At 36.2% G+C, this 57,671-nt stretch carries 62 protein-coding genes and 1 tRNA gene (1 of these 63 running past the window's edge); 7 read left to right on the top strand and 56 right to left on the bottom strand.

The window, feature by feature from the left end; translation table 11 throughout:
- From CD172_RS08810 to bshC, 22 genes are all read right to left on the bottom strand, one after another.
- Positions 1-685 carry the 5' portion of a uracil-xanthine permease family protein gene (locus CD172_RS08810; protein ID WP_037564799.1) on the bottom strand. The gene continues 608 nt to the left of window position 1, outside the view, so 685 of the gene's 1,293 nt are visible here — the first part of the coding sequence; it begins with the start codon at positions 683-685; the stop codon falls past the left edge of the window.
- A gap of 162 nt (positions 686-847) precedes the next feature.
- Complete coding sequence (gene pyrR, locus CD172_RS08805) at positions 848-1,372, bottom strand: bifunctional pyr operon transcriptional regulator/uracil phosphoribosyltransferase PyrR (protein ID WP_037564802.1); 525 nt, start codon at positions 1,370-1,372, stop codon at positions 848-850.
- A 288-nt stretch (positions 1,373-1,660) separates the two neighbouring features.
- The gene (locus tag CD172_RS08800; RefSeq protein ID WP_060550861.1) at positions 1,661-2,581 is read right to left on the bottom strand and encodes an RluA family pseudouridine synthase; all 921 of its coding nucleotides are present in this window, start codon (positions 2,579-2,581) and stop codon (positions 1,661-1,663) included.
- A gap of 9 nt (positions 2,582-2,590) precedes the next feature.
- Positions 2,591-3,070, bottom strand: coding sequence for a signal peptidase II (lspA, locus tag CD172_RS08795; RefSeq protein WP_037564804.1), 480 nt, complete (start codon positions 3,068-3,070; stop codon positions 2,591-2,593).
- 121 nt (positions 3,071-3,191) lie between these two features.
- Positions 3,192-3,398 carry a hypothetical protein gene (locus CD172_RS08790; RefSeq protein ID WP_037564806.1) on the bottom strand — a complete coding sequence of 69 codons (207 nt, stop codon included), beginning with the start codon at positions 3,396-3,398 and terminating at the stop codon, positions 3,192-3,194.
- 447 nt (positions 3,399-3,845) lie between these two features.
- On the bottom strand, positions 3,846-6,593 hold the full coding sequence (gene ileS, locus CD172_RS08785) for an isoleucine--tRNA ligase (RefSeq protein ID WP_103346129.1): 2,748 nt from the start codon (positions 6,591-6,593) through the stop codon (positions 3,846-3,848).
- Between the two features lie 189 nt (positions 6,594-6,782).
- Entirely contained in the window at positions 6,783-7,400 is a 618-nt protein-coding gene (locus CD172_RS08780; RefSeq protein WP_103346128.1) for a DivIVA domain-containing protein, read from the bottom strand.
- 23 nt (positions 7,401-7,423) lie between these two features.
- Positions 7,424-8,194, bottom strand: coding sequence for a YlmH family RNA-binding protein (locus CD172_RS08775; protein WP_103346127.1), 771 nt, complete (start codon positions 8,192-8,194; stop codon positions 7,424-7,426).
- Positions 8,195-8,333: 139 nt separating this feature from the next.
- Complete coding sequence (locus CD172_RS08770; RefSeq protein ID WP_060550858.1) at positions 8,334-8,624, bottom strand: YggT family protein; 291 nt, start codon at positions 8,622-8,624, stop codon at positions 8,334-8,336.
- 11 nt (positions 8,625-8,635) lie between these two features.
- Positions 8,636-9,259, bottom strand: a complete 624-nt coding sequence (locus CD172_RS08765; protein WP_103346126.1) for a cell division protein SepF — start codon at positions 9,257-9,259, stop codon at positions 8,636-8,638.
- A gap of 5 nt (positions 9,260-9,264) precedes the next feature.
- On the bottom strand, positions 9,265-9,939 hold the full coding sequence (locus tag CD172_RS08760; protein WP_037564817.1) for a YggS family pyridoxal phosphate-dependent enzyme: 675 nt from the start codon (positions 9,937-9,939) through the stop codon (positions 9,265-9,267).
- A 26-nt stretch (positions 9,940-9,965) separates the two neighbouring features.
- Positions 9,966-10,757: a peptidoglycan editing factor PgeF gene (gene pgeF / locus CD172_RS08755; protein WP_103346125.1), complete on the bottom strand. Its 792-nt coding sequence runs from the start codon at positions 10,755-10,757 to the stop codon at positions 9,966-9,968.
- Between the two features lie 179 nt (positions 10,758-10,936).
- Positions 10,937-12,106, bottom strand: coding sequence for a cell division protein FtsZ (gene ftsZ, locus CD172_RS08750; RefSeq protein ID WP_037564821.1), 1,170 nt, complete (start codon positions 12,104-12,106; stop codon positions 10,937-10,939).
- 29 nt (positions 12,107-12,135) lie between these two features.
- Positions 12,136-13,575, bottom strand: a complete 1,440-nt coding sequence (gene ftsA, locus CD172_RS08745) for a cell division protein FtsA (RefSeq protein WP_060550855.1) — start codon at positions 13,573-13,575, stop codon at positions 12,136-12,138.
- A gap of 107 nt (positions 13,576-13,682) precedes the next feature.
- Positions 13,683-14,570, bottom strand: a complete 888-nt coding sequence (locus CD172_RS08740) for a cell division protein FtsQ/DivIB (RefSeq protein ID WP_103346124.1) — start codon at positions 14,568-14,570, stop codon at positions 13,683-13,685.
- Between the two features lie 14 nt (positions 14,571-14,584).
- Positions 14,585-15,934, bottom strand: coding sequence for a UDP-N-acetylmuramoyl-L-alanine--D-glutamate ligase (gene murD, locus CD172_RS08735; protein ID WP_060550853.1), 1,350 nt, complete (start codon positions 15,932-15,934; stop codon positions 14,585-14,587).
- Positions 15,935-16,900: a phospho-N-acetylmuramoyl-pentapeptide-transferase gene (gene mraY / locus CD172_RS08730; protein WP_060550852.1), complete on the bottom strand. Its 966-nt coding sequence runs from the start codon at positions 16,898-16,900 to the stop codon at positions 15,935-15,937.
- A 162-nt stretch (positions 16,901-17,062) separates the two neighbouring features.
- Entirely contained in the window at positions 17,063-19,204 is a 2,142-nt protein-coding gene (locus CD172_RS08725; RefSeq protein WP_060550851.1) for a penicillin-binding protein, read from the bottom strand.
- The gene (gene ftsL / locus CD172_RS08720; protein WP_103346123.1) at positions 19,185-19,598 is read right to left on the bottom strand and encodes a cell division protein FtsL; all 414 of its coding nucleotides are present in this window, start codon (positions 19,596-19,598) and stop codon (positions 19,185-19,187) included. The genes CD172_RS08725 and ftsL overlap by 20 nt, the downstream gene beginning before the upstream one ends.
- A gap of 17 nt (positions 19,599-19,615) precedes the next feature.
- Positions 19,616-20,551, bottom strand: a complete 936-nt coding sequence (rsmH, locus tag CD172_RS08715; RefSeq protein WP_037564832.1) for a 16S rRNA (cytosine(1402)-N(4))-methyltransferase RsmH — start codon at positions 20,549-20,551, stop codon at positions 19,616-19,618.
- A 34-nt stretch (positions 20,552-20,585) separates the two neighbouring features.
- Entirely contained in the window at positions 20,586-21,017 is a 432-nt protein-coding gene (gene mraZ / locus CD172_RS08710) for a division/cell wall cluster transcriptional repressor MraZ (protein WP_103346122.1), read from the bottom strand.
- 145 nt (positions 21,018-21,162) lie between these two features.
- Complete coding sequence (bshC, locus tag CD172_RS08705; RefSeq protein WP_103346121.1) at positions 21,163-22,776, bottom strand: bacillithiol biosynthesis cysteine-adding enzyme BshC; 1,614 nt, start codon at positions 22,774-22,776, stop codon at positions 21,163-21,165.
- A 418-nt stretch (positions 22,777-23,194) separates the two neighbouring features.
- On the opposite strand from bshC, the gene CD172_RS08700 reads away from it, so the two are divergent.
- Positions 23,195-23,644, top strand: a complete 450-nt coding sequence (locus tag CD172_RS08700; protein WP_037564835.1) for an N-acetyltransferase — start codon at positions 23,195-23,197, stop codon at positions 23,642-23,644.
- 97 nt (positions 23,645-23,741) lie between these two features.
- Here CD172_RS08700 and CD172_RS08695 read toward each other — a convergent pair whose 3' ends face one another.
- On the bottom strand, positions 23,742-23,876 hold the full coding sequence (locus CD172_RS08695) for a beta-class phenol-soluble modulin (protein ID WP_037564837.1): 135 nt from the start codon (positions 23,874-23,876) through the stop codon (positions 23,742-23,744).
- A gap of 523 nt (positions 23,877-24,399) precedes the next feature.
- On the opposite strand from CD172_RS08695, the gene CD172_RS13135 reads away from it, so the two are divergent.
- From CD172_RS13135 to CD172_RS08665, 6 genes are all read left to right on the top strand, one after another.
- Entirely contained in the window at positions 24,400-24,474 is a 75-nt protein-coding gene (locus CD172_RS13135) for an alpha-1/alpha-2 family phenol-soluble modulin (RefSeq protein ID WP_103346173.1), read from the top strand.
- A gap of 203 nt (positions 24,475-24,677) precedes the next feature.
- Positions 24,678-25,982: a TrkH family potassium uptake protein gene (locus tag CD172_RS08685; RefSeq protein WP_060550846.1), complete on the top strand. Its 1,305-nt coding sequence runs from the start codon at positions 24,678-24,680 to the stop codon at positions 25,980-25,982.
- Positions 25,983-26,219: 237 nt separating this feature from the next.
- A complete protein-coding gene (locus CD172_RS08680) occupies positions 26,220-26,660 on the top strand; it encodes a hypothetical protein (protein WP_060550845.1) in 441 nt (146 codons plus the stop codon).
- A 39-nt stretch (positions 26,661-26,699) separates the two neighbouring features.
- Entirely contained in the window at positions 26,700-26,912 is a 213-nt protein-coding gene (locus CD172_RS08675; protein WP_103346120.1) for a hypothetical protein, read from the top strand.
- 171 nt (positions 26,913-27,083) lie between these two features.
- Positions 27,084-27,157, top strand: a tRNA-Arg gene (locus tag CD172_RS08670).
- Between the two features lie 300 nt (positions 27,158-27,457).
- A complete protein-coding gene (locus CD172_RS08665) occupies positions 27,458-28,132 on the top strand; it encodes a CPBP family glutamic-type intramembrane protease (RefSeq protein WP_103346119.1) in 675 nt (224 codons plus the stop codon).
- A gap of 292 nt (positions 28,133-28,424) precedes the next feature.
- Here the strand turns inward: CD172_RS08665 and CD172_RS08660 are convergent, their stop codons facing one another.
- From CD172_RS08660 to CD172_RS08510, 33 genes are all read right to left on the bottom strand, one after another.
- The gene (locus CD172_RS08660) at positions 28,425-28,616 is read right to left on the bottom strand and encodes a VraH family peptide resistance protein (RefSeq protein WP_103346118.1); all 192 of its coding nucleotides are present in this window, start codon (positions 28,614-28,616) and stop codon (positions 28,425-28,427) included.
- A 310-nt stretch (positions 28,617-28,926) separates the two neighbouring features.
- Entirely contained in the window at positions 28,927-30,315 is a 1,389-nt protein-coding gene (locus tag CD172_RS08655; protein WP_103346117.1) for an N-acetylmuramoyl-L-alanine amidase, read from the bottom strand.
- 24 nt (positions 30,316-30,339) lie between these two features.
- On the bottom strand, positions 30,340-30,636 hold the full coding sequence (locus tag CD172_RS08650) for a phage holin (protein ID WP_103346116.1): 297 nt from the start codon (positions 30,634-30,636) through the stop codon (positions 30,340-30,342).
- 45 nt (positions 30,637-30,681) lie between these two features.
- Positions 30,682-33,408 (bottom strand): BppU family phage baseplate upper protein, encoded by a 2,727-nt coding sequence (locus CD172_RS08645; protein WP_103346115.1) that lies wholly within the window; start codon positions 33,406-33,408, stop codon positions 30,682-30,684.
- Positions 33,409-33,423: 15 nt separating this feature from the next.
- A complete protein-coding gene (locus CD172_RS08640; protein WP_103346114.1) occupies positions 33,424-35,310 on the bottom strand; it encodes a glucosaminidase domain-containing protein in 1,887 nt (628 codons plus the stop codon).
- Positions 35,311-35,437: 127 nt separating this feature from the next.
- Complete coding sequence (locus CD172_RS08635; RefSeq protein ID WP_103346113.1) at positions 35,438-35,737, bottom strand: DUF2951 family protein; 300 nt, start codon at positions 35,735-35,737, stop codon at positions 35,438-35,440.
- A 25-nt stretch (positions 35,738-35,762) separates the two neighbouring features.
- Positions 35,763-35,900: an XkdX family protein gene (locus CD172_RS08630; protein ID WP_103346112.1), complete on the bottom strand. Its 138-nt coding sequence runs from the start codon at positions 35,898-35,900 to the stop codon at positions 35,763-35,765.
- Positions 35,897-36,247 (bottom strand): hypothetical protein, encoded by a 351-nt coding sequence (locus tag CD172_RS08625; protein ID WP_103346111.1) that lies wholly within the window; start codon positions 36,245-36,247, stop codon positions 35,897-35,899. The genes CD172_RS08630 and CD172_RS08625 overlap by 4 nt, the downstream gene beginning before the upstream one ends.
- A gap of 1 nt (position 36,248) precedes the next feature.
- Positions 36,249-37,781, bottom strand: coding sequence for a BppU family phage baseplate upper protein (locus CD172_RS08620; protein WP_103346110.1), 1,533 nt, complete (start codon positions 37,779-37,781; stop codon positions 36,249-36,251).
- Entirely contained in the window at positions 37,781-40,444 is a 2,664-nt protein-coding gene (locus CD172_RS08615) for a peptidase G2 autoproteolytic cleavage domain-containing protein (protein ID WP_103346109.1), read from the bottom strand. The genes CD172_RS08620 and CD172_RS08615 overlap by 1 nt, the downstream gene beginning before the upstream one ends.
- An 11-nt stretch (positions 40,445-40,455) precedes the next feature.
- Positions 40,456-42,309 carry an SGNH/GDSL hydrolase family protein gene (locus CD172_RS08610; RefSeq protein ID WP_103346108.1) on the bottom strand — a complete coding sequence of 618 codons (1,854 nt, stop codon included), beginning with the start codon at positions 42,307-42,309 and terminating at the stop codon, positions 40,456-40,458.
- Between the two features lie 11 nt (positions 42,310-42,320).
- A complete protein-coding gene (locus CD172_RS08605; RefSeq protein ID WP_103346107.1) occupies positions 42,321-43,256 on the bottom strand; it encodes a phage tail family protein in 936 nt (311 codons plus the stop codon).
- Positions 43,257-43,268: 12 nt separating this feature from the next.
- The gene (locus CD172_RS08600; RefSeq protein WP_103346106.1) at positions 43,269-46,193 is read right to left on the bottom strand and encodes a phage tail protein; all 2,925 of its coding nucleotides are present in this window, start codon (positions 46,191-46,193) and stop codon (positions 43,269-43,271) included.
- 3 nt (positions 46,194-46,196) lie between these two features.
- Positions 46,197-46,475 (bottom strand): hypothetical protein, encoded by a 279-nt coding sequence (locus tag CD172_RS08595; protein WP_103346105.1) that lies wholly within the window; start codon positions 46,473-46,475, stop codon positions 46,197-46,199.
- A 50-nt stretch (positions 46,476-46,525) separates the two neighbouring features.
- A complete protein-coding gene (locus tag CD172_RS08590; protein WP_103346104.1) occupies positions 46,526-47,029 on the bottom strand; it encodes a tail assembly chaperone in 504 nt (167 codons plus the stop codon).
- 63 nt (positions 47,030-47,092) lie between these two features.
- The gene (locus CD172_RS08585) at positions 47,093-47,635 is read right to left on the bottom strand and encodes a phage tail protein (protein ID WP_103346103.1); all 543 of its coding nucleotides are present in this window, start codon (positions 47,633-47,635) and stop codon (positions 47,093-47,095) included.
- Between the two features lie 3 nt (positions 47,636-47,638).
- Positions 47,639-48,061, bottom strand: a complete 423-nt coding sequence (locus tag CD172_RS08580; RefSeq protein WP_103346102.1) for a DUF3168 domain-containing protein — start codon at positions 48,059-48,061, stop codon at positions 47,639-47,641.
- Positions 48,062-48,072: 11 nt separating this feature from the next.
- Positions 48,073-48,486 carry an HK97-gp10 family putative phage morphogenesis protein gene (locus tag CD172_RS08575; RefSeq protein ID WP_103346101.1) on the bottom strand — a complete coding sequence of 138 codons (414 nt, stop codon included), beginning with the start codon at positions 48,484-48,486 and terminating at the stop codon, positions 48,073-48,075.
- Positions 48,473-48,808 carry a phage head closure protein gene (locus CD172_RS08570; protein WP_103346100.1) on the bottom strand — a complete coding sequence of 112 codons (336 nt, stop codon included), beginning with the start codon at positions 48,806-48,808 and terminating at the stop codon, positions 48,473-48,475. Before CD172_RS08570 ends, CD172_RS08575 begins: the two co-directional genes overlap by 14 nt.
- A 10-nt stretch (positions 48,809-48,818) precedes the next feature.
- Entirely contained in the window at positions 48,819-49,169 is a 351-nt protein-coding gene (locus tag CD172_RS08565) for a head-tail connector protein (RefSeq protein ID WP_103346099.1), read from the bottom strand.
- Positions 49,170-49,174: 5 nt separating this feature from the next.
- The gene (locus CD172_RS12745; protein WP_165805170.1) at positions 49,175-49,318 is read right to left on the bottom strand and encodes a hypothetical protein; all 144 of its coding nucleotides are present in this window, start codon (positions 49,316-49,318) and stop codon (positions 49,175-49,177) included.
- Positions 49,311-50,246 carry a phage major capsid protein gene (locus CD172_RS08560; protein WP_103346098.1) on the bottom strand — a complete coding sequence of 312 codons (936 nt, stop codon included), beginning with the start codon at positions 50,244-50,246 and terminating at the stop codon, positions 49,311-49,313. Before CD172_RS08560 ends, CD172_RS12745 begins: the two co-directional genes overlap by 8 nt.
- A 16-nt stretch (positions 50,247-50,262) precedes the next feature.
- Complete coding sequence (locus CD172_RS08555) at positions 50,263-50,847, bottom strand: DUF4355 domain-containing protein (protein WP_103346097.1); 585 nt, start codon at positions 50,845-50,847, stop codon at positions 50,263-50,265.
- A gap of 106 nt (positions 50,848-50,953) precedes the next feature.
- Positions 50,954-51,178, bottom strand: a complete 225-nt coding sequence (locus CD172_RS08550) for a hypothetical protein (RefSeq protein ID WP_103346096.1) — start codon at positions 51,176-51,178, stop codon at positions 50,954-50,956.
- A 1-nt stretch (position 51,179) separates the two neighbouring features.
- Complete coding sequence (locus CD172_RS08545; protein WP_103346095.1) at positions 51,180-52,133, bottom strand: phage head morphogenesis protein; 954 nt, start codon at positions 52,131-52,133, stop codon at positions 51,180-51,182.
- The gene (locus CD172_RS08540; RefSeq protein ID WP_103346094.1) at positions 52,096-53,526 is read right to left on the bottom strand and encodes a phage portal protein; all 1,431 of its coding nucleotides are present in this window, start codon (positions 53,524-53,526) and stop codon (positions 52,096-52,098) included. The genes CD172_RS08545 and CD172_RS08540 overlap by 38 nt, the downstream gene beginning before the upstream one ends.
- On the bottom strand, positions 53,523-54,746 hold the full coding sequence (locus tag CD172_RS08535) for a PBSX family phage terminase large subunit (RefSeq protein WP_103346093.1): 1,224 nt from the start codon (positions 54,744-54,746) through the stop codon (positions 53,523-53,525). Before CD172_RS08535 ends, CD172_RS08540 begins: the two co-directional genes overlap by 4 nt.
- A complete protein-coding gene (locus CD172_RS08530; RefSeq protein ID WP_103346092.1) occupies positions 54,739-55,233 on the bottom strand; it encodes a terminase small subunit in 495 nt (164 codons plus the stop codon). Before CD172_RS08530 ends, CD172_RS08535 begins: the two co-directional genes overlap by 8 nt.
- Before the next feature lie 460 nt (positions 55,234-55,693).
- Positions 55,694-56,113, bottom strand: coding sequence for a transcriptional regulator (locus CD172_RS08525; RefSeq protein ID WP_103346091.1), 420 nt, complete (start codon positions 56,111-56,113; stop codon positions 55,694-55,696).
- On the bottom strand, positions 56,113-56,262 hold the full coding sequence (locus CD172_RS12740) for a hypothetical protein (protein ID WP_169925243.1): 150 nt from the start codon (positions 56,260-56,262) through the stop codon (positions 56,113-56,115). The genes CD172_RS08525 and CD172_RS12740 overlap by 1 nt, the downstream gene beginning before the upstream one ends.
- A 121-nt stretch (positions 56,263-56,383) precedes the next feature.
- Entirely contained in the window at positions 56,384-56,590 is a 207-nt protein-coding gene (locus CD172_RS08520) for a DUF7366 family protein (protein WP_103346090.1), read from the bottom strand.
- Positions 56,591-56,643: 53 nt separating this feature from the next.
- Entirely contained in the window at positions 56,644-57,153 is a 510-nt protein-coding gene (locus CD172_RS08515) for a dUTP diphosphatase (RefSeq protein WP_411755718.1), read from the bottom strand.
- Between the two features lie 255 nt (positions 57,154-57,408).
- Complete coding sequence (locus CD172_RS08510) at positions 57,409-57,606, bottom strand: hypothetical protein (RefSeq protein WP_103346088.1); 198 nt, start codon at positions 57,604-57,606, stop codon at positions 57,409-57,411.
- Between the last annotated feature and the right edge of the window lie 65 nt (positions 57,607-57,671).

Genomic DNA, 57,671 nt, shown 5'->3' with positions numbered 1-57,671 from the left:
TATCCGGAAATTGTAACCATGCTGCGTCTTGAACTTTGCTAAAATCCACTATGCCGAAAATAATTGCTGCAATGTAGCCAACAATGATACCGATAAGCACCGGGATAAGTGAGAAAAATCCTTTTGCAAAGCCTTGTACAATCAATGTGACAAATAATGTAATTGCTGCTACAGCGACATACGTTAAGTTATATCCTTTCATATCCCCTGAGTTTTCAAACATTGCCATATTCACTGCAGTAGGTGCAAGACTTAATCCAATAACCATAATGACAGGACCGACAACGACAGGTGGTAAGATGTTCATGAGCCAGTTCGTACCGCTTAATTTAATAGCAATACCGATAATGACATACATGACCCCACTCATAAATAAAGCAACTAACATATCGCCTAAACTATTTGTACTCAAACCAGTAATGATGGGTGTGATAAAGGCAAAGCTTGATCCTAAATACGCGGGTATTTTCCCTTTAGTAATTAAGATATAAAGGAGCGTTCCCACCCCCGATGCGAGTAACGCCGAGGATACTGGTAGCCCTGTTAAGAAAGGCACGAGTACTGTCGCACCAAACATCGCAAATAAATGCTGTATGCTTAAAAAAGCCCATTGTGCTGGTTTTGGTTTTTCATGTACATCTAAAACGGGTTGTACTGTACGTTTAAACATTTCTTCATTTTGCATTTTGATATCTCCTTTTATAAAAAAAATCTCTTAACTTTATTCAGTTAAGAGACATGGGTAATCAAAATGATATAGTGATGCCGATGAAGGTGTAGCGACATGCATCCTATGAATCATTTTGAGGGTACCTTTGTCAGTCTCTCGTACTGAATTAAAAGGTGGTTATTGAATTATGACGGCGTTACGATCATCTACTTCGGACAAGAACACTTCAACAGATTCTTCATGTGATGTCGGTATATTTTTACCTACAAAATCTGCGCGGATGGGTAACTCTCGGTGACCACGATCCACGAGTGTTGCGAGACCTATTTTTTTGGGACGTCGATGTAATAAAATAGCATCTAATGATGCACGTACTGTGCGTCCAGTGTACAGTACATCGTCAACAATAATGACGATGCGATCATTTAAATCTATATCTATGTCGAAAGATTGCGCTAACGCCACATCGCGCATTTCGACATCATCACGAAATTGGGTAATGTCAATTGTTCCCGTTGGTACAGAAACATTTTCTATTTGTTGTATCTTTTGTTGGATACGCTTTGCCAAAAATTCACCACGTGTCTTAATCCCTAACAAAGCCAAATTTTCAGAACCCTTATTATATTCCAGAATTTCATGTGCAATGCGTGTCAATGTACGGTTAATTGCTGATTCATCTAAAATAATACGTTCTGCCATAGTTCACATTCCTTTCGAAAGGCATGATTGATTTGATTTCATATTAATGAGCTATGATTGAGACATAAAAAACTCATGTCTGTAATAAGACATGAGTGAATATGTTAAAGTAACGACTCATTTTATTTTGCTTCACAGAACAAAACAAAACGCGCCTACATTAATGTATACGTTTCATGTCTTTCAAGCCTCACGGGACTCATATTTAAAGACTTCATTTATTTACTGTAAACCATCATAACGTTTTTAGACGCAATTGTCAAAGTGAGAATCGTAACATTTTACGTTTTAAGTTACATCTTCTTGACGTATTGCTTCAATAAGTGCTTCAAACGCTTCAGGAAGCGGTGCACTACGTTCAATATACTCACCTGTACGTGGGTGTGTAAATCCAATTAACCCAGCATGCAACGCTTGTCCACCAATATCTCGTGTTTTTTTCGGTCCATACTTTGGATCCCCAACAAGTGGAAAACCAATATATTTCATGTGCACACGAATTTGGTGTGTGCGTCCAGTTTCAAGCTGACATTCTACCAGTGTATAATTTTTAAAGTTTTCGATCACATTAAAATGCGTAATGGCTTCTTTACCATTATCAACCACATCCATGGATTGACGATCATTCTGATTACGACCAATGGGAGCCTCGATAGTACCGAATTCATGTGGGATGTGACCATGAACAAGTGCGGTATATTTTCGCGTCACGGTTTTCGCCATTAATTGCTCAACAAGGTGACGGTGTGCCACATCATTTTTTGCAACCATTAATAATCCTGACGTATCCTTATCGATACGATGCACAATGCCCGGGCGAATTTCGCCATTAATTCCAGATAAATCTTTTATTTGATACATTAATCCGTTGACTAAAGTACCGGAGTAATGACCCGCAGATGGATGCACAACCATGCCTTTGGGTTTGTATACAATCGCGACATCTTCATCTTCATAATAAATGTCTAAATTTAAATTTTCTGGTTTAATATCCGCTTCAATGAGTTCTGCTTCTGTCACTTCAATGCTATCATTCAATTTCACTTTATAATTTGATTTTACAACTTTATCGTTTACCTTAACTTGACCTTCCTTAATCCAATCCTGAATTTGACTGCGAGACCACTCTTGATTGAATTGAGGTAATACTTTATCAATACGTTGTAACGCTAAAGATGCATCTTCAATTTTAAATTCATGTTTTTGCATGGTACTCACCTATCCTTTTTCACGTTGTGTCGAAAATACCAACACGATAATTAGTAAAATAACGCCGATTGTTAAGCTCGAATCTGCAATATTAAAAATCGGAAAATCATATCCAAAAATCTTCGTATCGATAAAATCTACAACTTCACCATTCAATACACGATCTATAAAATTTCCTAAAGCTCCAGCAATTAATAAACTAATTGAAAATTGCATGAGTAAGTGACCTTGCGCTTCTTTAACATAGAAATAAATGAGTGCGATTAAAATAACGACCGTTATGATATAGAAAAATGGCATATGGCCACTTAGAATACCCCAAGCAGCACCATTGTTGCGATGTGATGTTATCGCTAAAACATTTGGTATAACAGTAAACGATTCCCCAACTGTCATTTGTGCGACTATTAGCCATTTCGTCAATTGGTCAGCAATTAAGACTATAATTACTGTGAAGATGGATAAACCTAAAAAGTATTTTTTCTTCATCGTTTAAAATCCTTTCTACTTACATTCCATCATTATACCATGAAAATGTCATTTCCAATCATATACTTTAATTGTAATCACTTATTCTTGAATATGATTGCATTTATAAACACACTTACCATTATCTTCTCGATTTTTTAATATATAATAACATTGCCATTAATACTCCAAATGCATAACCTAAAACTGTTGTAACTAAAACGTCTAGAAAATTTGAAAATCCTAACATATTACCATAATAAATTTGATTAAATGTTAAGTGTTTCACCGTTTCCGCTAAAAATACGACCATAGCAAATATCAGTCCGCAAATAAAATATTTCCCCATTGTGTCACTCCCTTAATATAAAACCATTATTTAAAGATTTTGATAGTTGACGTTGATTAACGATAAAAGCGTAACACAAATAGAGACTAAAAATACTAAATAATATATTATATTACATTAATTTTACCTTAAATTTTATGTAGACATAATTCTAAAGTGTATTTACGTTTCTTTTTACATAAAAGCACACGTATATCAACCGCATTGTATCACCGCTTTCATATCACTAGGCATAACCTCTTTTGTTAAGCCAATTGGCAATGATGATGACATAAACGCACTCATATTAATCATTTAGATGTCAATACATATTAAAATAAGCATTTTTTTGAATACAGTGTGGAATGAAATAAAGCCCCCAAATTCATAACGAGATGAACTTGGAGGCAAAACACCAAACTAAATTTTATTAACATTGAAAGTATAGGTTTATATCTCACGCATGTATTATTTTAATGTTTTAACAACTTCTTGACAGCGCGGACATAATGCAGTCATTTCACCTACTGATCCTAAATCATTTGAATAGTTCCAACAACGCGCACATTGCTCTCCTTCAGCATGTTCAATCGCGATGTTCGCATATTGGTAATCTTGACCATTCGGTGACTCAACAACTTCTACTTGTGACACAATAAAGAGTTGATGTAAATCTTCAAATTGACTTAAGAATGACGTTGTGTCAAATGAAGTACTATTTCCAATCTTCACTTTCGCTTGTAATGATTTACCGATGATTTTTTCATTACGTGCTTGTTCTAATGCACGGTTAACATCATCACGTAAACTCATAAATGTCGTCCATTTTTCGATTAATTCACGATCAACATCTTGACGCTCAGGTAAATTTGATAAATGAACACTTTCTTCTGGTTGCTGTTCAATATAAGACCATACTTCATCAGCAGTATGTGGAATGATTGGTGCTAATAGTTTCGTTAAATCAATCAAGATTTCATAAAGTACCGTTTGCATACTACGGCGTTTATGCGCATCTTTAGCTTCGATATATAAAATATCTTTACCATAATCTAAATAGAAGTTACTAAGTTCTACATTGATGAAGTTTTGAACTTCTTGATAGATATCAAGATAATCAAAGTGATCAAAATGATCTAACGTGCTGTTTTTAAATTCTCTAAAACGATGTAATACGTAACGATCAACTTCTAATAAACGGTCTTCTGAAATGCTATCTGTATTTGGATTGTAATCACTCACATTACCAAGTAAGAAGCGTAACGTGTTACGAATTTTACGATATACATCAGCCACTTGTTTTAAAATCTCTTCAGAAATACGTACGTCTGCTAAATAATCCACAGATGATACCCATAAACGTGCTATGTCAGCACCTTTTTGTTTAACAATGGTATCTGGAACGATGACATTACCTAAAGATTTACTCATTTTTTTACCTTCACCGTCCATAACAAAACCGTGAGATAACAACATCTTATAAGGTGAAATACCTCGTGTTGCTACAGAAGTCGTAATTGAAGAGTTAAACCAACCACGATATTGGTCACTACCTTCTAAATACATATCTGCTGGATAACTTAACTCAGGGCGTCCTTCTAACACACCACGATGTGATGAACCAGAGTCAAACCACACGTCCATAATGTCTTCTTCTTTCGTGAATACACCATTTGGACTACCTTCATGAGTAAACCCTTCTGGTAATAAGTCTTTTGCATCACGCTCAAACCAAATATTAGAGCCGTGTTTTTCAAATAAATCTGCAACATGATTTACTGTCTCTTTAGTCATAATCGTGTCACCATTTTCAGCATAGAAAACTGGAAGCGGAACGCCCCAAACACGTTGACGCGAAATGACCCATTCACCACGGTCACGAATCATGTTGTAAATACGCGTCTTACCCCAATCTACTTTAAACATTGTGTGATCAATTGCATCTAAAATATCTTCACGTACTTTTGAAATTGAGGCAAACCATTGTGGTGTTGCACGGAAAATAACAGGTTTTTTCGTACGCCAATCATGCGGGTAACTATGTGTAATGAAGTTTAATTTGAGTAATGCACCTTTTTCAGTTAACAATTCTGTAATGTCTTTATTTGCTTTATCATAGAACATGCCCGCAAATTGACCTGCTTCTTCAGTAAACACACCTTTATCATCAACTGGACTAATCACATCCAAACCATATTTCTGACCTACGATATAGTCATCTTCACCATGACCAGGTGCTGTATGGACACAACCTGTACCAGCGTCTGTCGTAACATGTGTACCATTGATAACAAGTGACACGCGGTCAATAAATGGATGTGCTGTTTCAACGTACTCTAGCTCAGAACCTTTAAATTCTTTTTCACGAACAACCGTTTCTTTATTCCATTCTAATGCTTCTGCAACATTGTCGACTAATGCTTCTGCAATGACATATTTTTCACCATCGACATTCATTTGTACATAAGTCAATTCTGGATGTACAGAAATTGCAACATTGGCAGGTAAAGTCCAAGGCGTCGTTGTCCAAATAATAAACTTGGCATCTTCATCTACAGTGCCTTTTGCATCTTTAACTTCAAAAGCAACATAAATAGACGCTGAACGTTTATCGTGATATTCAATTTCAGCTTCAGCTAATGATGACTCACTTGATGGCGACCAATATACCGGTTTTTTACCTTTATAAATTAATCCTCTGTCAGCCATTTCACCAAACAAACGAATTTGAGCAGCTTCATATTCAGGTTTAAGTGTAATATATGGATTATTAAAGTCACCATTCACACCTAGACGTTTAAAATCTTTTTTCTGCAATTCGATTTGTTCTAATGCAAATGCTTCACATTTTTTTCTGAAGTCTGCTGTAGACATTTCTTTACGTTTAACACCTTTTTTCGTTAAGGCTTGTTCGATTGGTAAACCATGAGTATCCCAACCTGGAACAAAAGGTGTATAAAACCCTTGCATCGTTTTGTAACGTACAATAAAATCTTTTAAAATTTTATTTAACGCATGTCCCATATGTAAATTACCATTTGCATATGGTGGTCCATCATGCAAAATGAAAGGTGTATTCCCCTCATTTTTCTTTAACATTTTGTCATAAAGTTGTTTTTCTTCCCATTCTGCTTGGATTTGCGGTTCTTTATTTGGTAATCCACCACGCATAGGAAATTTCGTTTTAGGCATTAACAACGTCTCTTTATAATCCATCATTCATACACTCCTTTAAATATAAAAAGAACTCTAAGCTCAATTAAAGGGACGACTTATGCCGCGGTACCACCCTCATTAACTCAGCTTAGAGTTCTCTTATAATAAATATATTCATCAACAATGTGAGTGATACAAGAAAAGGGTCTACGTTAGGCTCTCACCAATCCTAACTCGCTGTGGTAAAACTTACTTCTCTTGCGCGTCTCCATCATTTTGTTTTTTATTTTCAGTAGATTGTTGTGCTTCAGGTTTTGCTTGTGCTTGTTGTTGCTCTTGTGCAGTAATGTCTTGCTGATGTAAATGGTGGAAGTTTTCTTCAGTCACTTGTTGTGCGTCAAGATCATAGTTAAGTAAATACTCCCAGTCATCACTTTTAAGTAAATCGAGTTGCGCTTCAACAAGCATTCTGAAACGTGAACGGAAAATTTTAGACTGACGCTTCATATCTTCAGTTTGGAATGATAAGCGACGTGCTTTTTCAATACCATCATTGACTATACGATTGGCTTCAGCATGTGCTTTTTGAACGATTGCATCATGTTCTATTTGTGCTGCAGCTTTTGTTTCATCCGCAGCGCGTTGTGCACTTACAATCGCTTCTCCTACCGACTTTTCAACATCTTTAAAAGATTGGATATGTGCATCTCTTTCTTCTAAAACTTTTTCAAGTTGTTTTTTATCTTCTTTTAAACGTTCAATTTCAGTACTTAATTGTTCCAAATATTGTTCAACTTCTGTCGGTTCAAAACCATTTTTGATACGTGTAAAAGATTTATTTTTAATTTCACTTGGGGTAAAAGCCATGTCATTTCCTCCTTTATCATACACTATTTAAATAACGTTTGATAGGTTAATCTTAATTTATCTCTTTTCGTGCGCTCACCAATGTGTATCACTTTCGCCCTACCATAACCTTGGACGGATAGTAAATCGCCTTCCTCCAGTTGAAAATCTACGGCTTCGATAAGGGTATGATTGACTTTGACACGTTTACGTTGAATGAGTGTTTGTGAAATCGTTCGTGATTTACGTATCATGTCTTTCAACACCACATCTAAACGCATCCCACTTACAGTTGTTTGGTGTGTTTGCCATTGCTCTTTAGATTTTATCATATTTTCAATTGATACAACATTAAGTTTAACTGCAGCACCTTTTATTTGTGTTAATTCCATCATAATATAAGATTTAATTTGATTTGTCAAAACGAACTGTATTCGCTCTCCTACTAATATGTCACCAATTTGGTCACGTTCAATCCCTAATGACATTAGCGTCCCTAACACGTGTTGATGTTGAAGTGTCACAAATTTTTCCGGATAGTCGATGTCGATTAAACTTACTTCAAAATCATCAGGCTCGGGTTCAAAGTAGTCAGGAGCAATAATCGCGCGCTGACGTTCACTATGAGGACCACCGAAAAAATGACAAGTCAATGATGGGAAACTCCCTACAATGACCTTTAATATATATTGATCACGTGGATCTAAAAAAGCAGTTAATATTGGACTATACTGCATATCCGCTTGTCTCGCTTTATCTGTCAACATATCTATAGTTTGACGTTCTTCAGCTCTGAAATGTTGATAAAGGTCCATAGCACCGATGCTCCTTTTTGAACTTGTGATAGTTAAAAAAGGGGTGGGACAGTTTGGATGTCCTTACCCCTTTGCGTTGATTTATAGGTTCATAATAAGCGTTCGCAAATTACGACATTTATCTTAAATATAGTTTTAATTAGAATAAGTATGTCACAATTAAACGATAAATCTCAAAAAGACCTCTTTGGAATAAATTAAGCACAATAAACGCGACGATTGGTGATAAATCAATCATCCCTAATGGTGGAATGATACGTCTAAATGGCTCTAAATACGGCTCATAGATTTTAGCCATGAATTGGCCCACTACACTTTCTCGTGCACCAGGTAACCATGACATGAAAATATAAACAATCATTCCATAGGAATAGATTCTAACTACAAATATTAAAAATTCGAATATGGTTTGTAATGTGTGTATGCTCATGGATGTCTCCCTTATTCATATTGATTTTCAATGGCATCAATGTGCTCAGAAATACTACCAGCTACTTCTACGTTGTCTGGTGTACATAGGAAAATATCAGCGCCTACGCGTTGGATATCGCCACCTATCGCATATACTGTACCACTTAAGAAGTCGATGATACGTTTTGCAGATACAGCATCAATTTGCTGCAAATTGACTAACGTTGCACGGCGATTTTTCAATTCATCAGCAATATCTTGTGTGTCAGAAAACACGCGTGGCTCAAATAAGCACATTTTAGAGCTACCATTTGAAAATGAATCTGATGTTTGTGTCATACTTACCACATTCCCTTGTTGCGTCGCAGGGTCTTTCGCAACTTGATATTTACGTTCATTATGCATAGATTTAATTCTGGATGACTGTTTTTTAGGTACGGATTGTAATGTTCTTGGTCGTTCTGTTGCATGTGTCGATGATGTATAGCGTTGATTTGAAGCTGATCCTTGATTTGTATCAACTTCTCTTAGTTTTTCTAGTTCTCGTTCACGTGCGCGTTCACGGCGTTCTTCTTCTTCTTCTTCTTCTTCGATAAAGTCGTCTTCTTCTTCCTCGATCGTGAAAAAGCCATTGAATAAATCTTTAATAGCCAATACTCTCACTCCTCTTTTCCTACTAAGCTTGTTCCGATACGCACATATGTTGCACCTGCTTCAGTGGCAATGGCGTAATCGTTACTCATCCCCATTGATAATTCAGTACATGGAGCGTAATTTAATTTTAAAGCTTGAATATCATCACGTTTTGATTTTAATTGTGTAAATATGTCTTTCAATTGATCTTCATCATCAATATATGGTGCCATTGTCATTAGACCTACAACTTCAATGTGCTCATATTTTGAAAGATTTTGGATAAAAGGCACAACCTGATCTAATGATAGGCCGTGTTTAGAAGCTTCACCCGCGACGTTTACTTGCACAAAACATTTAATAGTGTGTGTTGCGCGTTTGCTGATTTCTTTGGCTAAACTATCACGATCCAATGCATGTAAATAATCAATCTCATTAATGACTTCTTTTACTTTTCGTGATTGCAATGATCCAATAAAATGCATCGTTACATCATTTGGTAAAGCCGCCTTTTTATCTAAAAACCCTTCAATTCTATTTTCACCAAAATCTCGAATACCAGCATCATAGGCCTCTTTAGCTCGCTCTATTGTAACATATTTTGTAACTGCAATCACGCGAGGCATCGACTTCAAACCAACTTTAGCAAGATGTTTTTTTATTTTTGATTGAATATAATCATAATTTTCTACAACTGACATTGTTTTCGTCCTTTCCTCAATACAGCTCAATGTTGTCCTATAAAAGCTAACATGCGACCAGTATTCCCTTTCTCGATTCGATATGAGAAAAATAACTCTAAATTTTCAGAAGTGGCATGGGTTGTGCGATAAATGTTCTCTCGAGGTACACCGCGTTGCTCACATAATAATTGATTTGCTAATTTTAAATCGATACCATGTCTATCGGCACCACGATGCTCGACATATTGCGTTATATCAATAGGTAATTGTTCAAATTGACGTAAAATATCATCATTAATTTCATAACTATTTGAAGTCGATGGCCCCATCACTATATATAAATCTTCATAAGCATATGGAAACGCATCTAATATATGATGCACGATACATCCCACTGTACCACGCCAACCTGCATGTGCAAGTCCGATAAAGTGATGTTTAGGACTATAAAAATAAACAGGTACACAATCAGCGTAGCACATCGTTAGGAGTACGTCTTTTTCATACGTATATAAACCATCCACACCGTATAAGCATGTATCATCAAGTTCAGAAATATTCGCGCCACAATCTTTGGCTGTCACTTCGACTACTTTCGCTTCATGGGTTTGAATTGGGAACACCCATTGGGACGTTGGAAAACCAATTTCATTTGCAAGTATACGTTGATGTTCAGAAATGTGTTTCGGATCATCATTAATATAACGCGCCATGTTAAATGCCTGAGACGGAAATGGACTTAAACCACCTTGACGTGTCGTCATGCCAATGCACACACCGTGCTCTTGGCTAGGTGCATAATTTAAATAATGACCTGCAGGAATAAATGCTTTCATACGATACGCCCCCTTGATTGAACACACTGCAATAAAAATATAAAAAGCTAGGACAATGAAATAGTCACCTTTGCCCTAGCAATCATCTATCTACTATGTGAGCATGTATATATTAAACGTCATCAATACAACTCATGCTCTTATATGTCATATCTTCTTATGATGATATTGGTAGTGGATTAACGACGTGTTCTTCTTGAACGGCGCTCTTCTCTATTACGAATAAAGCTTGGAATATCATCATCATTTGTACTATGACTACGACCATTTTCTAATTCTCTGTCGTCGTGTGATGAAGCGTGGGTACCACCAAAGTTTGATTCTCTGCTTGGTGTACTTTGTGCACTGCTTCCAAATCCAGTAGTACTTTGTTGCTTACGCGCTTGTGAAGATGGTTTATCTTCAAAACCAGTAGCGATGACTGTAACCACAATTTCATCTTGTAATTCAGGATTAATTACAGTACCGAAAATCATGTTAACATCTTCATCTGCCGCATCTTGTACGATATCAGCAGCTTCTTGCGCTTCAAATAATGATAATGATTCGCCACCTGTGATATTCATAAGCACACCTTGTGCACCCACAATTGACGTTTCAAGTAATGGTGAAGAAATTGCTTTTTTCGCTGCTTCAACCGCTCTATTTTCGCCTGAAGATACACCAATACCCATTAATGCTGAACCTTGGTTCGACATAATTGTTTTAACGTCAGCAAAGTCTAAGTTTACTTCACCTGATACAGCAATTAAATCTGAAATACCTTGAACACCTTGACGTAAAACATTGTCAGCTTCCTTAAATGCTTCCATCATAGGTGTTGATTTGTCTACGATATCAAGTAAGCGATCGTTAGGGATAACGATTAATGTATCCACTGCAGCTTTCATAGATTCTACACCTGCAGCAGCTTGAGTTTGACGTTTACGTCCTTCAAAACTAAAAGGTCGTGTTACAACACCAACAGTAAGTGCACCCATTTCTTTAGCAATTTTGGCTACAACTGGTGCTGCACCTGTACCAGTACCGCCACCCATACCAGCAGTAACGAATACCATGTCTGCACCTTGAATTGCATCTTCAATTTGTTCACGTGATTCTTCAGCAGCTTTTTTACCGATTTCAGGGTTAGCACCCGCACCTAAACCACGCGTTAATTTTTCACCAATTTGAATTTTTGATTCCGCTTTAGATAAGTTTAAAGCTTGTCCATCTGTATTGATTGCAATAAATTCAACATTATTCATTCCGTGATCTATCATTCGGTTAACGGCATTATTACCGCCACCACCGACACCGATGACTTTAAGTGTCGCCAAATGATTAAATCCTTGTTCAAATTCTAACATTTACAATTCCTCCTAATCTTTGTAGCCAATTACTCAAATAATGATCTCATAATTTTTTTGAACTTACTTTCTTCTTGTTGATGTGGTTCACCATTTGCATGTCTTCCATCTCGTTCAGTTTCAAGTTCATAATCATCATATTTTTCATATCTTTCATTGTCATGATAACCTGCATCATGATTTGTTCGTTCTGTTTCCATTCTGTCGTCCGAGTGTTTCTTGTTTTTCTTTTTAAAGAAGCCATCAAAACCACCCATTCGAGATTCGTGTCGTGGTGTTTCATCTACGATAACTTCTTCTTCAATTTCCTCGTCATCATGATTACTAATTGTAACATAATCCAATAATTCATCAAAAGCAATACTACTAGAAATTGTGGAAATTGCTGAAGAAAATTCTGGTTTGCGAATTCCCATTTGTGAAGGGGTATGAATACGTACTTTTTCACTCACCATATCTGTTAATAATTCTTTAACACCTAATAAGTTTGCTGAACCACCTGTTACTACAAAACCACCATTTACTTTTGTAAGTTGTAGTTCTTGCAATACATCAAACACTTCAAAGAAAATATCTTCTACACGTGCTTCAATGACATCTGCGAGTTCTTTTTGAGTAAACTGTGCTGGTGTCTCACTGTCAAGTTGTTCTACTGTAAACACATCTTGATCAGAAGCTGAATCATAAAATGCATGTCCATATTGTTGTTTGATTTTTTCAGCAGTGTCGTATGTAGTATTTAAAAATTGTTGAATGTCTTCGGTGATATGTCTACCAGCCATTGTCACAACATCAGCATCTACAAGTTCTCCACGTTCATAAAACGCAATTTGTGTTAAATCTTCACCGATGTCAATGACACACGCACCTAATTCTCTTTCCGTAGCCGATAAAATAGAGCGATAGTTATATGCATCTGAGTAGACATCTAACACATCTACACCGCTTGCTTCTACACATTTAATCATATTGATTAACAATGTTTGTGGAACGGCAATAACTCCTGCATCTACTTCTAATGAATGTCTTGCAACAAGTTCTTTAGGGTCTGTCACTTCATTGTTTCCATCAACAACGAATTTTAAAGGGAATGTGTTAATGACTTCAGTGTTGGGTTCAACATTTTTCTCACGGATGCCTTCTAAAACATTTTCAATATGTGTCCCTTTGATTTCTGTATCTTCGTGAAACTCTAACGCGTTAGATTCATCAAAAACCTCTGTACCCACAATCGGTAATTTAAGGAAGACTTCTTTAATATCTACACCTGACGCAATGGATGCCTTTTTAATCGTATCTTTAATAGCTTGTTTTGCAATATCAAAATCATCTATTAATCCATTTTTAATGCCACTAGTATAGGTTTGCCCTGTACCTATCACATTAATACCATTATGAAATTTTTCACCAACGATTACCTTAACGCTTGATGAGCCTATATCTACGCTCACATAATAATGCTCTTCCATAGATAGGCACCTCCTGACATAATTCTTATTCACACTATAAACAGTTTACAATAACACACTTTCAATGTGAACTATAAACACGTTGATTTTAAAACTTTTTTGACTTTTTATTCTTTTTCGTTCTCTTTAATTTTATTTAATGCTTTTTGTAAATCATCTTTTGCTTTATCTTCAGTCGCAGTACCAGATTGAAGCTCTTGTGAACTCGCTGATCCATTGTCATTATTTTTCTCATTTGCATAAGGAATAAATGTTGCCCCGACTGACAAATCAATATAACCTGATTTTTTTAATTTACCTGATTCATCCTTTTCTAATGCTTGAGACATACTTGGATAATATTCTAGCTTTTTAGCTATTGTCGTTGTTTTACCTAAAACTTCAATACCATCTCTCATATAGAGTCTAATAAGATTCGGTTGATCTTTTTCAGGTGCAAAATTGATTTCTGAAATTTGAGCGCGTGTCGTTTGATCCATTTTTTGCAATGCTTCAACCATTTTTCGTTTTTCTGACCCTTTAAATCCATTTAAAAATGGCACTTCATTTGGGACGGTACCTTCAAAATCTTTAATCACTTTTCCAGTCTCAATAATAGGTACTACTTTGTCTTTTTCTTGTGTAATGCCAACGAGATCATGCTCTTTGACATCTACAATGATGGTGTTAGGAAATGCTTTGTGAATTTCAATAGATTTAATAAGTGGATTTTTTTCTAACCGTTCAATAGCTGCTTTTGAATCATAAGCATACACACGAGGTTGATGATTGATTTGCAACTCTTTTTTTACATCATTTTTAGGTACAAAATGCGTGCCATTTACTTCTGCATCATGTACCTTACTTATCGGTGTAAACATAAATAACGCAATACAAAAGACGATAATTACTAAACCTAATACTAAATTACGTTGAAATCGGCGTCTTTTTTTTAATTGTTTACGTCGCTTTTCTTTAATATATTCGTTATCTATTTTTCTAACCGGTTCACTCATTCATGTCACACCCTTTAATGTGATGGTAAATGTTTACGGAAAGCATTGATAAACACTTCACCACGTTGCTCAAATGTGTCATATTGATCCCAACTTGCACACGCTGGTGAAAGCAATACAACATCATTAGGCTCAATAATGCCTTGAACTAAATCGACAGCTTCTGCAACATCTTTTGCAGTTAACACATACTTGCCTTGGCTTTCACCTAACTTCACAAATTTGTTTTGCGTCTCTCCAAATGTAATCATAACACGCACATTTGTCATATAAGGAATGAGCTCATCAAATTGATTACCTCTGTCAAGACCACCACACAACCAAATGATAGGTTGTTTAAATGAATTCAATGCAAACTGTGTCGCTAATGTATTGGTCGCTTTTGAGTCATTGTAATATTTGTTTGTCTTATTGTTGCCAATGTATTGAAGACGATGTTCAATACCTGAAAACGTCGTTAAAGATTGGATGATTGCGGTAATTGAAATACCAGCTAATATCGCAGCCATCATTGCTGCTAAAATATTTTCTAAGTTGTGTTCACCCGGCAAAACAATGTCATCTAAATGTATAAGGTTTATCCCTTTGTACACGATGTAGTTATTCTCCACATATATACCATCTACTGGTTGTTGTGTGGAAAAGTAAATAATTTTTGATTTCACTTTAGACGTATCAATTAAATGTCTTTGATGATAATTAAAAATCAAGTAGTCGCGCTCTGTTTGATTTTCAAATATACGCTTTTTAGCGTTTTGATAATTTTCTAAGTCACCATGATAATCTAGGTGTGCAGAATAGATATTCGTTATGATTGCTATATGTGGACGGTACTTTTCAATGCCTAAAAGTTGAAATGAGGATAACTCAGTCACTAAATATTCATCTGCACGCACATCTTGTGCCACTTTTGATGCTACATATCCAATATTACCAGCAAGGTGACCTGTTTCGCGACTTTTGCTAAACATGTCTCCTATCAAAGATGTCACCGTAGTTTTGCCATTCGTCCCAGTAATACCAATAATAGGTGCTTCAGAAATTAAATAGCTTAATTCAACTTCAGTTAATATTTTCAAGCCTCGTTTTTCTGCCTCTTCTAAAATAGAAATAGAATATGGAATACCAGGATTTTTAAATATGATTGGAGATTCATCTAACAACGCAAGCGGATGTGCGCCACTTACCACTTTAATGCCCATAGTCTCCAAATCATGCGCGTGAGCATCGTGCGATAAATCTTTACCATCATTAACAGTAACGTCTGCTCCAAGTAGGTGTAACAACTTCGCACACTCATACCCACTTTTTGCTAACCCAATGACGAGTACTTTTTTCCCTTTTAAACCTGTATAGTTTAACAATTAGCTCACTCCTATCCATAAGCCGATAAGGCCAGAAATTAAACCGACTGTCCAAAATACACCTACTACTTTCCATTCACTCCACCCAACAAGCTCAAAATGATGGTGAAGTGGACTCATTTTGAATACGCGTTTACCTGTTAATTTGTACGAAGTAACTTGAATCATCACTGATAGTGTTTCAAGGACGAAAACTAGACCGATAAATAATAGTGACAATTCTTGGTTTAACATAATTGAGATGGTCGCAAAAATACCACCTAACGCTAAACTACCTGTATCTCCCATGAATACTTTAGCTGGGTTAATATTATACGGTAAAAATCCTGCTAAAGCGGCAACCATAATCACACAAAATAAACCTATCGCAGGTTGTGCCAAAATAAAACTCATCACGGCATACATTGAAAAACCGATGATTGATAAACCTGTTGCAAGTCCATCTAATCCATCTGTTAAGTTAACTGCATTTGAAAAACCAACTTGCCAAAAAATGATAAAGATCACATATGCAAACGATAAAGGAATTGAGATATCCGTAAACGGTAAGTTAATACTTGTTGAAAAGTCGAAGGCATTCATTCCTTTAGCAACAATAAAGAATACTACAGCGATAACAATTTGTGCTAAAAACTTTTGTTTACTTGTCAATCCTTGGTTATTTTTCTTTACAACAATAATATAATCATCTATAAAACCAATTAAACCGAATCCTAACGTAACAAATACGAGTAATAATAATGGGCTAGCGGTATCCACAAAAAAACTTGCAATTAAAGTTGTGACAATGGCGCTAATTAGAAAAGTAAGTCCACCCATAGTTGGTGTTCCGTTTTTTTTCATATGGCTTTCGGGCCCTTCCTCACGAATGCTTTGCCCAAATTTCATTCTTTTTAATGTCGGAATCAATACAGGCACGAGGACGGCCGTAATGATAAAAGCGATAATTGCGATCAAAAAACTCATAGTCGTTCTCCTTTTTATTCAAACATGATTAATTTAATTAATAATATATAATTGGAGGTGAAACAGAAGTCAAACTCTCATTTGAACTCGTTGCTCCACCCCCAAGTGTTTACATGTTATCTACAATTGTTTATGCGCGTCATGTTCGATACGCGTACAAAACTATTGCGATTTTAATTCTACTTCAATTTGTTGCTTTTTATTGATAGCAGCATGTGGTGAGATGGATTGTGATTTCACAAAACCACTTCCTGTAACTTTCACTTTAATACCGGTTAGAGATTCAAAGGCTATTAAATCATCTCTCGTCCATCCTGTCATATCTGGCATTGTTAGATCGCCATCTGTCATTACGAGTACGTTACTGTTCGGTAGTAACTTCACATTGCGATCTGGACTTTGATTTACAACTTTTTCGCCATTACCTATGATGACAGGGTTAAATGATTTCCCTTTAAGCGTATCTTCAGCTTTTTGTAAAGATTGGTTCGTGACGTCAGGTACTTCATTCAGTTTACCATTATTTTTCACTTCTTCGTTACCCACATTTAAATATTGCAATGTATTTTGCATGATTGGTACAAACGCTCGGCTCACACCCATTTCATATGCTTCTTGGTCGCGTTTTTGGGCAAGACTCATACCCGCATACACAACAATTCTAGGATCTTTACTTGGCGCATGGCCGATAAAACTCACAAAATACGGATTTGCACCTTTAACGTATCCCCCATTTTTTTCGTCAGCAACTTGTGCAGTACCCGTTTTACCACCGATGCGATAACCGTCAACGCGGTAATTTTTAGCATTACTTTTTTCACTATTTACAACTTCATCAAGTTGTTTTTTCACTTTTTCAGCAGTCTCATTCGTAATCGGTTTTCCAGCTTCCTTGCGTTCACCTTTATAAAATGTTTTATCCTCGACGGGATTCATAATTGACTGAATGAAATAAGGTTGCAACATTGTCCCTTTATTGAAAAAGGCCGACTGCGCTTGAAGCATTTGAGCTGGTGTCACTGTTGTAGACTGTCCAAATGCAGACGTTTTTTGCATCAGTTCATTATCCCAAGCAATATGTCCGCTTGCTTCACCATCAAACAAACTGCCAGTTTTCTCACCAAATCCAAATTTTTCATACCAAGTTTTCATTTTGTCTGCACCGACTAAATCTTGAAGTTTCATCATTAAAGTGTTGGAAGAATACGTGAAACCAAGACCCATGTTAATTTCTCCCCAACCTTTTTTATTCCAGTCGTAAATGCGAGAGCCTTGAATATCTCTATAGCCAGATTCATATTTCTTTTTAGGATCAAATTCACCCTCTTGAATCGCTGCGGCTAATCCGTAACTCTTAAACGTTGAACCTGGTTCATAAGTATTTTGATACAAATCATTCGCCCATTTTTTCCCGAAACCTTCGCCTGTTTCTGGGTTAAAAGTTGGGCGTTGGCTAAACGCTAAAACTTCACCAGTTTTAGCATCCATGACTACCGCAAATAAATCTTTAGGTTCATAACGTTTAACCATGTTGTCTAACGCTTCCTCAACAAAAACTTGAATGTTTGAGTCAATGGTTAAATGAACATCGTCTCCACGTTCAGGTGCTACTTCATTTTTAGAATTCGGAGTAATATATCCCCAAATATCAGTAGTAAAAGAGGAATGTCCTTTTTTTCCAGTTAAATAACTGTCAAATATTTTTTCTACACCAAGCGCACCTTTCAATTCACCCGAATCCGGATCTTTTTGCGCCAAACCAATTAAATGTGACGCAAAATTACCGTTAGGATAAAATCGCTGCACTTCTGGGTATAAGGTTATTCCTGGCAAATTCATTTTTTCTATCTTCTCTTTGTCTTGGTATGTTAAACCTTTACCCGCTTTTCCAAACTCTACTTGGAAAGCTTTTTTATTATCTAGTCTTTTTTCAATGTCTTTTTCAGACATATCAATAACTCTCGCTAATTTTTTCGCTGTTTCTTTCTTATCTTTAACGTGTCGTGGCTTTTTGGAATCTTTACTCGCTTTAGGATCTAAGACAGCTGCTAATCGAAAACGATCAACATCTTCAGCCAAAACCTTTCCATTTCGATCAAAGATTTTGCCACGCTCTGCATGTTCTTCGAGTTTAGCTAAATATTTATGATTGGCTTTAACAATTAAATCCTCACCTGAGGAGTGGCCTGTTAACATTACGAAACTATATCTCAAAACCAATAGAAAAAAGAGCAGTCCAAAAAAGCTAATAAGGAGGACTGCTCCTAGTTTATTTTTTTTAATCTTAATTTTGCGTTTCGGCATTTTTACGCACTACCTTTACATTGTCATTCTTTAGACTCATACCCTGTTGTTGGGCTTTATCATAGATGCGTTTATATGATGCGTTTTGTTTTGTTTCTGCTTCTAATGCGCTATTTTGACTTGTTTGTTTTTCAATTTTTTGATTTAAATCTGCTATCTTTCCATTCGTATCATATGCATCCATTTTTAACGATAGCATATAGATACTGATTACGGCAATGATAGTTATCAACGATATGTATAACATTTTCTCAAACCTTGTCAAACCAACGACGACCGTTTTTTTAACTTGAGATTGACGCGTTTGTGTTTGTGGTCTCGTTTGAGGTTGAGGTCTTCTTTGCGGTTGCGCTTCTACATGGTGATATGGTTCATATATTCTTTCTACTGCCATTGAATTGTTTCGCCCCTTTATTTCAATATTTCAGCCACTCTAAGCTTTGCGCTTCTAGCGCGGTTATTTTCTTCCAAATCCGAATCACTAGCGACAATAGGTTTGCGATTCACACGTTTTAATTTCGGTGTGTACGCTTCTGGAACAACCGGCAATCCTCTTGGAACATCCGGTCCTTTTTCATACTCTTGAAACATTTGTTTACATAAACGATCTTCCAATGAATGAAAGGTAATGACAGAAATGCGTCCGTTTATTTTTACATGCTCAATAGCTTGCTCGAGAGAATCTTCAAATGCTGATAATTCATCATTAACTGCTATACGTATCGCTTGAAATACGCGCTTAGCAGGATGCCCTCCCTTACGCCTCGCTTTAGCGGGAATGCCTTCTTTAATAAGTTCCACAAGCTCTAATGTTGTTTCAATAGGTTGAATTTGTCGTTTAGATTCAATTTTACGGGCGATTTGCTTAGAAAACTTCTCCTCTCCATAACGGAAAAATATTTTAACCAAATCCTCGTATGGCCACTCATTTACAACTTCATAAGCGGAAAGTGACTGTGTTTGATCCATCCTCATATCTAACCTAGCATCATGATGATAGCTAAAGCCGCGTTCTGGAATATCAAGTTGTGGACTTGATACGCCTAAGTCATATAAAATACCATCCACTTTTTCAATGTGTAAGTCATTTAACACTTCTGCTAAATTTCTAAAGTTATTATGCACAAATGTAACTTTGTGAAGTTCGTTTTTCAGTTTCTCTTTTGCGTTGTTGATTGCTGTCATGTCTTGGTCTATAGCGATTAATTTCCCGCTGTCAGACAACTGACTAAGTAAATATGCAGAGTGTCCTGCGCCACCTAACGTGCAGTCAACGTAGACACCATCTTCTTTAATATTTAATTGGTCTACTGTCTCCTTCAATAACACGCTTATGTGATGGAACACTTCGAACCCTCCATTTTCATTTCACAGCTCTTATTTAAAAATCAAAATCAATTAAATCTTCTGCTATTTCTTCAAAACTGTCTTCAGATTCGTCATAAAAATCGTTCCATGTTTGGCGATCCCATATTTCAATACGGTTAGACACACCAATCACAGTACAGTCTTTATCAAGATTTGCGTAATCGCGCAATTTAGCAGGGATGTTGATTCTACCTTGTTTGTCAATTTCCACTTCAATCGCACCAGAGAAGAACATACGCATGAATTTTCTTGCGTCTTTTTTGGTCATAGGTAAGGTTTTCATTTTCTCTTCAATGGTTTGCCATTCTTCAAGTGTGTAACCGAACAAACATTTATCAAGGCCTCGCGTGATAATAAAACGCTCATTGAGGTCATAACGAAACTTGGACGGTACAATCATACGTCCTTTAGTATCAAGTTTGTTTTCGAATTCACCCATGAACATCTTATCTCACCTCACCTTATTTATAATTTACCACATCTCCCCACTATCCTCCACTAATTCTGTAAAAATGTCCAAATTTTATCAATTTAGACACAAAAAAGAGAGGTTCGAATTTCTTCGAACCCCTCTCAAACCATTGATATAATCATATTTCTATCACAATTTGTTCAAAAGTGTAATCGAGTGGAGGGAAAGTGGAGGACGTGTACATATCCCACCCAAAAATATTTAAAAATTGGATTGGATTGAGTACACGTTCTTGTAACCCACCCATCGGATGGAGCACAGACGTTAATTGATTAAAATGTCGCATACTAATGTCATTCTCTTTTTCGATATTTCTTAAATAACGTTGTTTCAAATACTCGTATTGGTGAAGTTGTATTTTATGATTTTTCTCTAATAAATTTTTATTATCTACTGTTGCTGACATTTCTCTTGCTAATTTGTCATAAAAAGATTTTTGATGTGCAATCATTTGTGTAATATCATTTAATACCGTTTCTGATGCCTGTGCGCGTACAAACCTATTTTTTGCATCTGTTGCACCTTTTTCAATCACTTCATTTATATTCAAATCATATTGTTTGAGTAATTTTTTAGTTTTAGGTGAGACATATGTTATTCTCATTCGCGGTAACACTATAGGCATCTTAATGTCTAATGTTTTAAACGCATCGTGTAATTCAGCCCAATATTTAATCTCACTCGGGCCACCTATAAAAGCGACTGTATTAAATAGCCACTCTTGCATTAATGGACGTGTAACCACATTGTTAGAAAATCGTTCAGGTGCTTGTGAGATTATCTGTTGTAAATCTTCTTCTGAAAACTCCCCGTCATGTTTAGTCGTCACGTATGCGTTATTTTGGTAGCGAAGTAATTGGCGTTGACCATCTATTTCTAAAAACAAATGTACGTTGGTATCTGTTTCAATCATTTGCGGTAATCCATGAGCAACTGTTTTATCTTGTCCTTCTCTAAAGGCACGATCCACTTCCAAATGGTGTTTTAATAATGTTTTTAAGAATGGACGCTCTAATTCTCTTAAAGGTTGATAACTTGCATCAATTAGTAAAATACCATGGTGCTTAAAACATCGATGTATCAGATGTTTAAACAAGTCAGACCAATTAGTTGAAAGACGCACCATATCTTTTAGATCGTGGATGAGCTGCTTTGTGTAAGATGTTTCTGGAATTTCTTTAAAATAGTGTTCAATGACATGCATTAGTGCTTCATCATCATGTTTAAAGTGAGAGACAGACGTCTCTGGTGGCGTCATGGTATGATACTTCACTTTTGTGAGTTGACCTTTTTCTTCATTATATACATACGTATGATTGACCTCATCAAAATCATGATCTTCCCCCGCAATCCAGAATACAGGAACAACGGGTTGTTGATACGTTGTTGATAGCTCCGATGATTTGACAATGATAGATAACACTTTATGAAACGTATATAATGGTCCACTTAATAGCCCTGCTTGCTGACCACCAATTACAACTTTTGCACCTTGAGCCAAATGCTCAAGGGCACGCGCTTGCGCTGTTGATAGAGATAGATCAGACATGTATTGTCGAATAACGTTTGCTAACTGCTGCTCTCTACCATTATTCGATTGTGCCATACGTGTCTTAAAACTTTCATCTTTGTTAGGATCAAAATCATAAAATTGCATCAAATTATGATCGTGTTGTGTATATTGAGATATAAATTGATCCTTTTCATTCACTATGACTTTATAACAATCCATGCTTTGTCTCCTTAAACCGTATTCCCTAACAGTATAATCATAAAGAATCATTATGACAATTTAACGGCTTATATTTACTACAGTTAGGCATCTTCACTGTAATCAGTATCTTTCAGAAATACAGCTAAGCATCACAATTTATATTTCACGCATAAATAAGCCAATACCCACTGCTTAGCGTTAAAGTATAAGTGGAGGTGATTCAAATGGGAATCATAATCGAATTAATTAAACAAATCATCGCAATATTCACATCAGGTGGAAAACAACCCATCCAAAAATAATCAATAATCAACTATCTATTCTCTCTCACAAATCAACAGGCTTAAACGACTCACGTTTAAGCCTGTTGATTTTTACTTTTCATTACATAAATAAATAAGTTATAATTAAATAAAAATACAAGGGGGTCGTTTTGATGACAAAGGTGGTACATCTAGACATTAACTATCGTACAGAGGAACTTTTCGAAGAATTTAGAAACTTCGGAAATAAAGACCTCTATATGGTCGATGAATTGCATGGGGAAATGATTGATGCAAGCTCAGACTCACCGTTTTATGGCATTTATGTCGGTGAAAAGATAGGTGCACGTATGGCACTTTATCGTAAAGGGGAAGTTGAAGAAACATACTTCCCAGATTATGATGACTATTTAGTCGTTTGGAAATTAGAAGTTTTAAAGAAATATCAGGGAAAAGGCTATGGGTCTAAATTACTTGAATTTGCCAAATCATTTAATGAACCCATTAAAGCGATTGCACGTTTTGAATCTAAATCATTCTTTATTGATAATGGTTTTAAAGATTTGAACGCCAAAAATGATGATGGGCATGACATTTTAATATGGGATCCAAAGCATTCATAAACATTAATTATAATACCCCTTGCAAGGTGAAATTTTTTTCCAAACAAGGGGTATTTTTAAACATATTTTCATTTAACAAGTTATATTTTTTGATGGCTTAACCGCCGATTAAACCAGAGATGACATTGATACCTTTAGCTAAAATATCTGCAATACCAGTCCCCATAGATACCCAATCATGATTCATACCTGCTTGAATCGTATCTTTAATTACATTAATTAAATCTGACATAAACGCCACTCCTTTAGTTATAGATTTTCCAAAACAAAATAGCGATTGATTGAATCGCGCTTTGTTTTGTTATCCACACTATAACGTGACATTTTATTAAATTGTCTCTCAGTTCTAAAAACGCCAATTTTCATACTTAACTGTCCAACTCACATCTTTTTAAAGACGTTTGAGTTGCCTATACGTCTTACGCTTTTACAATCTCTTTACATCCCTGACATGTAATTTAATAAACAATGCGGTAATACAAATTTTTTTAACCTTAATGACATCCATCTCAGTGTTTATATTCGAATTGATTGTTGATGAGTTACAACTTCAGAAATGTACCCTACACAAAATATTATCCCCTAAAAACAGCTGGATGAAAAACAGTTACGCTTTATTATGAATGCCTAGGCGTTTAAAAAAATGATGTTTAAAACAGTTATGCAACTATAACGTCATTATAGGAAACGAAGCCCTATTTTGAAGTCATGCCATTTATACTTAAGATGTAATTAAATAAGAGGAGGTTATCATTATGATCTGGACTGATATCATTCTTGGCATTATCAAATTAATCAAAGGCTTAGTTGACACATTTACTAAAAAATAAGCACACTATAAAAACCAATGTATCGTAAAGGTACATTGGTTTTTTCATTTATATATTGTTTTTAATTGCTTTCCTTACTATCCCCACACTGCAATTTATCCCCGCCTTATTTACTTCTTAAAAATAAACAAATAAGCTAAATATTACTTGCTTATCATAATAATCATGTTATGATATTTTCAAAAAGAACCGAGGCGCATATTATGCATAGTAAAAAACAACCAATATTAATTTATTTGACATTGTTTTTATCTACGACGTTGATTGGAAGTTTACTATTATACCTCCCATGGTCCGGTCAAAAACCAATATCATTTTTAGATGCTATGTATGTTGCGACTAGCGCTTTTACAGTGACCGGATTGGCTACTGTAGATATAACAAAGCAATTCAACCTACTTGGCGATATCGTGATTATGACATTGATTCAAATAGGTGGTATGGGGATAGTAACAGTGTCCATGTTGGCATTAAAATTCACACAAAAATCGCTTTCAGTGCGAGAAAATATACTATTTCAACTTGAGTTAAATACTGAAGATGCACGAAACTATACATTTTTTCTGAAATCAATCTTATTATTTAATGTGATTTTTGAGGGAATCGGGACATTTATTTTATCTTTTGTATTTGTACCGCAGTATGGATGGGATCGAGGTATCTTTATTAGTCTATTCACCTCAATATCATCTTTAAATAACGCTGGTTTCGCACTCTTTTCAGATAATTTAATTTCATATGCTACGAACCCGATTGTAAACTTAACAGTTGCACTTTTAATTATTTTTGGTGGTCTAGGTTATATTGTTTTGTTAGATTTAGTCACTTTGAAACGCGGTAGGCGCTTACAATTCCACTCTAAAATTACAATCATGTTAACCTTCATTTTAATCACTGTCGGCGCATTTTGTTTTTGGATATTAGAAATGAATGGTGTTTTAAAATCAATGACCTTACCGCAACAAATCCAAGCATCGCTTTTCCAATCTATTACGACACGTACCGCTGGCTTCAATACTGTAGACATGTCGCACCTAGCACCTGGTACGATGTTATTAATGATTCTTTTAATGTTTATAGGAGCTGGGCCAATGAGTGCTGCTGGCGGTATTAAAGTGACGACATTTGCTTTAGTCATTGCTTTTGTTATTACAATTTTAAAAGGACATCAACATACGCAAATTTTTAATCGTACTATTGTTAGAAAACAAATGGAGAAAGCTTTAGCAATAGCCATTGCTGCGAGTAGTTTTGTCATACTCATTATTTTATTAATTTCCATTGCTCAACCTAATTTGAATTTTGAAGACTTAGCATTTGAAGTTGTATCCGCTTTTGGTACTGTAGGATTGTCTACAGGTATCTCCACAGAATACAATTCAGTTGCAAAAATACTCATTATTTTAACAATGATTGCAGGAAAAATTGGGGTATTAACGCTTTTAAGTGTTATCCAAACACCAACACGAGAAACATTTCATTATGCTAAAGGACATGTTTATTTATAAAGTTGTCAGCCACTGCCTTAACTAAGTCGGTGGCTTTTTTAACTTAAGCATTTCGTTTATAGGTTAATATACGTGTTTCCCATTCATCATCACATCGTTCATCGATAACTTTGAAAAAAGGTTTTAAACGAATATCAACCTCAATATCACTGTTTGAAAATTGTGGATATTTTTTAGTATATGACGACGAGATACGATTGAGGTATAATATTTATATTATCATTTAGGAGGACACAAATGAGTTATCTAATTGTACTATTTATAATTTTGAGTGGAATTGGCCACCTTATTGTATTAAACAAAATTAACAAAACACGCCGAGAAATGAGTGGCCTCCCTATCGGAACAACATTTCCAAATTACAATAAACGTTCAAAATCTCAAAGACGTCATGTTGTGATTGCTGTCAGTACGACGTGTACGGTTTGCCAACGCCTATTCAAGACATTTTCAAAAATGTCAGATACAGCACACATCACACTTGTTTTTGTAGATGAACCTCCTGTTGTGGAAGCATTTGTCGCACAACATCCTCATTTAAAACGGATCAATATTGTGACACGATACAATCGTGACGATTTATATCTTAAAAGTACACCGCTTGCGTTTATATTAAACCAACAAGATATGATTATTGATAAAATATCATTAGTCAGTTTAAAAGAAATTGAAACATGATATGCTTAATAAAATAACTCAGCAAAAAGGATGAGAAACATGTTACTTCTATTATTACTTACATCTGTTTTAGGCACGCTTAATATCTTACTATTTATTGCCATTGCGCTAGATCAGCAAGGTGGATTTGAATTTTTTTGGAAAATAGATCATATTCCTCACATTGAGAAATATGTCATTCTCCTTTTTGCTGTAGGTGTCATCATGCTTTTGGTCTCTGTCTACCTCCTTCTATATATATTAAAAGCATAGCGATTACTGCTATAGTACTCATCATTTAATGTCCTCGGATCATCGTCCTCCATCTCACATTTATATAATGTTGTAATTTTTTTGTGAATGGTGTCAAAAGAAAATAAATTTTTTAAAGCTCATATTGATTTATCGTTATGGATTAGCTATAATTAATCTTGTGTTAAAAATGTCCTGGTAGCTCAGCTGGATAGAGCAATGGCCTTCTAAGCCATCGGTCGGGGGTTCGAATCCCTCCCAGGACGCTAATAAGAGAAATTTAAACACTTTTCAAAATTAAGAATCCCATAACGACGGGGTTCTTTTTATTTTTATTGTTATTTACATACCATATCACACTAACTTTTAGGGACCCTTTAGGGACCCAAGTTAATATTTAAGTCAAGGTAATATTATTGAACATCAAACATCTCAAACGAAAAGATTAACTCTAATTTAAATATACCTTAAACAAACTTTTAGAATGATAATATATGTTATCATATTGTAGTAATTTAATCTAAATTTAGTTTGAATATAAAAGAATTGATTTTAAGGAGGTTTTTATGTTTGTGAATGAGATTAAGCTTACTAAGCATTGGTTCACCGCTTTGATTACGTTATATGTACTAATTATTCTAAAAACAACATATTCGATTAATTTTGGATACTTTGATTATTTATTTTTACCAATCGCAGGTATTGCAACGTTATATTTTCAATATGGAAAAATGGGTGTAAAAAAATTATTAAAATTACCTAAAGCTAATATGCTTTTATGGACCCCATTAATAGCATTATCTTGTATACTTATAGGTGCTTCTACAGTTTTAATAGGAAAACTTTTAGGTATAGCTAATTTATCTGCTAATCAAGGAATTGAACAAATATCCAATAGTAATGACCTATTCTCAAAGGGTATGTTTTATGCTCTTGGATGGATTCACTTATTAGGAGAAGAATTAATTACTGCTGCAGTTTGTTTACCGATTCTAATTTTACTTTTAAAATACACATCTAAAAAAATCGCAATATTTACTTCAGTGTTAGTTAGTTCACTGGTGTTTGGTGCTATTCATTTACCAACTTATGATTGGAATGTTTATCAAAGTCTAATAGTTATAAGTGCTATAAGAGTCCCTTTTACATTTATGTGGTTTAAATCAAAGTCATTGTTAGGTGGAGCGATATCTCATATTGCTTTAGACTATATTTTGATATCAACAACCTTATTTTTATAGATAAAAAAAGCCGTAACTTTTTATTAGTTACGGCTAAGCACTTACTAATCTAGATACTGTTGCTAATTAGGGTAAAATAATCATATCATTTTAAAAAAAATTATGCAACCTTCTAAACAATTATATTAAAACACACCACATTAACCTACCCTCATTCGAGGACACAGCAAACCGATTCGTCAATCGCACATGTGAATTCTCAGTTAATGTGATGTAGGCACTTTAAGCGGTCTGTGCCAGTGACCGAGTCGTTTCATGGAACAACTATTTCATATAACCATTATAGCATAAATTAAGACTTATTTCTTTTTCGACTTTGGATATAGTATGCACTACCTAACAAACCGATAGGAATACCTAATAAAGGGCTTATGATGGTACTCGTTATAATTGTCGCAATAGCTAAAATACATAAATTTTGAAAGTTAAATTCCAAACTTTTTAAATCTTCCCAAGATTGTTTTATTACATCTTTTATTGACATAGTAAAACCTCCTTTCCGCTTAAATAAATAATATCATTTTTTAATTAAAAATATATAGGTCTATAGACCTAACAATTGTTTGATTTACACAAATTATATTTCAGCACAAAAACAGGCTAACCATTACGACTAGCCTGCAAACATAGGTTTAAAACAAATTGATCAGTCTATAAATTACCACAAACAAAAAAGACGGTCAATTAAGACCGTCCCAATTTTTAAACATTACATACAAGACACAAGGTTATAATTTGAGCATAAGGGAATATGCCTAAAAATAATTTAACATATGCATATTTTATAAATCAACTCATAACCACTTAATATTTCCCCAATACTTTTCATTCTTTATTTTTTCTTCCTTATCTGTGATTTTACATACAGCACAATAGAAATAGGCTTTACTTGCACCTGGCGCTTGATATTTAAATCTTATCCACCAATAGCCATCTTTTTTTATCACTTGATCAAACTTAACCCAGTCATCTTTACTATATAGCCAAGACGCTTGGTCAACCACTTCGCCATTTAATCCTGCTTGGCGTCGGACTTTAATCGCTCTGTCTGGATAGAATGTTCCACTTAACCCCCAAGATATACGATTAACTTGTGTTTTACCCGCTAACGTACCGCCGATAGGTTTACCGTGTATAGCCCCAGCTATCTCACGACAATATTTATCAATATTTCTCTTGATATAATCCATATCACTTTTGTTAGTGATAAAACCTAATTCAGCTAGTCTGTAATTGACGTTTAACTCTGCTGATACATTGACATTCAACAAGTCATTACGTGGCGTCACACCTCGAATTTGACCCAAATTAGACTTAATGACAGACTGTATGCCATTGTCTATTGTGTCTGCATTAAACTTATTTGAAATAATGACATGCCCACCACTAGCGCCTCCACCTGACCAGTCTAAATGAAACTCAACAACTACATCAGGATTCTGGTTGTGCTTAAGCCAGTATAAGCCATAATCTTTTTTATTACCTAGACGCTGACCATATGCAGTGTCTTGATACATATCTTGCGACATGTTAGACCCACCGTACAAATAAACATCATGTCCTGCTGTTCGTAGATACTTGGCGACATTTGGCACGATGTTCTTACGTATAAAATCACGTTCATTAGCCCCATTACCTGTTGCGCCTGGATCTGCATAGCCATGTCCTGGCACTAAAGCTATTTTAAGCTTTTTAGGGTTAGGTTGCTTCGACGGTAGGACATTCTTGATGGATTTCTTCCCCGCATAATTTAAACGAATAAACCACATCGGATTGTCATATTGGTGCCAACGTCTTGTCGCAGTTTCCCAACCTGGACGTCCATTTACATATCCTCCACCTTGCCAGTTCTGCTCAATCACTTCGAAACTATTTAATGTCGCTTGAGTCACTATTGCTACATGACCACACCCGCCACCATATCGTCCATTGAATATTACAATGTCACCAGGTAAAGGAAGAAAGTTAGGTGTATTCTCATGTACAGTTGCGATATTATTTAAAACTGATGCATTGTCTGTATGAATGTTTTTGGCATACATACCACTTAACCTTAATCCAGTCGTATAGTTAAAATACGCATTAGCATAGTCGTAACATTGGTAACCGTAGGCACCATCAAAGTCGTATTGCTTACCTACAGAGTTGTTGAGCCATTTTATAGCCTCATCTAAAGTTCTCATTTAATCACCTCAAAAAGAGAACCCCTAAAGGTTCTCCTCGATTTCAACTGGTTCGACAATGTCTTTTTGAGGCATAGCGCCAGTTGCTTTAATATACTTTTGTTCAGCTTTATACTTTTTCATTTTCTGATTAGCCCATTGTGCCTCTTTAGTGTTCGGGTTGTTTTTGTACGCCATATACAAGCCCATAACTGTCATTAATAAAGAAGATATATCCTCCTCGCTAATCACTGGCAAAGGGTTGATACCTTTTGTTGTTAAATACTGATTGACTAAAGCTAATAATAAAACAATATAACGTGCTACTACTTTAATATCCATTCAATTCATCTCCTTAAATTAAAAAGCCGACCAGGAAAGGTCGACTTATAATCTTAGTAATCTGTCATAAACTACATTTGAAATTGCGTAACCGCCATCTCTGTTAGGGTGTACGCCGTCTGAATACATCAATCCATTGGCGTTAGTTGTAGCAAAGTTACCTAATGCACGTACTAAACTAACATGTCCTAACTGTAAATCCTTAGCAATCTTTAATTGTGTGTCGCTATAATCTTCAATAGTATTTAATTTAGTACCGTCATACTTATTGCCACTAGGTGCGATTAAGAAGATGCTAGCGTTTGGTTTAGCTTCTTTAATACGTCCTATCAACTCTTTCATTTGGCTTTCGTAATCACTCAATGATACACTTTGCGCCATATCATTAGTGCCTAATAAGATTCCAAATGTGTTCGCACGGCAACGTTTAAGTTGGTTGATGTAGTTAGTGCGGTCAACGTCAATATAGTGTTTAGCGGTACTACCACCGTTACCAATCTTGTGAATAACTACACCTTTGTTACCTTTATATGCGTATGATCCAATGAAAGTCGTTGTGCCTGATACATGTACAATATTAATAGTGTGTTTACCTAGCGTCATTGAAATTGGCGTCACTTCTTGACTAGCATCAACTGTCGTCCAATCCCCGCCGTCTACATTATATTTCCATGTACCAGTGTTGCCGCTTTGTGTGTGAATCTCGTAAAAGTCAACATCTTCATTGAAAGTAACTTTAATACTGTCGTCAGGTGTTGTACTTTCTACTTCTTCAATGGCTAAACCACTAACATCAGTCCCTTTGTTACGTTCAACCCACGAACCAGTTTTACCAACAGTTACCGCACCTGCGCCTAAAAAGATGCTATAAAAAGACACAAATCCGATACCCCCGTCACCATATACCTTTTGCATTCTGTCACGCAACGGCAAGGTTAATCTGTCACCTTGTTTAAATTCTCCACCTTGTACCCAACTGTCCCCGATAAACGCAATCTCTAATCTTTGATTTACATCGGGATTACTTTGTTTACTAGCCTCTGCTGTGTAACTTTTTAAATTAAATTTACCGTAAACATCAGTAATATCTTGTTTAACTTGTACATTTGATAACTCTAAGTAATCAGACGGAATATACTTCTTATACGGTACAAATTGACTAGGTAACGATGTCCCTGCAACTAACATTGTACTTCCAACGGCGGTTGTTAAAGTGGATATTCTTACAAACTGTGCATTCGTTGGCTTTGTAATTTGGTTAGTAGATGTTGTTGTTGTCTTGATGAAGTTACCGTTTACATCGTAAAAAGCGTATAGGTTCAATGTATTATTCTTGATGTACTCTGCACTATCACTCAACGGGATAAAGTCACTAGCCGAATAACTAGTGTTAGATGATAATGCACCAGTTGTAGGGTTGATGTATACGCCATTCGTCACTTTGTTTGGATTGAACATATTTTGAGAAGATTTAATGAAGTTTAACTTCTCAATCCCTACATTAGAATCCGCAATATTGTTATTCTTAACTACATTGTCACGTAACTCAACAACTAGTCCGTTCAAATAATATTTGAACTGTTCATAAGATGTAGAAACTCCACCTTTTTCGATTTGATAGCCTTTGTAAGTGTATGTACCACCCACACCATCATTGATGGTTGTTGTTCGAATAAATTTAGTATTGCTAGGTGTTGTAAATGTACGTGTAGTTGTTGGTGTAACACGTGATAGTCCACTAATAAACTGTTTGTTGTTGTCATAAAACACAATAATATCACTATGACTTTGTGTATATTCTGTTGATGATTCAACTGGTATAAAATCACTTGTTACATAGGTGTTGTTATCTGATAACAATCCCGTTGTGTAGGACAGTAGTTTGCCAGATAACAAATTATACGGATTAAATATATTTTTTCCTGTAGTAATAAAGTCTGTTTTATTGTGTGTAACAGCTTTATCGTTAATAATCGATTCACCTGGCGCACCTTTTAACAAGTTTTGTTGTTCTTCCGTAAGGTTTTCAAAACGTATGATACCCTCGTCACCTTTCGGACCGGGAGGACCTTGTTCCCCACGTTCGCCTTGAGGACCTTGAGGGCCAGTTGCACCAATAGGGCCCGTTTCTCCTGTATCACCTTTGATACCTTGCATTCCCTGTTTACCTTGCTCTCCAGCGTCTCCTTTGTCGCCTTTAGGTCCAGTGGCTCCAGTTTCTCCTTTATCTCCTTTAACACCTTTAAACATATCAGGATTGCTATTAAGGTGTTCTATTACATCAATATTAAGGCGTGATTCGAAGTCGTCGCCTAAAAGTTGAATAGCGTTCTCTTTTACAATACGGCGGACAGTGTCATCTACAAGGGTTACAGATATTTCTTTCTGAACTACATCTTCAATACCACTATCTACAATTTCAAAAGAAAAATTAGCTACATGGATTGACTGTATATCATCTTCTAAAAATAATTTGCAATCCACCACGCCAATGTGTTTAATTACTTTTACAGGAACGTTATATTGTATTAAACCGCTGTGTGGCATTATTAAATCAACTGGTTCGTTCATAAAAATTGAACCATCTTCTAAAAATAAATCTAATTTGGGTTTCATTTTTGTTTGAGTTAGATCAACCGGATTACCTTCGTAATTAATCCTAACTCTAACAATAGCGGTATTCTCATCTTCTGTATAAAAACGAGTACCGATATTACCAATAGATACATTTTGGGTATTTATACTAGTGTTTACTTGAGCTATTTTATACACAGTTTATCCACATCCTTACTTGTATTTATCTTGTATATAATATTGTCCTTTTAAACCGATACGTTTATAAAAAGTGCTGATATTGCTTGCTTGATGTTCGCACCATTCAATAGCAGTTGCATACTGATGCGTTGCAGGATTTTTAGGGTTCCATCGCATCCGGTACAATGTGTTTTGTCCTTTATCGATATAATCCTGTCTTACAAATTTAGCTCCACCTATGATGGCTTTTGCTGGAGAAGTCCAACCTCTACTGCGCGCAAATGGTATGGCATTATTAGGGTTATTGTCAAATGCGCCAATACCGAAATAGTTATATACTCCTGCGCTACCACTTGCAAAATAAGAACGTCCATTCCCACTTTCTAAAAGTGCATGGGCTATCAAATAAATCTCGTTCAGATTATACTTTTTACAGCCTTCTGCAAAAGCTTTTCCTTCCCCAGATAATGTACCTTTGCCTTTAAGTATCACGTTTAATTTATCGACAGAAATACCTTGATACTTTCCTAGATTCAGCATTTGATAGCGTTGCGTGCTGCTATTCCAAATAGTGTTAGGGTTCATATATTTACTTGTTTCAGAGCGTGATGCAGCACCCCAACCCCAACTGTAAGATTTTTGAGGGCCTCCTCGTGCCATTTGTCTATCTAACGCTTGTTGAAATGTAAAAGGACTTCTCTCGACTACAATTTGAGGCGTCGATGGTTTAGACGCCCTTGAAGGTTTTGACTTATTAGATGATGTCGCAGGTGCATCAACAGTAGTGTTACTTTTAACTTTAACCTTCATCTTAGTGGTTACTGTAGTAATAGTTTCGCTCATCAACTTATCTTTATTGAGATACATTTCAATAACTTTTTTCTCGACTTCATCATACTTACTTTGGTCAGGTATGCCGTTTTTGATTAGGTCATAGTTAATTAAATCTTTCATAGTTCGCCAGATATTAGGGTCTACTTTCAAGCTACTACGTGACAATTTTAAATCCGTCCAACCTAACATCCACACTCCGTAAATCAACGCTCTGATTTGATTTAACATGAATTGTCGTTTACCTTCTGTTTGACCCCCACAGACTTCGATAACTAACCAACCAGGATATTGCGGAGCTTCTCTGTCATATGCTCTAGGCGTCCATACACGCTCTCTATCGACATACACATGAGGGTATTCTCCTTCTTCGATATATTTATTACGTTGTAAATAAAGCTCTTCTACAGAGCGCATATGCGATGATTCTTTAATGTATATTCCTTGCGGTTTAGGTTGCATATTGCCATAAGCTACTCTGTGGTCGATGTATTCTAATTTTTGATCCAGTATACTTGAAAAAGAAGTGTACTTTACTTTTTTGATTTCTTTCATTGATGGTTTGGGTTGGATAGCATCATTTTTAGGTTTATCATCATTTTCTGGAACTTCAGTAGGTTGTACTACTATAGCTTCAGGATGATAAGGAGGTCGGACAAATCCTGTCACACCATAATAACTATGTTTTTCTAACGAACCAGGAGACCCCGTCCATCCGTTTGAGTTACGCCAGTTTTGATCTACTGAATAAAAATAACTTTTGTTAGATGGACCTACAACGATAGCTGTATGTCCTGTACCATTATTGAATGAATCTTTACCCCATACTGCTATATCACCAGGTTTAGGTACAAAATTTGAACTGTTCGGATAAAATTTAAAACCTTTAGGGTATTTATAAAAAGCCATATGCATGGCGTTACCCCATGTAATAAAACCCCAATACCTTTTAAAAATATAGTTAGGTGTATCCCAACATTGTGCTCCTCTATACCCATCTATATCAATGCGTTTGCCAATGTTAGATTTAGCCCACGCTGCAACTTCACTGGCGGTCGGCTTTCTTTTTCGTGGATTAGGTAATCCCATTTATGCACCTCTTTTCTGCATAATAAAAAGCCGACGCCGAAGCGCCGACTTTCACTTAATTATTTACATCTGCCAAACCAAAAACACGCCCAAAAACTGTATCCAAATAGCATGGCGCTCACCTCCCTTATATGCCAAAAATCGTCCGCAATACTGCAATAACAATCGTACTTAAGATAGTACCGATTAATCCGAGAATCCACATTTTTATATCTCTGATATTTTTAGCGTTTTTTTCTTTATTCTTTTCTTCTTCTTCTCGATTGCGTTTCATTTCATCAAGAGTTCTGTCGAGTTTATCCCCGACTTTTTCTTGCGCTCTAAGACTCTGTTCGATTCTGTCAAGCTTTTCAAACGTAGTCTTATCATTTTCTTCTAAACGCATAATGCGCCATTCGTGCTCACGTCGTTTGATAAAGCCAAACACTACGCCACCTACTTTGTTTTATTATCTACAGCACTTGATACTCCACCCCTGTAATAGTTTTATATTCTTCGGCTGTAATCCATTTACAAACGACAAATATTTTAAATTGATCGTTTGTGTATAAATTTTCATCGTACAAATACTTTAATCCTTCTACACTCATCCCATAGCCCCTCCTTTTAATTGCGCAACTTCTAAAGTAAGATTGCCTATTAAAGATTTCAATTGTGTTATTTCGCTCTCTTGCGCAGCCACCTTTATCGTTAATTGACTAATTAACAAGTCTTTATTAACACTAGTCTCTTTCGTCAGTGTTTTTTCAAATTCTTCTTTTGTTGATCCAATCCATTGATTTTTATAAACATCAAAAAAGGCAGGTAAATACACACCTTCTGGAACGGGTACTTCTGTATATTCAAATTCAGGATAAACATTTTCTCCTTCTTCATTTTTAACAACTAAAAAAGGTTGTCCATTATGCACGTTATAAACTACTTTTTCGATTTCCAATTTAATCACTCCATCTCATTTCGCCGTAAAAATAGCTGTTTGAACGCCAAGCGTTTGTATCGCCATTAACGTAAAACCTTACCTCTCCGCTAGGACGTATAGTCACATATCCACCAGCAAATGCAGTAGAAACCGGAACCCTTACTGGGAATGATTGCGAATACTTTGTGAATGTAGGAGGAAGTTGCGCTATGATTTGTCCACTGGTAACATTAGACCCGTTTAACCTTAGATAATTAGTTGTTAATGTACCATTTACAACCTTTCTATATGCACATTTAAAACCAGTTTCTTCGCCATCACTATTAAATGCTGTATTTGATGTTGCGCCATTTAATAGATTGAATTCAATCCACCCTGTGTCGCTTGGGTTATTAACTTTTTGCCAATCCAACCAATTACTACTACCTGATTTAGTTCGTACATAAATGTCATTGCTGTTATAAGGTGAAAAATAAAATTTCATATAGCTATCGTTAACAACGTGTGCTGATAGAAAGCCGTTACTTACACCCTGCGGACCATTTGTAGGTGAATAAAGGTAATACAACCCACTTTTTGTAATTTGAGTAGGATTATTAAAATCTAATTCACGCACTGTGATAGCCATTCCGCCATCGGTTGTTAGTGGGGATTTTTGCCACTGTAACTCACTCAACTTTGTATCTAATTGAGCAGGCTTTACAAAGCCATCTCTATTTAATGTTGCGTTAAAATCAGCCACTTTTGTGTCAATGATCCCATTCGCATTTTGAGTTTTACTATCGAATTCACTCGTACGTTGTTTTACTGTTTCCTCAAAAGCGGTTTTGTTTAATTCATAGCTAGAATTCACTTCGCTACGCTTCGAGTCGATTTGGCGTAACGCATCATCACGACTATTAACAACATCTTCTGTAGCATTATTTTTAGCATCTTCCAAATCTTTTAAAGTTTTGGATTGACTGAGTTCAATTTTGCTTAAAGCGTCTTGTACAGTTTGTTTAACTAAATCAACTAGGCTAGTTAAACTGCCCACATCTTGTTTAACTTGTTCGACTTTCTTTTCGAGAACTTCTCTCAAGTCATCAAACATTCGAATGTAGCTAACCTTAATATCACTTTCGATTTGATTAACTAGACTGTCACGTACTTTAAACGAGAATGTGCCTAATACTACTGTGTCGTCTTTGTCGTTGTTGCTAGTGTCATTTAAGGATAAATACACTTCGCCTAGAACTGTCGAATTAGTGACGTTCTTCAAAAACCATTGAGGGACTGTTACGCCGACTAATCCACGCATAGGATCAATGAATTCTAAATCTAAGACGCCTGATGTTGAAGGTCTTTCTCCATCTACAGACTGTCCTTTAAAGAAGGCGTACCCTTTAACGTTTCTGTCTGAAATAAGAAGAGGTTTGTCGTCTTTAGATACTACAAACTGAAATTGCGCAGTATTTTTATCTAAATTGTAAAAGCCAATACCCCTATCGGATATCGGCTTTAAATATGGTTCTTCTTCTAAATTAATCTTGCCTACTTTTTGTAATTCCACTAATTAACACCCCACAATACTAATGCAATGCCAAACCCTTTTTTGTCATCGTATGGCGTCGTAATCTTCATGACACGACCTTTACCATTTACATTGTCTTTATATCCAATTCCAGCACGACCATTAATTAAATCGCCTGCTACAACGTCTTTTTCGACGTTTGTATAGATTTGACCGAGTAAACCTACTGTATTCCATTCAGGGCGTTCAGAACGCGACATATATTCGATTGACGGGTCGTAATCAGGATTCTCAACTGGTACATCACGCCATTCAAATTGCTCATGCCCTTCATCGTCAAGATAACTTACTTGCTTGTGTTCAGTTACAGTAACACCGTACTCGTTTTTGAGGAACCTGTCCTTATGGTGGTAGGACTTTTCATTGGCTACTAATGCAGCAGTGCCTGAAATAACACCTATAGGCACATCATTTGGTTGTGCCTTACGTACCTTGTCGCCATCTAAAGTAACAACTGTACCTAATTCAATCGCTTTGCCATTTTGTGATTCAAATAGTTCGGCAATATCGGCACTGTTTTGAGTAATCTTACCGGCAAGGGTTAAGTTACCGCTATAAGTGTTTAAATCGAATTTGATATTACTTGTGGAAGCTTCGCCCTTGTCTGAATATCCACCGACAATATGGTAGTTACCTGGCGCTTTAACACGGTTACTATTAATGACAATCTGTGTGTGTCCACCTTTAGTTGTTTCAGATTGTAGGGAAGAAATCACGCCTGAACGAGATCCGTAAGCTTTAGAGTTATAACCACTTCCGATGACATAACTTCGTGAATCGTAAGCTCTTGAATTACCTGTTGACGCTAACACAGCGCTCACTGGACTAACTGCGGCAGAACCTGTTGAACCACCTGTAAATCCACCTTTGACCACAGTAGGCACAACGTTATACTTTTCTTTCGCAATCACTGCGGCGTTTGTATAGTTATCAGCTGTAACACCACTAATAATCGTTGTATTATTGTAAGTCTCGATGCCGTTGCCTGGTCCATTACCAGTCAGATTACCATTTGTGATTTTTAAATCATAGATACCACCACCACTAGCAATACCGATTTTATTTGATGAATTCCAAATGTTAACGTTATTAACTGCGAATCGTTTACCTCTGTTAGCACCACCAAAAAACTTGATGTCTGCACCAGCATCTTTGAAGCCAGTAACATTGATATTGTTTAAAATTACATTCTCTGCCATAAACTGTACTGCAATTGCTGGCATTGTATAATCTGTCTTACCACCTTCTAATTTAGCGAATCTACTGTCACCAATAGCGGTGAAGTTGTTTACAGACACGTTTCGATAAGCGCTAATTAATAACGCCCTAGGCGATGTTCCAGCGTATATACCGTTATAATATGGATAAAGTGCTAAACAATTGTTTAAAGACACATCAAATGCAGTTTTACTTTTTGCGTCTGTAGCCGGTCTATGATGTCCAATATGTCTTATGTTGTATGATCGGATATCCCCAATAGACACATGCCCGTTAACAAAGACACCACGTGCAGCACTTACTGCAGCATGACCTTTGATTTCAAGACCACTAAAATTACCTTCCGTCTTGTTGTTTGAAAGAAAAACGAATTGTGAACCGTCATCGATTTCAATCCCGTTGTTATTACCTCCGCCAGTAGGTGTATGCGCGTAACAGTTTGTGATTGTTAAATAACGTGAATGGTGTGTTGTGATACCGTCATCTCCGCAACCATAAACTTCACAATTATCAATGTGTACGTGCTTACTTTCTAACGATTCAGGGACGCGATTACCGTCGCCTTGGTAAAAGTAATCGTCGCTAGCATATGTCACGTCGATACAGTGTAATAGTGCGTCATAAGACTTCACATTATAGACGTATCCGTTCGTTACACCAGCAAGACGGATATTACTTGAACGTGACCCTCCAGCAGGCTTTAACGCCTTATTCTGACGGAATTTATTACCATTAAAACTGAAATTCTCTAATGAAATGTTCTTAGCATAACCACTCATTTTTAAGTTTGTAATACCAATGTTTTCAGCAGGTGTGTTATCCATAAATTTAATGGTTGTAATGTCTGGTCCTTGTCCAACCAAACGTGAATTGTTGGGCATTTTAATACCAGTAGTTAAGTAGGTGCCAGCGCTCATGGTTACCATTCTGTTGCCGTCTGCTAAAGCGTCAGCAAACGCTTGTGTACTATCTTTTTGCCCTGTAGGGTCACCGCCATAATCATCAACGTTAACTACACGCATGATTTTAGATAGTAATTCAGTACGTAATTTTTCTCGATTATTCTTTTCGGTTAAAAAGTCATGATATAGACGACTACTCAAACTGTCGAAATTTTGTGCGTCCATACTTGTACGACTTGCTCGTAACTCTTGAACACCGTCCCCATTATGACCTAATACAAGTGCTTCTATTTGCTTGCGTTGGTACTTCAACTCATCGGATGTCTTATTTGTCGTACCATCAGCTAATGTGTGCAGTATCTGATTACTGGTGTGTGATGTTGCTTGTTCTTTTTCATGGTAATTTTTGTACTTTTCATTCTTGTTTAAAAAAGCTTCAATATCTTCCGCATTACTTTCTTGTTGAGATAAAAATTTATCTCCAAACAAAGAATGAAACTTCTTTATTAAGTTTATCGGCATTGTATACCTCCTTATTGATCATAGAAAAAGTAATAATCTTTTATAAGCTCGTACATGATGACCTCATGCCCTTTTTCATTAGGATGAAGTCCGTCAAGCATACTAGCTTTTCTAAACGCTGGGCTATATGGTTTGAAGTATTCTGAATGGTAAGCATCGAATACTGGTACGTTTAACTCATTACAAGCGATTACTTGAGCATTAACGTAATCCTCTAACGTAAGCCCTAGCTTGTTTTTATCAGTATCTTTACGACGGATTGTATTACCATCCATAGGGCATTGCCTTGTAGCTGTCATTACCAATATCTTTGCCTTAGGATTATTCTTTTTAATCACTTCAATCGCACTATAAAAGGCACCATAAAACGTTTTTACATTCGTCTTATCAGTGCCTATATCTACATTTTCCAACCAGTCATCATCAGTACCTTGTACGATGATTAAATCTCCAGTTATTTTTGTAGCTTGATCATATATACTATTTTCTTTAACAGTGGACATTGTTGCACCGCTCACCGCTAAATTTGTGTATTTAGCTTTTATCTTTTTAGATAACATTTGAGTGAAATTCTCTTTTGCAAGACTACCTTTAGCGACAGAATCTCCTACAGTTCCAATCTCTTTTATATTACGAATACTAGATTTGCTTGTGAAGTCTTGTAAAATGGTTCCGTTTTTAGTCGTTACACTTTTACCATCTACCGCATCAACTTTGTCCTTCAGTTTGCCTGTAGTATCCAATATTTGTTGATTGGTCGCAGTGTTAGCATTTGTTTGCGCTCTCAATTCAAATGCTTCTTTAGCGGGATTATTAGATTTAAATGACTTAGCATAATTGGCAGCCTTAGCAACCGCTTTGTTATACCTATCTTCCATAGTAAAAGCGCCCAATACAACGTCTTGCTTGACAATGTTGTTATAAGCGTCACGTTCTGTCGTGATTTCGATAATGCGGACAACATCGTTATAACCGATTAAATCATCTGACACACGTACAACATCACCTATTGTAGGGTCAGCTTCCGGGAATTTCTGTTTAAGCGAAACGAAGTCTAATGATATAGACGTCTTGATACTTTCATCAATGGCTAATTCCATAGCTTTTTTTAGTGAATCCTCTTTTTTCATGCGCCCATCTATAATAGGTGGAGCGTGACGCTTGCCTACTAAATCAGCGAGGGGGTGGGTATATTCAAATTGCAAACTAGCCTCATCATATGATTGTTGATCTTCGAAACCGCCAAAGCCTTTTATAAACGTATAGCACTGCGTTGAATCTTCTTGTATCTTCACATTGTTCGCGTTCACACCAGCTTTAATAAAATAGTTCGCTTCTTTTTGTACTGTCTCGTACAAATTAAACGTTTTAGTCTTAGGATCATAATCGTACTCAAGATGAAATCGTTCTAAACCTTTTTTGAATAGGTCTAAATTAGTATCTGCATTACCCAAATTTTCAAACCTACTAGCTTTTACATTTTCGTGTAATTTATATTTATATCCAGTGTTTTTAAACACTAAATCGAAATATTTTTGACCAGTAAAACTACCTGTGTATTTTTCGTAAACTCTAATTGAATTTAAGTCATCTAATTCTACAAGCCTTGCCTTAATACTCAACTTCTCTTTGTTACCAACAGAAGTTTTATCAAGTACAACTATTCGATATTCATTGTAATCTTCAGGACCAGCCACTTGTGTGATCGTCCACATCTTAGTTATTGCTCCAATGGCGTCAAACGTCGATTTATTCTCAACAATATCAAGTTCTAAAGTGCCATCTTCTGCTAATTTGTGGTTTGTCTTTGTAGCAACGTAGAGGGTAGTCCCTACACCTTGTAAACTTTTTAATAATACTGGCAATGGATACCCCCCTAACGTGTGTATATTTTGTGTTTGAACACAATTTTTTGAACTGTTTGATTCATTTTGAAATGATTCCAACCAGGTACTAATACCGGTTGTTCTAAGGTTCGATTATAATTATCAATTCTTAGATTGTTACGGTATGTGTGTAATCCGTCTAATTTAATAACGTCACCAGCTTTTAATTCTAAGCCTTTAATCTGAATCATATTACTTTCAGACATGTAGAATGTAAAACCTTTATCGTCGCTTTTACTCACATTCTTACCTAGTGTGATTTCAACGATGCTATCTTGGTTAAATTGATTTATAGGCACACTACCGTTGTAATACACATCTTCATAAGCGACATTTTCGAATGTGTATTGCCGTCTGTAATCATTTCTATTAAAAGGAAGCCTGTCGGGTATCGCCCATTTCTCCATGTTTGAGTCACCCTCTAAATCGGTACTATACCCAATACTTTCGAAATAAGGTAAATCTACAGTTTCAAAATCTAACGTAAATTCCCCGCCAGTACGTCCTGTGTCGAATGAAACCTCGTTTACCAAACCTACATATATTTGCCTACCATCAACATATTCTAATTCGAATTCTTGCTTTTCATCCGAGAAGATACTTTCGAATTTAATATTGTTATCAGGTGTAGCTAATTCTCTCAAATAAAAATGGCCACTAAACAAATCTTGTATAGCAGCCTTTAAATGTGATGCAAATGCGATACGATCCACATCATAACGTAAGGTTAATTTAACGACCTTCTTTTCTTCTATAGTGAAATTGTGAAATCTGCCATTTATACGTTCTACGTTGTCGAATTTACGTTCATAACCCGCGCCTTCGACATTATAAGAAACAACCCGCAATACATCGTTTGTAAAGGGGTTGTTACTGATACGGTACTTCTTATTGTTTTTAATCACTTCTATATCATGCGCAATCAATCAACATCCCCCTTACATTAATGCAAAGCTTGCGTTCTTTGCGTTTGTTTCTTCAATATAAGATTTAATAGCTGGTAAATCAGATTCATTTTTAACAACGATGTTTACAATAGGTCGGTTATTCTCTTGCATGCTGTGTTTCACATCTTTTGTCATGTGTGCATCCATAACGCCACCCATACCAGTCATTCCGTCTGTAAGAGTGGATGACAATTCAGTGCTAAACGCGTCACCAACACTAGACGCTAGCATTTGGGCTTGTGATATAGCGCCTCCACCATGGCCGGATATAAACGATGTAACATTGCCCCATGCGTCAGCTATGGCGTTACCTACCGCACTAACAACTTTCCACGCTGCGCTAGCAATACCTTCTGCTACGCTACTAATTAAATCAACTCCGGCGGAGATAAAATCACCAAAGAAACTTTTAATCTTATCTAAACCACGTGACATACCATTGCCAATCTCACTAACAACGTCTAAAAAGCCACTAACGATTTTAGCTACAAAGTTAACCATTGTGTTCCAAACTGATGATACCCATCTAGCACCGTTAGACATAATGTAGTTATACGCTTGTATCATTTTAGCTAGTACCGTTGATGCAACTTTCGTAAACCATGTTGAAACCGAGTTCCAAATTTTACCAACAAAACCTGTAATTGTACTCCAAATTTGACCCCAACTTGTGATGTTGGTGCCAAGTATCCTGTTTAATATACTAAAAATGAAGTTAGAAATTTGATTCCAAATTGAAGATAATGTATTCCAAACGGTATTCATTACATTTGGAACTGTATTTTGTAAAGTTAATAACGCTCCTGAAACGTCTCCATTAAGCAATTGAATGAATGCGGTAAACAATCCAACAATTATTTGGACTGCTGCGGAAATAATGCCACCAATTGCCGTAAATACTACAGATACAACTGTCCACAAACCTTGGAATACTGTAATAATGTTTTGGATAATTGTCATTACAACTACACCTAATACTTGTGAGAAGATTTCCCCAAGTTGTTGTAGAATCGGCATAATCGGTTGTAAGGTTTGTTGAATGTTAGACCATAATTGCTGGAACCAGCCTACAATAGAACTCACAGCACCACTAATTGCAGTAACAATACCGTTCCACGCTTCAGTAATCATATTTCGGAAATCTTCATTCGTTTTCCATAAATAAACGATAACACCTACTAATGCGCCTATAACGGCTATAGCAATTCCGATTGGTCCTGTTAAAGCAGTGAATGCAGCACCTAATAACGGTAATAATCTACCAATATTAGCAATTGGACTCATTAAGAATGTGAAAGCTGTGCGCACCACGTTTAAAATTCCTGTTAATAAACCAGTGGACGATATAAATCGCGCTATTGACCCTATAACCCTTCCTAAAGACGTACCAAAAACAAAATTCAATACGCTGCCAATAGCCATAAATGGTGCTATTAAAGCCCATACAGCACCGCCTAATATTGTAAGTACACCTAATACTTTCGCTATTGCTGGATGTGTTTCGAAAAGTTTCGCTACAAATCCTGCAAGTGCAGTTACAAATCTTAATAACATACTAGCTATCGGTGCCATTGCAGTACCGAAAGCAACCAATGCTCTAACAATATTACCGATTAAATCCATAATCACTGGACCATTTTGTTGCACGTACTCTACAAACTTTTTAAAACCTTCACTATTACCTACAGTTTCAGACCACTCTCTAAATTTAGATGTCATTTGCACTAAGGCGTCGAATATACCAGAACTGTTTTGAGCAAAAGCTCTCATCAAATTACCGATACCAAGAAATACATTGCCGAATATTTGACCTATTTTAGGCAGGTTTGTTTTTGTATACTCGATAAATGATCTAATAGCATTTTGACCACTAACACTATTTGCCCAGTTTTGGAATTTCTTTCCCAAACTATCTAATCCTTGTGCAACCCACAAGAATAATGGTGCAAGTTGAGTAAACACATTGACTAAACCATCACCAAATCGTCCAGCAGCACTTAATAATGCGTTGAATGTCTTTACACCTGTCGTATTCATCATATTAAAGAATTTCGAGGCTGTTCGGCTATTCTGCGACCATTTCAATACCTTTTGTGACGCTTGCTCCATAGATTGTGACACACCAGCAATAAATGGCTTTAATGCTATTAACGCTGTTTTAACAGTGTTCAACCCATTAGCTAATGTGTTAAATATCTGCGCTTGGTTTTGCTTAATAATGCTAGTCCACGTTGATTTAACGCCATCTAAAGCAGATTGATATGCCTCAGTCTCTTTTGTAGCTTGCAAAGTACCATCTTTAAGCATTTTAATAGCACTAATTGCCATAGCGCCAAATGCTACAGCACCAGCACCAGCGATACTAAATGCGCCAACAAGTCCTAAAACACCGCCACTTAATACACCTACAGCATTTAATACTGCCATTAAAGCAGGTACTAAACTAGCGATGATTGGTATCAACGCTTGGAAGCTAGCAATAATTAAACCTTTAATCTGTTGACTAAACACAGTACCAAACGTTCTAATTTTTGTCGCTAGAGCGTCCATCTTGTCGCCATAATCAGTTAACGATTGATTTAATGCACGTGTTAAAATTTGCGCTCTTGTCATGCCTCGAGTATCGAAATTAACCTTCACGGTCTTATCGAATAACGTTGCTAACATTGCTTTCGCGCCCATGACTGAACGCTTTAACCGAGAATTGTCTCCGTCGATTTTAACGGTATGCTCACGCCATTTAAGCGCCATTGCTTTGGCACGTTGTAAAGCTCTTTGAAATTTAGAAATATCAGCTTTAACATCAGTTTCAATTTCGTTAGGAATTGCTGTTTTAGCTAATCTTTGAGCTTTCCTGACATTACTTTGAAAATCTCTTAAATTAGCCATAATACGCGCCATAAAGTTTGTATCCAATAGTTAACCTCCTTTCTGTTCTAACCAACGTCTTGTACCCTCTTTGAACAATTCACGTCTACGTTTTTCTTTTTCTAATCTAGCTTGTTGAATACGTCTATAACTACCAGGTTCATGTATTTCATAACGTTGTTTTTCAATGTCTTTAGTAATCCTTTTAAGAGGTTTCCCAGCTTGCACAAGACCATTTGCTTGTGCTGCTTCTACACCCAGCATACGTTGGTCTAAATACTTCTCTTGACTGCCTATAATCCAATCACGCCATTCACTTGGCCTCATCATAAGCAACTCTTGTTCAGGTATATAACCAATATATCTACCGGTTAGCTGTCTTACTTTTGAATAGTCGAGTAAGGTTCTGAGCCCATGATTTCTTTGAAATTGTCCTTCATGAACTTGATGCCCGATTTGGTCATCTCCTTGTCGTCTTCTTTCGCCATATTCGGAGCCTCGTTCATTTGCACCCAGAACAGACGTGATTTTTGCTTGAAAAAACCGCTGTTATTCATCACATCTAAAGCACCTTGTAATAACTCAATCGTGTCTTGTTTAGCCTCAATAACTTTGAATAAAGCTGACTCAATTTCTTCACGGCTAGGCGCATTCTTTCCTAAATAAGCTGTAGCGCATTCCCAAAAGTCAGCAATAGCGTCTGTGTCACGCTCTAAAATGCCGTTGTAGATTGCAGTAAAACCAGGTGTAGTAACCTTTTTGCCCTCTTTATCTTCATTGTCTTGCGCAAACTTTTTAGCTACTTTATCAAATAAGAAAGTGGCTTTCGCTTCTACTTCTTGATCATTAATATTTAGTGTCGTAATCGGATTAAATTCAGTCAAAATAAATACCTCTTTTCATTTTTTGTATAAAAAAATAGGGAGCTTATGCCCCCTAATATTGAGTTAAACTTCCAAACCTGATGAAACACTTGCTTTTTGTTTTTCTTCATAAGTGCCGACGTACTCACCAAAGCTTTCGTATTCAACAGTTGGTGCGCCTGCAGCCTCGAACCATTCAGGTGGAAGGTTATCTTCTGTGCCTTCCGCAGTATTCCATTTGATTTTAAGCGTTAATTCAATTTTGTTATCCTCATCATCAAATGACATTTCGAAAGATTCAGGAACGCTATAAGCGAACACACCGTGGTATTTACCGTCCTTGCGTTTAACACGTTCATATAGCCAAATACGCACTTGACCGCCTTTTTTAGCGGCTGCTTTTAACGCTTCAATGCCAGGATCACCAGGCACATTCCCGACTGTCAATTTGATTTCTTCCGATGTAGCATTAGACGAATAATCCGTCTTACCGCCACGTACAATTTCAGCTAAATCATTCTCAATAGTCCAACCGCCTTCTTGTAAATCAGCAAGTAATAAAGCGTCTACTTTATCTAATTTACTGTCGGCAGGTCGTACTACAGCTAAATAACTTTTTTGCGCCATATATTACACTCCTTCATTCTTTTTTTTATGTCTGTACTTAAATAAAAGTCGTATTGTGCCGTGCTTGGTAAACCTGTCTATGTCAGGGAATACCGATTGGCTTTCAATACGACTGAATTGAAATTCGTAATTGTTTATGTCTATAGTTCTGTTCAAAACGTAACCAATTGCACTAATGATTAATTTAGCCTCATATTGTGTGGCAAATTGAGAATATACGTGGATTACAATACCGACTGTTTCTCTCATCATAGCGCTTGATTCGTTATTAGTGACGTTAGATTCACCCACAATAATATATGGGTAAACAGCGTCCTCTTGAACTACATCAAAAACCCTATCACCAACGAATTTGTTAATGATAGGGCTTGATTTCAACCGTTTATATATTTGTACTGTAAGTTCAGGTTCAACTGATACCCACATATTAACCACCTCTATGAAAAGTATTGCTCAAACGTTTGTCTGCCAGCGTCAATTGCAGGATTCCAAAAAGGTTGTGCTACTTGACCATATGTCATATGCCATTCACCATCTAAATCTTCATAAAACCACGGTATCTTTTTAGCACGACTACCACCTGGTCCAGTGGCGTATATGCCTGTGCCAAATTCAACGTAAATAGCGTAGTCTGCCCCTACACTAATAACACTTGATAAACCACCATCAGTAAATTTATAGTCGATACTTTCTTTAAGAAACCCCATATCTACCGGAGCTAATGCAACGGCTGTGTTGTAAATCTTAAGTGTCGTTTTAGCAATACCTTTTTTAACCCATTTCTCCATGTCTTTAGAATACTTTTCAAGGTCGACAACTATTGAATCTGCACCGAATTTAACCTTTGCCATAAGGCGCCTGTTTAAGTCTGTACATTTTTATTTCGTGTTGTCCACCTTGGTCAATGGAATCTCCTACTATACCGTAGATTCTGCCCTCATATTCAAATAAATTATTGGTAGCGATTGGCAAGTCATACGGTACATATAAGTTTCTATCGTATTCTTGTGACATTTGGTGAAATTTAAGTTGTTCGGATGTGCTAGGTGTGTCCATAAAGCCGTTAATTTGTTTTTCGCTTACAAAGCGCTCTTTTATATATGGATATTCCCCAACCTTTTTGATAGAACCTATCGAAATGGTATGTGGGAATTCGTTGTATGGATCAAACACAGCATCACCCCTATCTTAATGATTTAAAAACATGGAATTTAGCGCGTTTATATCTATTTAAAACGCCACTAATATAATCAGGGACGCCATCGTTATACGTGTACGACACCGTCCCCATGCTTCTAGATTTTAAATTTCTTTTAACCTCAGGTCGTTGATAATACTCTAGTACGTCTGCAACGTATTTTTTGATTGGGTAAGGATAAACAATTTGTCCGTCTTTAATGAAATCATTGTTAGTTACATCCCTAACATCTTCTAGTATTCCATCAACTTCCATTTTGAATAAATCTTCTTCGTCGGGTTTGATTTCAACACCGTTTTTCTTAAGAAGAAGTTTAATATCTTCATAAAGAGCCATACTTATCACTCACTCTTTTTAGACGCCGTACGTCGTGTTTTAACTTCTTCGTAACCAACGTGGCTATAATATGCTTCAAATGCCTTTCTAGTTACTGTGATAGTGTCATCATCTTTTTTAACTTTAATTTCTTCTGCTTTATTAGACACCTAAACCACTCCCAACATCTTTTGGCTTTAACGTTGCAAAAGCTTCAGGTTTAACATTCATGTAAGCGATATGCATAGTTGCGCGTAATGCGAACATATCACGTTCGAATAATGACACTGGTTGGTCTGACGCATCAGATGCTTGTAATGTAGTTAACGTTGCATCTTCAGAAATAGCATATTCAATACCTTGCAAGATACCGTATCGTGCATAATCCCAGTCACCCATTAATGCTAATGATTGTTTCTTATCGAATACATCAGCACCTGTGTAAGATAAAGGTAATCCCATAATTTCGTTACCATTCGCATCGAATAAAGGGTGTTTATTGGCATCTAATGCGTTACGCATCTTGCTACGGAATGAACGTGTAGTTAATACGCCGTTAGGATCTAATTCTTCATCTTCAATTGTTGCCATTAATGCAGAGAGGTCTACATATAAGTCGTTTGTATCTGTGACAACGTTACCTTTTTCTTCTGCACCAGTAACAAGAGGTTTACCACTAGTTGAAGTGTTGTAAGGTGACTTAGTACCAAAGATTACAGCTTGGTCAAACGCTTTGTAGAATGCTTCTGCAATTAAAGGTTTAACCTCGTTAAAGAAATCTTTAGCAGTCCACTTTAAGAATTCTTTTGATAAAGGAATGATTACACCGATTTTCTTAGCTTCCATTTCTGCTTGAGCGTATTCAGGTTTAGATGTTTGGATACGTTCAGTTTCTGAAACCCAGTAAGCACCTACACCTTTAGCTAAGTAAGTAAACTTTTTCTTTTGCGCCGTCATTGGCTCGTTTTTAGCTAATTTCATGATAGCTGAATTCGCCATGACTTCTTTCATGATTAATGAACCTTGTTCTGCTGGAATTACACCATTTTTAAAATCCGACAAAATAACATTAGCCGGAGTGTACGTTGGAGTTGCCATATTTTATTACCTCACTTTATTTTCTGATATTAATTTCACGTGCCATTTCTTCAATTGACTTAACGTTTGATAAGTCAACATCATTGTCTTGCGCTTCTCGAACATGTCGCCCACTTGACTTAAATTTAGACTCAACGCCTTCTTTGACATACTTATCGAAAGTTTCTTTAAGGCTTTTTAAATTCGCTTCAGTATCTTCATCAGAATCACCTAAGAATCTATCTACCAATGATGATGGTAGGTTCATTTCTTGAGCTTTACCTAATGCATAACTTCTTAACTTCTCGCGTTTAGCCTCTGCGTCACGTTTCTCTAGCTCTTTTTCAAGTGCGCTAATTCGCTTTTGTTCTTCTGATTGTTCAGGATTGCGTTTTTGTACTTCTTTCTCAATCAAGCTCTCAAGGTTCTTCTCTTTCCAAGACTCCAAACCTTTTGTGTGGTAACGATCTAATTCAGGTTGAATAAATCGTTTACCTTCTTCTGTATCTAAAAAGCCTTTAACGTCATCAACAGACACCGTCTTAAGTCCGCTTAGATACTCTTTTACGTCTTTGTCGTCTTTATGCTCTTCAAAGTACGACTTAATATCCTCGACATTCATATATCATTGCTCCTTTTTTCGCCCTTTGCGTACCGTAATAGTCCGAAAAGTGCATAATAAAAAAGCAGTTTAACGACATACTTTAGGTCGAGCAGTAAGGTGCTAGCTACTTAAGTCCAAAATCAACGTTTTTTGCATTTTCTTCTTCAATATATGTTTTAATAGCAGGAATATCTGCCTCATTTTTAACTCTTATGTTTACAACGGGTCTTTCTTTAGGAAAAACATAATCTGGTGTATATCCTTTTTGTTTAATTTCATCGTATTTTCTAGCTTTAATAAGCAATTCATTATAATCCACTAAATCAATATTCACTGTATTACGTTCCATATTATTTACCACCTTTTCGTTTCATCTTCTCCCACTCACGATAGGTCATGTGTGGGATTACTTCGGTTGTTCCATCATCATTACGTACTCGCATTACACCAGGTAAATCATCTTCGTCAATGTAATACAACAGCTTACAACGGCAGTTAATATTCTCTTTGGCACTTGCTACACCAACAAATAGATGTGGCGCTTGCCCCACACACCCACTAGATTTAAAGTTGTCGTCTATATCCACTGACTGACCGTCTAAATGACGATGAGTGTCACGTGTGCGAGTGTCTTTCGTAGCAGACCAACGTTTTTTCATCTTAAATCCGTTGTCTTTAACCACTATTGCACTGTCTAATCCAGCTTGTGACATTGCTCTGCCCGCCTCTGCACGTGCCACACGCAACGATTGAGCCTTAGCCATGCCCAAATCATCACGTAAAGCTTTGGCTATCTTAGAGTAACCCTCACCACTCATAATCCCTTGCGTAATGTGTATGCGAATACGTTTAAGCACCTCATTACGATATTTTTGTAACGTTGGTACTAAGCGTATAAACTCTATCGGTTGCTCTATTGCTTTGTTAATCACAGAAGCTGTAGGTACATCAAACCGCATTGACGATTGACTAGCCATTTCATACAAATAAAGACTCATCATATACTTCTCGATGTAAGCATTATGTTGAGTCTGTTTAATAGATTTAGCTACTTTGTTATAATCTTCAGTTATCATTTCTCCGATGCGTACAAGCTCTTTATTCAAACGATTGTATTTATTAAATTCTGTCCACGTCACATGAGGGTCATCTGATTGGTACTTTTCAAACATATCTGCTAATTCTTGATTGATAACTTTCAATCTTTTAGCAAATAACACTTCTATCGGCTTTTCTGACTTAGCAATTAGTTGTTCAATGTAATCGTCAATTTGTTTCTGGTTTGTTATCTTGCGCTCTGCCATTAGCGTCACCCTCGTTTATATCAGGCAATTTACTATTCATTTCAAAGTTGTCTCGTTCCATTTCATCTAACTCATAATCAACGTCATCAACTAACTGTGATTGCCCTAGTCTAGTACGTTCAGACACTTGACCCCTCAAGTTAATTAATACCTGTGATTCTTCGAGTTTATTTACTGGTATATTACGTGTGAACTTAAAGATGATGTCTAAATAGCTATCGTCATCGACGTTATAACCCTTACGTTTCAACGCTGACAAGATAACCTTAAATTGATACCTCAACATCGCTGTCATCTTACGTTCAAAGGTCATGCATTTATTCTCTAAAGCCATTAACTTTAACTTCATACCAATGATAGGAACGTTGCCGTTAAACTCATCGGAATTAAAGTTGACCGACTTAGCGAACCGCATGATGTTTTTTTCAATACGATCTAAATGATTCTCAATCATGCCATCGTTTACATCTTTAGTTAGATATTTAACATCCATATCCTTGTCGAACAGCTCAAATGCGCCACTCTTTTGCGTCTCTTGAATCATTTCTTCACTCATACCCATACCACGTAACACAAGGTATGCTAGACGCGTCTGACTGATTTCACTCGATGCATCACTCATCGTTAAGTCGTAGGCATCTATCAAATGAATTACTTTCTCTGCGTCACCTAACATTTCTTTATTGTTAGGTACACCAAACAACGGATTGTAATCAAATAGATGTTCATAACGCCCCACTTCTTGCAAGGTATCTATACCTTCACCACGAAAAACATAATAGTAAGTGTCATCATAAAACTCTGCATAGACGTATTCTGTTCCATTATCATCATCTTTTTCATAAAAATAACGCAATGAATAAGTAGGCTCTAAAATACTGTCGCCTGCAAATACTACGTTAAATGGGTCTATATTCTTTATCCTTACTTCACCATTTTTATCAATATACGCTAGCCTTGCACCGTATCCGCAAATCGCAGCCATTTTACCTATCTCTGAATCTTCATCATCAATACTGTTGCGTATTGTAAAATCAGTAAGGAAACTTTTTAGTTTGTCGTTCTTTGTCGAATTCTCGTCTAAATCATAAGTGATTGGTACACCATGAAGGTAACCCACACGTGTGTCTACAATTTCGCTATCAAACGAGTTGTTAAGTTTATTGTTTATAGATATATCTAAACGTCTAACATTGCCACCTCGTTCAAAGTCCTCTTTTTCCTCGATTGGACTACGTTTGAATATAGGCACATAATCAATGTGCGTCTTATATCTGTTGTAGAGGTTTACCATACGTTCTCTATCATCTTTATGTGATTCAATTAACGACTCTATGTGTTTAGGCAGCACACCTTGTGCCTTAATATCATCTATTAGCTTGTACAACGTTATCTTACCCTCCTTAATCTCTCAGGTTTAGTATGTGTGTATATGGCATAACGCAATGAATCTAACACATCGTCAAATTCTTTAATTGGTTCTCCGTTTGTAGGGTGCCACACATATTTGTATATCTCTTTCTTAAATCTATCCATATGATCATACAGTACAAATAATTTATTTTGTTTGAATAACTTAGCTATTTCTTCAATGCCTGACAACTTACTTTTATCTGCATTTATGGCCCTTAATCCGTGCCGTCTAAAATCTGTTATATGTTCAGGTCTGGCGGTATCGCAATAGAAATTAATATTGCCATACTTTGCAACAATGCCTTTAGCTATGTCCACCCAGTCCTCTATAAACTTAAATTGGTGAGCGTGTTCCTCGATAAAATAAAAATTACCGTCAATACCTTTTCCTAATAACACGATAGATCCATAATGTTCAAAGCCCCAGTCGACACCAGCAAAATATTCTTTTATGGGTACTTTCATCAAATCATCATAGGTAATGGTATTCTGATTTAAATCAAAGTCGGCATATACAACCCCGTCGCCCGATACCCACTTACCGTTGATATTCCTTTCATAAAACATTCCTGACGGCGTTGACGCTTTAATAGACTCTTTATATCTATCGTTTAAGAATGTGTTGTCATCGAGCTTATATTGATAACTCAATATACCAGCTTTAGGGTCTGTGTTCTCTATATAATCTTTTAGCAACCAATGCTCAGGGTGGTCGGGGTTGGTATCCACTAATATCCTTGCGCCTAGTCCGCTACAACGTGATTTAATCTCGTCAAACACTTCTTCATGTGCTAGTGACGCCTCGTTGATATATGCACCGTACGCAGTCATACCACGTATAGCGCCAATGCCACTTACTTTGCTATGACCTGTTTGTACCACTTGCACACCAAACAACGTGAATGAGTTGTACTTATCAAAGTTGAACTCTAATCCATACTTATTTGTAAGTTCAATCAATACGTTCTTCTGTATCGTACCTAATGTTGCTCCTGCTAAAATGTATTGAGGCCTCTCAACACCTTCTTTGTCTGCAATATCACGTACACGCATTAATTCACGCAAGAATAAGTCGTTGTTTAATATTGTCTTACCTGTACGTTTAGCACCGTGATTAATGAGCATAAACCAATCTCTCTTTTGCGTTTCTCTCAAGATTTCTATCTGCTTATCTGTATAGAGTTTGTTCAGCTTACTCATCACCAATCACATCCGTTATAGCGTTATGCAACTGACGTATCTTATCTTCAGTGCCAGAATCACCTTTATCAATTTGTTCAATTTTCTTTTCGAGCATTTTGATTTCTGTTTCAATCTTCTTATTAGCTAGTTTTTCATTACCTAACATCATTCTATTCATACCATCTAAACCAGCCACAAATGCGTCAGCAGATGATTTCTTCAAACCTTTGTCATTAATGTCGTTTTTAGCTACATTTTTTAACCACTCATACTCTTCAAAAGCCTTTTGGCGTGTCCATTTTGATTGTTCGGCTACCTCTTGACGCAATTCTTCGTACCTTGTACAAACCTTGCCGTTTTTAGCTACACGGCTAGCTAATACATCGATATCCTTTTCGCTCTTACCTTTAGTCGAATACCCTGCGTCAATATAGGCTTTGCGTTGGCTCTTGCCTTCTATGAGTCCTAAGACAAATTTCTCTTGTTTCGGTGTTAATTTAATCAATTCTTTTCACTGTATCACACGCCTTTACGTTAATTACTCTATAAATTTAAATATAAAAAAGACGCTGCAAAGGGTAACAGCGCCTAATTGATTATGTTTTACTCTAATCTATTTGAGTTTTACACTCATATGAATGTATACCGCCTACCCGACGGATAGACGGTCAGGCAATCGGGTACGCAACATATACATGATAAACGCTTGCCCAATCACCTAATAAGCGGAGTGAAACACATAGGTTATACACTCATATCAGCATAAAGTAAGACGCCCAGTTACTCTGGACGCCTAGTTTAGTTACTAATCAACTTCACTAAACAGATGAAACCACAATTTTGAAAGGAGGGAAAATGTCGTCATCGCAGTGCTTACTAATTAGGTAGTCGTGGTACCTATATATTAAGCACATTAACATTATAACCTTTTAAGTGACGCTATTTTTCCAACCTTTTTCCAAACCTTAATGTATTAATCCTAACTCGTCAGCCAACATATTCAGTATCCCTTTGCGCAAGTTATAAGCTGTTGACTTAGATATGTGTATGCTATCCGCTACCCCAGTTAAATTAAGTGTACGTGGTTTAGTGAAGTAATATAAATCCATCAACTTACGCCCCTCATCTGTGGTGCTATTGTATACAATCTCAATCGCTACTTTCACTCGTGTCAACTGTGCCAATCGTCTATCGTTAACAACACGTGTCGCTTTAATTTCAGTGACACTTACATTTTCGCTAGAACGTCCTCCGCCAATATTCTCGTCGGTAGGTTGCCATGGATTCAACACTTCTTCACGTACTCTGTTAATATCTTTATCTATATTAGGGTACTGACGTAATTCTCCTTCTAAATAAATTACAGTCGACTTCCTTAAAGCCATTAATCGTCCCCCTCAAAGTGTCTTAATCTACTCTCTAACACTCGTTTTTCGTATTCCCTAGCCTCTAACTTCCCTTTAAGCTGTGCATTTTCTGCGATAAATCCTACAAGTAATAATGTGTATACGATAAACAATATAATCCACCACATCTAATATTCCTCCGTATCAACTTCATCTTGTAGGTACATATCATTCATCAATGCCTTAGCACCTTCATAAATCAGAATCGTTACTACAGTGTGTAATACCACTCTTAAATATTTCATTTGATTACTCCTTATTATCCGTTCTAGTATCTACCGCATTCACAACTTTTCTGAACCAATACACAATCTGTTCATCAGTCATACTTCTCATTAAAGGACTTTCTTCCCTTGCAAGTTTTATTATCTCTTTATCAAACTCTTCTTTATCCTCTTTAGATTTCTGTTTATAATCTCTAACTGCCTTTGTATATTTTTCTGGTAATTTTAACACACCATCACTCCTTATTAAGTAATTCCTTAATTCGTTGCAGTACGTCTTTACTACTAGATTCCTGATGATCCGAACCCTTTTTCTCCTCTTGCTGATACATCGTCAAATTTCTCCACTTCCTGTAACTCTGCTGTAACGATAGGCACAATAACTAACTGTGCAAGTTTTTCGCCTTTGTTGATTACATAAGTACCTTGTTTATACAAATGTCGTTCATCTTCTATAATTATTTTGTCTTTCAAATCTCGTTTAAAGATTGTTTCTCCTTTGTTATCTTCATGGTCATTCTTAATATTAATCTGCATATGACCTTGAAACCCTGCATCAATTTTTCCTGTCTCAACCACAAGATGTGTCCTGCTACTCACACCACTTCTACTAGTTAGTAATCCAACGTATCCTTTTGGAATATTCACAGCTATGTCAGTAGCAATTAACGCTTTCTCTTGCGGTTCGAGTATTACTGTTTCTGCTGCGTAAATATCAAACCCAGCATCTGTTGAATGATTACGTGTTGGTAATGTTGCGTTTTCCGATAATAATTTGATTTGTAATTGATCCATTATTTGTCCTCCCTAGTATCTTTAAGTTTTCTAAGTTCAGAAAATAAACCAATAGCTATAATAGACGTTACGCCAGCTAAAATTTCTAACCCATCAGATGCGGAGAAAATTAGCAATACAGCTATGCTCCATAGAAAAAAATTCAAAAGTGACATCTACGTACTTGTTATCGAAGCGATGGTTAAGATAAGGATCCTTAAACACCCAAATAACAAAGAAAGCTAAAAACAACCATATATTCATTTACTCGTCCTCCTATAAGTCTCTATTTATATCAAAGTCAATAATTTTAAATATTTGTTCAGATGAGATTTTAACTTCGTTAAATTTCTTATCAAAACCTACAATAGAATCATTCTTTCTTTGTTTGTTAAAAATTTCGGTTCTGTCGGAAAAACTAAATAATTTTTTGTTATTTTTTAGCACAATCGTTGATGAGTAGTCTGGATACATCTTACTCGTCCTCCTCATAGGTTCTAATTTCTACAGTACAGCCTAGCACTTTACCGCCCCACTTA

The organism is Staphylococcus agnetis (assembly GCF_002901865.1).
GTDB lineage: Bacteria > Bacillota > Bacilli > Staphylococcales > Staphylococcaceae > Staphylococcus > Staphylococcus agnetis.
The sequence above is the reverse complement of the archived record's forward strand: the minus strand, read 5'-3'. Positions and strand labels throughout refer to the sequence as shown.

Bases quoted from the DNA above. Each gene is read 5' to 3' on its own strand.
- CD172_RS08760 (WP_037564817.1), bottom strand. From the start codon at position 9,939: ATGTCAGTTGTAGAAAATTATGATTATATTCAATCAAAAATAAAAAAA.
- CD172_RS08535 (WP_103346093.1), bottom strand. From the start codon at position 54,746: ATGAGTAAGCTGAACAAACTCTATACAGATAAGCAGATAGAAATCTTG.
- CD172_RS08585 (WP_103346103.1), bottom strand. From the start codon at position 47,635: ATGGCGCAAAAAAGTTATTTAGCTGTAGTACGACCTGCCGACAGTAAA.
- mraY (WP_060550852.1), bottom strand. From the start codon at position 16,900: ATGAGTTTTTTGATCGCAATTATCGCTTTTATCATTACGGCCGTCCTC.
- CD172_RS08580 (WP_103346102.1), bottom strand. From the start codon at position 48,061: ATGTGGGTATCAGTTGAACCTGAACTTACAGTACAAATATATAAACGG.
- CD172_RS08655 (WP_103346117.1), bottom strand. From the start codon at position 30,315: ATGAGAACTTTAGATGAGGCTATAAAATGGCTCAACAACTCTGTAGGT.
- lspA (WP_037564804.1), bottom strand. From the start codon at position 3,070: ATGAAGAAAAAATACTTTTTAGGTTTATCCATCTTCACAGTAATTATA.
- CD172_RS08525 (WP_103346091.1), bottom strand. From the start codon at position 56,113: ATGGCTTTAAGGAAGTCGACTGTAATTTATTTAGAAGGAGAATTACGT.
- CD172_RS08650 (WP_103346116.1), bottom strand. From the start codon at position 30,636: ATGGATATTAAAGTAGTAGCACGTTATATTGTTTTATTATTAGCTTTA.
- CD172_RS08700 (WP_037564835.1), top strand. From the start codon at position 23,195: ATGACAAAGGTGGTACATCTAGACATTAACTATCGTACAGAGGAACTT.
- CD172_RS08665 (WP_103346119.1), top strand. From the start codon at position 27,458: ATGTTTGTGAATGAGATTAAGCTTACTAAGCATTGGTTCACCGCTTTG.
- mraZ (WP_103346122.1), bottom strand. From the start codon at position 21,017: ATGTTCATGGGTGAATTCGAAAACAAACTTGATACTAAAGGACGTATG.
- CD172_RS08740 (WP_103346124.1), bottom strand. From the start codon at position 14,570: ATGAGTGAACCGGTTAGAAAAATAGATAACGAATATATTAAAGAAAAG.
- pgeF (WP_103346125.1), bottom strand. From the start codon at position 10,757: ATGAAAGCATTTATTCCTGCAGGTCATTATTTAAATTATGCACCTAGC.
- CD172_RS08630 (WP_103346112.1), bottom strand. From the start codon at position 35,900: ATGAGTGTAGAAGGATTAAAGTATTTGTACGATGAAAATTTATACACA.
- CD172_RS08615 (WP_103346109.1), bottom strand. From the start codon at position 40,444: ATGCCGATAAACTTAATAAAGAAGTTTCATTCTTTGTTTGGAGATAAA.
- CD172_RS12740 (WP_169925243.1), bottom strand. From the start codon at position 56,262: ATGTGGTGGATTATATTGTTTATCGTATACACATTATTACTTGTAGGA.
- ftsL (WP_103346123.1), bottom strand. From the start codon at position 19,598: ATGGCAGTAGAAAGAATATATGAACCATATCACCATGTAGAAGCGCAA.
- CD172_RS08515 (WP_411755718.1), bottom strand. From the start codon at position 57,153: ATGGATCAATTACAAATCAAATTATTATCGGAAAACGCAACATTACCA.
- pyrR (WP_037564802.1), bottom strand. From the start codon at position 1,372: ATGGCAGAACGTATTATTTTAGATGAATCAGCAATTAACCGTACATTG.
- CD172_RS08775 (WP_103346127.1), bottom strand. From the start codon at position 8,194: ATGGACCTTTATCAACATTTCAGAGCTGAAGAACGTCAAACTATAGAT.
- CD172_RS08770 (WP_060550858.1), bottom strand. From the start codon at position 8,624: ATGAGCATACACACATTACAAACCATATTCGAATTTTTAATATTTGTA.
- CD172_RS08675 (WP_103346120.1), top strand. From the start codon at position 26,700: ATGTTACTTCTATTATTACTTACATCTGTTTTAGGCACGCTTAATATC.
- CD172_RS08685 (WP_060550846.1), top strand. From the start codon at position 24,678: ATGCATAGTAAAAAACAACCAATATTAATTTATTTGACATTGTTTTTA.
- CD172_RS08780 (WP_103346128.1), bottom strand. From the start codon at position 7,400: ATGGCTTTTACCCCAAGTGAAATTAAAAATAAATCTTTTACACGTATC.
- ftsZ (WP_037564821.1), bottom strand. From the start codon at position 12,106: ATGTTAGAATTTGAACAAGGATTTAATCATTTGGCGACACTTAAAGTC.
- CD172_RS08550 (WP_103346096.1), bottom strand. From the start codon at position 51,178: ATGGAACGTAATACAGTGAATATTGATTTAGTGGATTATAATGAATTG.
- CD172_RS08660 (WP_103346118.1), bottom strand. From the start codon at position 28,616: ATGTCAATAAAAGATGTAATAAAACAATCTTGGGAAGATTTAAAAAGT.
- ftsA (WP_060550855.1), bottom strand. From the start codon at position 13,575: ATGGAAGAGCATTATTATGTGAGCGTAGATATAGGCTCATCAAGCGTT.
- CD172_RS08560 (WP_103346098.1), bottom strand. From the start codon at position 50,246: ATGGCAACTCCAACGTACACTCCGGCTAATGTTATTTTGTCGGATTTT.
- CD172_RS08595 (WP_103346105.1), bottom strand. From the start codon at position 46,475: ATGATGAGGCCAAGTGAATGGCGTGATTGGATTATAGGCAGTCAAGAG.
- CD172_RS08555 (WP_103346097.1), bottom strand. From the start codon at position 50,847: ATGAATGTCGAGGATATTAAGTCGTACTTTGAAGAGCATAAAGACGAC.
- CD172_RS08800 (WP_060550861.1), bottom strand. From the start codon at position 2,581: ATGCAAAAACATGAATTTAAAATTGAAGATGCATCTTTAGCGTTACAA.
- CD172_RS08545 (WP_103346095.1), bottom strand. From the start codon at position 52,133: ATGGCAGAGCGCAAGATAACAAACCAGAAACAAATTGACGATTACATT.
- CD172_RS08575 (WP_103346101.1), bottom strand. From the start codon at position 48,486: ATGGCAAAGGTTAAATTCGGTGCAGATTCAATAGTTGTCGACCTTGAA.
- CD172_RS08680 (WP_060550845.1), top strand. From the start codon at position 26,220: ATGAGTTATCTAATTGTACTATTTATAATTTTGAGTGGAATTGGCCAC.
- CD172_RS08790 (WP_037564806.1), bottom strand. From the start codon at position 3,398: ATGGGGAAATATTTTATTTGCGGACTGATATTTGCTATGGTCGTATTT.
- ileS (WP_103346129.1), bottom strand. From the start codon at position 6,593: ATGGATTATAAAGAGACGTTGTTAATGCCTAAAACGAAATTTCCTATG.
- CD172_RS08510 (WP_103346088.1), bottom strand. From the start codon at position 57,606: ATGTATCCAGACTACTCATCAACGATTGTGCTAAAAAATAACAAAAAA.
- bshC (WP_103346121.1), bottom strand. From the start codon at position 22,776: ATGGATTGTTATAAAGTCATAGTGAATGAAAAGGATCAATTTATATCT.
- CD172_RS08640 (WP_103346114.1), bottom strand. From the start codon at position 35,310: ATGGGATTACCTAATCCACGAAAAAGAAAGCCGACCGCCAGTGAAGTT.
- CD172_RS08725 (WP_060550851.1), bottom strand. From the start codon at position 19,204: ATGCCGAAACGCAAAATTAAGATTAAAAAAAATAAACTAGGAGCAGTC.
- CD172_RS08695 (WP_037564837.1), bottom strand. From the start codon at position 23,876: ATGTCAGATTTAATTAATGTAATTAAAGATACGATTCAAGCAGGTATG.
- CD172_RS08565 (WP_103346099.1), bottom strand. From the start codon at position 49,169: ATGGCTCTTTATGAAGATATTAAACTTCTTCTTAAGAAAAACGGTGTT.